Origin of the sequence: Pseudoclavibacter helvolus, from assembly GCF_049707175.1 — a bacterium.
Classification (GTDB): Bacteria; Actinomycetota; Actinomycetes; order Actinomycetales; family Microbacteriaceae; genus Pseudoclavibacter; species Pseudoclavibacter helvolus_A.
In genome coordinates this window covers 1-57,671 of the sequence record NZ_JBNAFM010000006.1, presented here as the reverse complement: position 1 = coordinate 57,671, position 57,671 = coordinate 1, and the positions used below count along the sequence as shown (strand labels likewise).

The window sequence follows — 57,671 nt, the reverse complement described above, 5'->3', positions numbered from 1 at the left end:
CGCTGACGATGTGCGCGCAAGCAAGCGCGAGCTCGCGACTGGCGACGACGAAGTGCCGCTGCAAGAGGCGCTCGACTTCCTCGCGGAGCGAGTGCGCTTGGAACACCGGCGCGAAGAGCCGGACCCCTGGCTGTCGGCGCTGAGCAGCGAGGCGCGATCACGGATTCCCCGTGTCAGCGAGCTCATCGCAGAACTCCGGCGGAATGCTGGGCTCTCGATCACGAGCTTCGTCGACGCGACCATCTCGCTCATGGGGCTCGATCTCGAGGTCACCGCCAACCCCGGCAACATCGCGCGGGTCGGGAACCTCGACGCCTTCGTCGAGGCCGCCGCAGCGTACGCGGCTGCGGAGCCCGACGCCGACCTCGGCGCGTTCCTCGACTGGGTCGAGATCGCTGCGGGCGACGATTCGCTCGCACCCGTGCAAGAGCAGGCTGAACCCGGCGTCGTGCAGCTCCTCAGCATCCACGGTTCGAAGGGGCTCGAGTGGGACTTCGTGGCGGTTCCGCGAAGCGTCGAGGGCGAGATGCCCAGCAGCTCACGAGACGGTCTCGGCTGGATTCGGCGCGGGATGATCCCCTACGAACTGCTGCTCGACGCGCACGATCGTCCGGAGCTGGCGTGGCGCGACGCGGAGACGCAGAAGGAGCTGGCCGATCTCATGATCGACCTCAAAGAGCGCATCAGGGAGCGCAACGACGCCGAGGAGCGACGTCTCGCCTATGTGGCCTACACGCGTGCGCGGCACGAGCTGCTCATCTCCGGGTCGTACTGGAGCTCCATCCACAAGACAGCGCGCAAGGTCTCGCAGTTCGTCACCGAGCTGGCGAATGCCGGCGTGATCGACGCACCTCCCGAGAACACGCTCGACTCGCCCCCGACCTCGTTGGCCGCCGACAGCGTCTCGTGGCCGCATCGTCCGTTCACTCCTGAGCGCCGCGCGCGCGTCGAAGAGCTGGCCAACGCAGTCGGCCAGGCCCGTCGTGCACGCACAGCGCCTGACCACGCGCTCGAAACCCGCATCGAGCTCCTGCTGCGAGAACGCGCGGACCGCAGCGTCAGGCGTGAGACGCACCTGCCTGAGCGCTTTGCTGCGTCGAAGTTCAAAGACCTTGTCACCGACCCGGCCGAGATCGCAGCGCAGCTCCGACGGCCGATGCCCCAGAAACCGTTCAGGCAGACACGCATCGGAACCATGTTCCACGCTTGGGTCGAGGCGCACTACGCGGCGCCGAGCGCTGGCGGTGACCTTCTCGGCATGGCCGAGCTCTTCGGCACCGAAGATCCTGCCCTCAGCGGCCTCGCCGACGCGTCAAGTGCAGACTTCGCGGAACTCGAACGCCTCAAGGAGGCGTTCCTGCGGACTCCGTGGCCCCACAGGACTCCGGTACTCGTTGAGCAGACCATCGAGTTCCGCCTCGGCGACCGCACGGTCGTCTGCAAGATCGACGCCGTCTTCCAACACGACGGGCGAGTCGAGGTCGTCGACTGGAAGACCGGCCGAGTGCCGAGCGGCGACAGCGCGCGGTGGGAGCGCCAGCTGCAGCTCGCGCTCTACACGCTCGCCTACGCACAGCACACGGGGGTGCCGCCGGAGCAGATCGACGCTGTGCTCGTCTACGTGCGCGAGGGGGAAGAGATCCGGGTTCCAGAGGTCACCGGGCACGCCGAGCTTGAACGCCTCCTCGCGGAGGCCGAGCAGGCCCTCATCGCAGCGAGTCTGTCCTCATGAAATCGTTCGGGGGCGTGTCGTCGTCGAGGTCGTCTTCAGCCGCGTGATCGAGGTCGAGGTCCGGGCTGTCATCGGGATGCACGCCAGCCGGGGCTCCCGAGTCCGCCTTGTGCACGAGGCCCGGAAGCACCGCGCTCCCGGTGTCCTCGGCGTTGGACGTGTGGGCCGGACGCCGCCCGGCCGCCTCCTTCAGGAGTTCCTGCACCTCGGCGATGTCGAGGACCGGAAGCGTCTCGTGCACGAGCGGCTGAGCTGGCGCGCGGTGGATCCGGTCGACGAGCGAGTCGAGCATTCCCTCGGCATCGGCGATGATCTTGGCGTCGCCCGCATCCACGCCGTGCAGCAGCCAGCGGGCCAGCTCGAGCTCGGCGTAGAGCAGCGCCCGCTGCCGCAGCTGTCGGTCGACCGTGCCAGGCGCCTCGTCTGTGTACTCGTCGAGGATGCCCCTGGCGATGGCGCCCTCGAGCGAGGAGATCCAGTGGAGGTCGCGCGCGGGGTCTCCCACGCGCAGATCGCTCCAGCCAAGCACGCCCTTGACCTGGTTGCCATCGGTGATGATCGAGGCCAGTCCGAGCGCACCGTGGATGACGGTGGGCTGGAACTGCCAGAGCGAGTCGTCGTCGACGGCCGCGGACCAGCGACGGTCGAGGGTGACGGGAAGACGGCCCGTCTCCTTCGCTCGTGCGATCGTCTGGGCCGCAGCCTGCCTGGCCTCCGGCGCCGTGAGCGTCGGCATCCCGGCCGCTTCGACCGGACCGCGGGGGAGGGAGTGGATGGCGGCGATCGCGCGGCCGAGGCTCACGAGGAACAGCGTTCCGGGCTCAAGAGGCTCCTGGTCGGCCGGAACTCCACGAAGGAACGTGGAAACGGCGACCCGTTCGCGCGACTCGCTCAGGCTTCCGAGCACCTCCGAGACCTCGAACGGGAGTCGGCTGCGCATTCCGGGGGTCAAGACCCCCAGTGCGCGGACGTCAGCGAGCTGCTCCTGGGCTGCAGCCGACGACGTCGGTCGCCGGGCGATGATCGTTTCGCCGTCCCTGAGCGTGAGCAGGGCGGCGTCAAAGTCGCCGTGTGCGCCGTACGTGTGCTCGAGGGCCGCAGCCACGTCGAGGTCGGGGACAGCAGCCACGGCAAGTGCCGCGAGTTCCAGCGAGAGCTCAGCCATGGGTCCAGGGTAGGAGGCGCGGCCGGGGGTGGGTGCGTGCCACGCCCGCAGGGTCGCGAGGCGACCTAGGATGAGTCCGCCTATGAATCACTTCATGTCACGTCTCCCACTTGCCCAACAGCAGACCGACCGCGACCACGAGCGTCGCAGCGAACCCGGTCTTGTGCACGCGCTCTTTGGCGACGACGCCACCCGGGTGCTCGTCCTGAGCGGCGGCAAGGCGCTCATGCGCCGCGAGGGCGACGGTCCGAAGCTCGAGCTGCTCGTCGCGACGAGCGCGCGCGCCGCCATCCTCGCGCCGGCGATCGGAGACGCCGTGTACCTCGGTCGCACGCTCAGCGGCGACGCGGACCTGCCGAGCGGCAGCTCCGTCCTGTCCGTGAGCATCGATGCGGAGCTCGCGGCCTCGCTCGAGCCCGACGCGCGGCTGTGGGCCGGCCTCATGGAGACGGCCGCGCACCTCGGTGCCCTGCACTGTGGTCTCTTCACCGAGGCTCTCGCCATCACCAACTGGCACGACACGCATGGGTTCTCGCCGCGGACGGGATCAGCGACCAGCCCAGGGCTCGCGGGATGGGTGCGTCAAGCGGAGGGGGAGACACATGTCAGCTTCCCGCGTACCGACGCCGCCATCATCGCCGCGGTGCTCGACCGCGATGATCGCATCCTCCTGGGCGCCAACGTGCGCTGGAACCCCCGTCGCTTCTCCCTGCTCGCAGGCTTCGTCGAACCGGGTGAGTCGTTTGAGGCGGCGGTCGAACGAGAGATCTACGAGGAGGCAAGGGCGCGGATCGTCGAGCCGAAGTACCTCGGCTCGCAGCCGTGGCCCTTCCCCGCGAGCATCATGGTGGGCTTCACCGCAAAGCTCCACCCAGACCAGGACCCCGCATCCGTCGAGCCCGACAACGACGAGATCGTGGAGCTTGGCTGGTTCACCCGCGATGAAGTTCGGGCCATCGAGGACCGCCTTCCTGGGCCGACCTCCATCGCCCGAGCGATCATCGATGCCTGGCTCAGTGGTCAGCTCGACTGAGCCGGAGAGCTCCGCGCAGGCCTCGACCGCCGACGTGAGCCTGCTCGCCTCGCTCAACGACGCCCAGCGGGAGGCGGCGCTCGCACTCGTCGGTCCCGTCTGCATCCTGGCCGGAGCCGGAACGGGGAAGACACGGACGATCACGCACCGCATCGCCTACGGCATCCGAGCCGGCGTGTACGACCCGTCGCGAGTTCTGGCGCTGACCTTTACGGCGAAGGCCGCCGGTGAGCTGCGGGGGCGCCTTCGAGACCTCGGCGCCTCCGGTGTGGCTGCCCGCACCTTCCACGCTGCCGCCCTCAGCCAACTCGGCTTCTTCTGGCCGCACACCGTCGGTGGTCCCGCTCCCGCGATCGTGAAGGGCAAGGGGCGGCTCATCGCAGAGGCCTCCGAGCGCATCGGGCTCCGCTTGGACCCCGCCGGAGTCCGCGACCTCGCGACCGAGATCGAGTGGCGCAAGGTCCGCGAGCTCTCCCTCGAGGACTACGCCATCCAGCTCCAGACCACGAGGTCTCTGCCGAACGGTGTCAGCGACGACGCAGCGCTCGCCCTGCTGCAGGCGTACGAGGATATTAAAGACGAGCGCCGACAGATGGACTTCGAGGATGTCCTGCTCGCGACGGTCGGCATGCTTGAGCTGGAGCCATGGGTCACGCAGCGTGTCCGCGAGCAGTATCGATTCTTCGTCGTCGACGAGTACCAGGACGTGTCGCCGCTCCAGCAGCGGCTCCTGCAGCTGTGGCTTGGCGAGCGTCGCGAACTGTGCGTCGTCGGCGACGCGGCCCAGACGATCTACTCGTTCGCGGGTGCCTCCAGCACGTTCCTGACCGGATTCCCCGAGCGGTACCCGGACGCCCGCGTCGTGCGACTGGAGGACAACTACCGTTCGTCGTCCGCCATCATCGGGGTCGCGAACGAGGTTGCGCGCCACGTGCCCTACGCCCTGACGCTCGAGCCGGCCGCGGAGACGCCGCGCCGGGAGCCCCTGCCCGAAGTGCTGCAGTTCCACGACGACGACGACGAGGCACGCGGAGTCGTGCACAAGATCGGTGAGGACCTTCGCAGCGGCATTCCGATTGAAAGCATCGCGGTGCTCTACCGCACGAACGTGCAGGCCGCCGCCGTCGAACGGGCGCTGCAGGATGCGGGCATCGCCTACTCCGCCATCGGCCAGCGACGCTTCTTCGAGCAGCCTGAGGTGCGTCAGGCGCTCAGCGCGTTGCGGGCAGCGGTGATGCAGGAGACCGAGGGTCCGCTCTTCCAAGTGGTCAGCGACGTCCTTCGCGATCTCGGGTGGACGCACGAGCCGCCCGCCGACTCCGGGGCGCTCCGCGACCGTTGGAACTCGTGGGATGCCCTGCTCCGGCTCGCTGACGCGCAGCCGCACGGCACCAAGCTGGCGGAATTCTCCGCCGAGCTCCAGCAGCGCGCCAAGATGCAGTACGAGCCGGAGTTGCGGGCCGTCACGCTCTCGAGCATCCACGCCGCGAAGGGCCTCGAATGGGACAGCGTGACCATCATCGGGGTGAGTGAAGGGCTGCTGCCGATCTGGTACGCCAGCGCGCAGGCCGAACTCGACGAGGAGCGACACCTCCTCTACGTCGCGGTCACCCGAGCGCGGAAGCGTCTGCGTCTGACGCACGCGCAGTACGGGGGGCGACGTGACGCGGAGCGTCCTGCGTCCCGCTTCCTGGCGGAACTCGGCACCCGCATTCGTCGTGGAACGAACGGCGCGTTCGGCGGACCTCGCCGCTGACGGCATCGATGGTCCGGACCTCAGAGGGCGGGCAGTCCAAGCGCGGGCCGTCGGTGAGCCACGCTGACACGGCGTCGACGACCAGGCTGCGCACGATCTCTCGGGTGAGGCGGGGCAGCGGGACGCGGCTCGTGACGGCCAGCTGCGTGGCGATGGCGGGCCACGAACGGTCGGCATCGAGGCGGTTGAGGTCGTCGCAGCGGATGCAGGGCGTTCGTCCGGGCTGCACGAGCGGCCCGACGGTCGCTCCCTGGTCCTCCGCGATGACCGCGAGGTGCGGGATGTCCTCCGCCATGAGCGGTGAGTATCGTCGCGGGGTCAGGACGTAGTCGGCGCAGTCGACGACCAGGCCGATCTCGGCCGTGCGCTGCGGGAGGTAATCCGCGCGAGCTCGCCGCACGACGCATGCGAGGGCTGCGATGTGCTCTGCGAGGTCGTCGCCGGCGACGGTGCCTCGAACGAGCACCACGGGCGTCTTGGACACGGCGCTCCGTGTCGGTTTCGGCGACCGTCGGCGAGGCGAGACCGGCGCGGGTTCGAGCAGCCCACCGACGAGGTCGAGCAGCGCCTCCACTTCGGAATCGGCGAGCCCGAGGCGGGCGCCGCGCTCCTGGAATTCCTCGTGCGTGCCCGCACGGCGCAGCGACTCGAGGAACCGCTCTGCGCTGATGCTGGGCGCCTCGACGAGGGCACGGGTCGTTACCCCGCCGAGCTGGAGCTCGGTGGGCGAGCGCCAGACGATCGGCATGCCAGGAGGCAGTCGCAGTTCCATGCGGAGATCATGCTGGAAGCAGCGCAGCGGCGCAGGAGTTCTCCACAGGCCTCGGATGTGCGGTCAGCGGTGGTGGGTCACCGCTGACCGCGAACCGATCAACTGGCGGGTTTGTCGCCGCCTTCGGGGGCGTCTCCGAACGCCGAGGGGTCGTCCAGGAACTTCGCGAGTGCCTCGTCGTACTCGTCGGCGGGGAGCTCGCCGAAGCCGAGTCTGGTGACGAGCGCCTCCGGCTGGTCGATGTCCTCGCTCGTCGGCAGGGCGTCGAAGTGCGCCCACAGGTCGTCTCGGGCCTGCGCACCGTGCGCCTCGGAGACCGCGCGCCACATCGCCGCAGCCTCGCGAAGCCGCCTGGGGCGGAGCTCCAGCCCGACCAGCGAAGCGAAGGCACGCTCGGCCGGCCCGCCGACGGCACGGCGTCGGCGCACGGTCTCTGCCAGGGCCGCGGATTTCGGAAGCCTCGCCGTTGCGTCCTCCGTCACGACGTCGACCCAGCCCTCGATGAGGGCGAGCATCGTCTCGAGTCGCGCGAGGGCCGCCTCCTGCTGCTCGGTGCGCGGCGGGATGAAGGCACCTTCTGACAGGGCCGCTCTGATGCCCTCTGGGTCGCTGGGGTCGAGCGATTGGGCGAGCTCCTCCATGCGCGAGACGTCGATGGTCACACCGCGGGCGAACTCCGTGATCGACGAGATCAAGTGGAGGCGGAGCCACTTGGCGTGCTGGAAGAGGCGCGCATGCGCGGTCTCGCGCACCGCCAGGTAGAGCTCGATCTGCTCGCGGTCGACGTCGAGCCCCTCCGCGAAGTTGTCGATGTTCTGCGGAAGCAGCGAGGGGCGGCTGTGGTCGAGCACGGGGACTCCAATATCGCCTCCGGCGACGACCTCCTCCGCGAGGTTTCCCACGACCTGCCCGAGCTGCACGGCGAACATGGCTCCGCCGATGCCGCGCATCATTGAGGACGACTGGCCGAGCAGTTGCGCCATCTCCGGCGGGGTCTGCTCGGCAAGCACGTTCATCAGCGCGTCTGCGATGCTCGTCGCGACGGGCTCCGAGAGCGAGGTCCAGAACTGGATCGAGCCGGTGATCCATTCGAGACGGGTGAGCGTGGCCGGCGATTCGCTGGGCTCGCCGAGGTCTGTGGCCTCGCTGAGCCAGAGCTGCGCCACACGGAAGGCCTGGTCGAATCGAGCCGCCTCATCTGCGGCGATCTCGCGGTTGCCGGGCAGCGCGACGCGGCGAGCCTGGTCCCTGGCGACCTGCCAGTCGAGCCCGTTGCCCGGGTTTGCGACGGCCGCCTGGAGTTGCGCCAGGAGCGCCTGGACCGCAGCCGGGTCGTTCGGCAGGCCCGCGACTCCCGCGAGCTTGGCGGGGTCGAAGCCTCCCTGCCCGCTCAGTAGCTCTCGGAGCAACTTGCGCAGCTCGTCCTCTGATCCGTCGTCGGGAATCGGTCCCTGTGCATCACTCATTCCGCACCTCCCAGCGCTTAGATCTACGCTAGCTCGTGGCCCCTCGGAGGAAGGGCCACCGTGACTGCGTATGCGCCGAGTGCCTTGCGCCACGGGCGAACAATTGGCCGCAGGACATCGAAACGAGCGCAGTGACCTTCTTCTCAGAGCCTTCAGCGGAGGGCGATGCCCGTGTTCGCGAGCAGTCAGAGGCGTTCGCGCGAGCGCACGAAGCGAACCGCCGTCGCAGCGAGGAGGGGTCTCGCCGCGCGAGAGTCGGCCTCGTCTTCCTGTCCATCGGCATGCTGCTCCTCGTCGCCCTGGGGTTCAGTCCGTCGCCCTATGTGGTCCGATCCCCGGGACCAGTCTTCGACGCGTTGGGCACCGTGCAGGCATCGCAGGACGACCCGACGCAGGTCGAGGTCATTACGATCGGCGGTGCCGACACGTACGAGCCCTCTGAGGGGCAGCTCGACGTCATGACCGTCAACGTCGGGGGCAGGCCGGAGAACCTGCCCAACTGGTTCGAAGTCTTCCTCGCGCTTATTACTCCGTCAAACGACGTGCTCCCCGTCGAGGCCTATTACGCCGATGCGGAGACGGGCGAGCAGCGGGATGCGCAGAACGCGGCGCTCATGCAGGGATCGGAGGCCGACGCCATCGCTGCTGCCCTGTTGAACGAGGGCTACGACGTCGGTACTGCGCTCGCAATCGTCTCGGTCGGCGACGACGGCGCGGCAGCTGGGATGCTGGAGCCCGGTGACATCGTCACTTCCGTGAGCGGGATCCCCGTCGAATCGACCGACGGACTTCCGGCAGCTGTGCTGGAGGCCTCGGGCGGTGACCTCGAGCGCCTGCAACCCGTCGACGTCGTCGTCGATCGCTCCGGTGAATCCAAGAGCTTCACGATCACGCCGCGTGCGGGTGTCGTCGAGGGGGAGGGGCGCGCGCTCCTCGGCGTGACCGTCTCGACCCAGCACGACTTCCCGATCGACGTGAGCATCGAGCTCGGCAACGTCGGAGGTCCGAGCGCTGGGCTCATCTTCGCGCTGGCCGTCTCTGACAAGCTCACCGAGGGCGACCTCACGCAGGGCCTGCACGTAGCCGGCACCGGCACGATGTCTCCGGACGGCACCGTCGGAAGTATCGGTGGTATCACGCAGAAGCTCTACGCGGCCGTCGAGGTCGGGGCTGATCTCTTCCTCGCTCCGGCTGACAACTGCCAGGACGTCATCGACGGTGGCATCCCGGGCGACATTCCCGTCTACGCGGTGTCCAGCCTCACCGAGGCCGAACAGGTCATCAGCACGGTGGGTGAGGGCGCGGACACCAGCGCCCTCAGGACCTGCGAATCCGTCCTCGGCAGCTGAGACGAGGCAGTCTCAGATTTGCCAGGCACTTGCCAGATAAACTGCTCTAGTTCCCCTTTCTCGGAAAACAAACGGCCCTTCCAGGCAATGACAGGTACGACGTGACAAGCACTGCAGCTCAACAGCCCCAGAGTCCGAAACCCGCCAGCCGACGTCGGATGGGACCGCTCACGATCACCTTGCTGATCGTCGTGGCGCTTCTCGTCGTCTTCTTCTGGTTCGCCGGCCGATACGCGGACGTGCTCTGGTACGACCAGCTCGGCTACCTCGAGGTCCTGCTCACGGAGTGGGGTGCCGGCGCCATCATGTTCGCGATCGGCCTCGTCGCGATGGCGGTCCCGCTGTTCGTGAACCTGCAGATCGCCTACCGCGCACGCCCCGTCTACGCGAAGCTCAACGAGCAGCTCGACCGCTACCAGCAGGTCATCGAACCCATCCGACGTGGTGCGATGATCTTCGTTCCCGCCATCTTCGGACTCTTTGCCGGCGTCGCGCTCATCACGTCGTGGCAGACGGTGCTGATGTGGATGAACTCGACGCCCTTCGGCGAGACCGACCCAGTCTTCAACCTCGACGTCGCCTTCTACGTCTTCGAGTTGCCCTTCTACCGCGGCGTCGTCGCCTTCATCAGCGCGGTCGTGCTGCTGTCGCTCATCCTCACCGCCGCGACCCTCTACCTCTACGGTGGCATCCGCGTGACGGGTCGCGAGGTCGTCATCTCGAAGAGCGCCCGCACGCACATCGCCATCCTCGCGGGCCTCTACATGCTCGTGCAGGCGTTCAGCTTCTGGCTTGACCGTTACGCCACGCTCAACACCCTCTCCGGACGCTGGACGGGTGTGCTGTACACCGAGGCGAACGCCACGATCCCCGGCCAGGGCATCCTGGCGGGCGCCGCGATCGTCGTCGCCGTGTTGTTCTTCATTGCAGCCGCCATCGGCCGCTGGCGCCTCCCGCTCGTCGGCACCGCGCTGCTCGTCGTCGTCGGCCTCGTCGTCGGCATGGTCTACCCGTGGATCGTGCAGCAGTTCCAGGTCGGGCCAAGCGAGCAGGCGCTCGAGACCCCGTACATCCAGAACAACATCGACGCGACCCGAGCGGCCTACGGGCTCGACCAGATCGAAGAGGTCAACTACGCCGCGGAGACCACGGTCAGCCAGGGACAGCTGCGCAACGACGCCGACACGACGGCGAACATCCGCATCCTCGACCCATCTCTTGTGTCGCCGACGTTCGCCCAGTTCGAGCAGGAACGCGCCTACTACCAGTTCCCCGAGCGCCTCCACGTCGACCGCTACGAGATTGACGGACAGGTGCAGGATGCCGTGGGCTCCGTCCGCGACATCAACATCGCCGGCCTCGGCGCCGACGCGCAGTCCTGGGTCAACAACACGATCGTCTACACCCACGGCTACGGCCTCGTGACGGCCTACGGCAACCAGCGTGGCCCCGACGGTCAGCCGCTCTTCATCGAGGGCGGAATGCCCAGCGAGGGCGCCCTCGGCGAGTTCGAGCCGCGCGTCTACTTCGGCCAGTCGTCGCCCGAGTATTCCATCGTCGGTGCGCCAGAAGGTTCGACCCCGGCGGAGTTCGACCACGTCTCGGGTGCTGACGGCGCAACGCAGACGTACAACACCTTCTCCGGTGAGGGCGGACCTGACCTTGGCAACTTCTTCAACCGACTCGTCTACGCGATCAAGTTCCAGTCGGAGCAGATCCTGCTCTCCGAGTACGTCAACAGCGAGTCACAGATCCTCTACGACCGCGACCCCGCACAGCGCGTGCAGGCCGCGGCCCCGTACCTGACGATCGACTCCGACCCGTACCCGTCAGTCGTCGATGGTCGCCTCACGTGGATCGTGGACGCGTACACGACGAGCAACAAGTACCCGTACTCGGAGCTCGCCGGCCTCCAGAACCTGCTCGAGGATGCCGACACGCCGGCCTCCTCGCTGCCGCCAGAGGTCATCAACTACATGCGCAACTCGGTGAAGGCCACCGTCGACGCGTATGACGGCACCGTCACGCTCTACGCGTTCGACGAGACCGACCCGATTCTCCAGACCTGGCAGAAGGTCTTCCCGTCGACGCTCAAGAACGTGTCGGAGATGTCCGGCGAGCTGCTGAGCCACATCCGCTACCCCACGGACCTGTTCAAGGTGCAGCGTGAGATGTTCGCGCGCTACCACGTGACCGACGCGAGCACCTTCTACAACCAGACGAACGCGTGGCAGCTGCCGCAGAACCCGACCGGGGGAGAGGCCTCGCAGCCGCCGTACTACCTGACCATGCAGATGCCCGGCCAGGAGTCGGCCTTCTCGATCTACTCCACCTACATCCCGCTGACCAACGCGAACGCGCAGTCGAGGAACGTGCTCAGGGGATACCTGGCCGCGAACTCGAATGCCGGGTCGACCGACGGCACGGTTGCCGACACCTACGGCAGGATCACCCTGCTTCGGGTCGAGAACGATAACGTCAACGGACCCGGCCAGGTGCAGAACATCTTCAACTCGAACGAGACGGTCGCCAACCAGCTGAACCTGCTCGAGCGAGGCGGCCAGACCGCGGTGCTCCGAGGAAACCTCCTCACGGTGCCGGTTGGTGAAGGGTTCCTGTACGTGCAGCCGGTGTACGTCGAGTCGACGGGTGAGACCAGCTACCCTCTGCTCAGGCGAGTGCTCGTGGCCTTCGGCGACAAGATCGCCTTCCAGCCGACGCTCGACGAGGCGCTCGACGAGCTGTTCGGCGGCGACGCCGGTGCTGACGCCGGCGATGGTGGCGTCGAGGTCTCCGACGACGACATCCCCGTCGACGAGGTCCCGGACGACACGACGAGCACGCCGGCTCCGGAGGCGACGACCGCTCCGCCAGCCGGTGGCGGAACGGGCACACCTCAGGAGCAGCTCTCGACGGCGCTCGCTGATGCGCAGAAGGCACTCGAGGACCGCACGGCGGCGTACGCGAGCAACGACCTGGTCGCGGCGGCAGAAGCCGACAAGCGGCTGACGGATGCGCTGAACCGTGCCCGCGAGGCTGACGGTCAGATCTCCGGCACGTCGAGCGCGCCGAGCGACTCCCCGGAGCCGACGCCGACCACGTAGGCCTCGACCTTCACACGCCGACGGGCGTCGTCCTCGCAAAGGGCGGCGCCCGTCGGCGTTGTCGTGTGCGGTTGTCCTGGTCTGCCCGCATCGCCTCAGGAGTTGTGGGAACATGCTGCTCCGCCCCGCACCGACGGCACTTCGCCACAACGCTGTGCGCTTGACCTCGAGGTCGGGGCAGGGGTGAGGGGGCGACCGCAGTGGATGTGGTGCCGCGGTGGGCGACGCGCCCGGGATGCGGGCGTCGGGGCAGTGAGCCACGGAAACTGCGACTTTTTCGGCGAATGTTGCCCCTGGAACGGGCCGCTCGAACGTGAGACGGAGGGTCGAGGATGGCCCGACACGCCGGGTTTTCCGGGGAAGGGGGCGCCTGGCTTGCACGACGCCGGGGGTGCTGGTAATGTTTTCTCTTGTGCCGCGGGGTGGAGCAGTTCGGTAGCTCGCCGGGCTCATAACCCGGAGGTCGTAGGTTCAAATCCTGCCCCCGCAACCAAATCCGCACATGTTGGGATGCTCGCAAGAGCAAATACGAACTGCGGCACAGGGCCCGTTTCCTCTCGAGGAAACGGGCCCTTCGTAGTTTCGCAGCAGCGCGTGCCTTACGTGTCCTCGGTTCGTCGAGCCGCTAGTGTCGTCAACTCGACAGACTCTGCCATTCGATGGAATGGGATCGGCGGTGCCCCGTGACCGGATTCACGAGCCTCGAGCGGCGTCTCGACGCCATCGCGGGGCGTCTTCTCGAGCGGGCCCCAGAGCGCGGCTTCAAGGCCGGCCTCGTCGAGTTCCTGGTCTTCGGGCTCAAGCAGGCGTGGGCCTGCATCTTCGGCGCGCTCATGCTCGCCGTGATTCTCGCGGCGCGCCTCTGGTACCCAGACGATGCCGTGCTCGCACGCAACGACGCTCTGGTCATCGCGGCCGTCCTCATCCAGGTCTTCATGATCGTCGCGCGCCTCGAGACCGGCCGCGAGCTGCTCGTGATCCTCGCCTTCCACGTCGTCGGCACCGGCATGGAGCTGTTCAAGACGAGCGTGGGCTCTTGGAGTTACGCGTCCGGCGGCGTCCTGCACATCGGCCCGGTCCCGCTCTACACGGGGTTTATGTACGCCGCCGTCGGCTCCTACATGTGCCGCGTCTATCGGCTCTTCGACCTGCGCTTCTCCAGATATCCGCGCATCTGGGTGACAGTGCTCGTCGCGGCGGCGATCTACGTGAACTTCTTCACGCACCACTTCCTGTACGACTTCAGGTACGTGCTCCTGCTGCTCGTGGCTGCCTTGTGGGGGCGCACCTGGATGCACTTCCGCGTCTTCCGCAGGACGCTCAGGATGCCGCTCCTTCTCGCGTTCCTGCTTGTGGCGCTCTTCATCTGGTTCGCGGAGAACATCGGCACGTTCGCTGGAGCGTGGGCCTACCCGAACCAGGAAGACGGCTGGGAACTCGTGTCGATCACGAAGCTGCTTTCCTGGTTCCTGCTCATGATCATCTCGGTGGTGATGGTCACCCTCGCCTACCCGCCGAAGGTGCCGCCCGTCGCGGGTCGGGGTGCGTCGGAGAGGGTGTCAGCGGCAGCTAGTCCCAGGCTTTAGCCGCAGGGATGCGCACGATGAAGGCGGCGCCATCCTCCGACTCGACGGCGATCTGACCGCCGTGTGCCTCCACGATGGACTTCACAATGGCGAGGCCGAGGCCGGTGCTGCCGGATGCGCGGGTCCTCGCTGAGTCGCCGCGGGCGAACCTGGAGAAGAGATCCTGTCGCAGCCCGTCCGGAATGCCGGGTCCGTCGTCCTGGACGACGAGCACGGCCTCGCGTCCCGTGGGTGATGCAGCCGCGAGCTCGTAGCGCACGGATACGTTGACGTGAGTGCCCTGCGGTGTGTGCAGGCTGGCGTTCGAAAGCAGGTTGACGACGATCTGGTGCAGGCGCTCCCAGTCGCCGAGCACGGTGACCTCGCTGGGGGGCACCGTGGCGCTCCAGTGTCGGTCTGCGTCGCTCGCCTGCGCGTCGCTGACCGCGTTGATGACGAGCTCGGAGAGATCCACGCTGTCGAGCTGCAGGTCCTGGCCTTCGTCGAGGCGCGCCAACAGCAGAAGGTCGTTGACGAGTGAGCTCATGCGGGTCGCTTCCGACTCGATGCGCGCGAGCGAACGCTCCGTGGTGTCGGGCAGCGACGCGGAGTCCTGACGGGTGAGCTCGGCGTACCCCTGGATCGCCGCGAGGGGGGTGCGCAGTTCGTGACTGGCGTCGGTGACGAAGCGGCGCATCCGTTGGTCTGCGGCAGTACGCACGGCGAACGCCTCGTCGACGTGCGCGAGCAGCTTGTCGAGCGCTTCGCTGACCTTGCCGACCTCGGTCCGCGGGTCGATGTCATCCAGCTTCACGGCCTTGCGGAGGCCGACCTCGCCGGAGGCGAGCGGCATCTGCGCGACGTTCTCAGCTGCGGTCACGACACGGGAGAGCGGGCGCAGCGCGACGCGCATGACCAGTGCGACGAGGAGCACGATGAGGCCGATGCCGAGTGACGACAGCACCAGGGTCAGCACGGTCTGGGTGAAGGTCGCGTCGCGAGCAGTGTCGAGCGACACGGCCGAGATGAGCGCGTAGCTGGGATCGCCGTCCCATTCGTGGATCATCACGCGGAAGTCGCCGGCGAAGTCGTCGAGCTTGATCGTCTCGAGCAGGGAGTGCTGTGCTTCGAAGCCGGGGGACTGCACGAGGGCGGTGAGTTCGTTCTTGATCGCCTGGTCACACTCGACGGCCGAGGTCTCGCTGAACGACGCGGAGTCGACGATCTCGCCGTTGTGGGCGAGCGCGATGATAGTGCCCGGTGCGTGCCCGACGAAGTTGACGAGGGGTTTGATCTTCGGGGTCGTCGCGTCACCGGTCTTTGGCGGATGCGGGTGGGTGCCTGGGATGTCTGCACGGTACTTGTCGACGGAATTCTCAAGGACCGACATGGATGCGGCGAGCTGCGTGTTCACGACACTCGTGATCGCGGAGTTGAGGGTGACCACGTTCATGATGCCGATGGCGCTCATGACGAACGCGACGACGAGGGTGACGCCGACGATGATGCGTCCGCGGAGCGTCCACGGTCTCATTCTGCTGGCCTGATCACGTAGCCCACCCCGCGCACGGTGTGGATCATCGGGGTGCGGCCTGCGTCGATCTTCTTGCGGAGGTACGACACGTAGAGGTCGACGATGCTGGCCTTGCCCGCGAAGTCGTAGTTCCAGACTCGGTCGAGGATTTGAGCCCGGCTCAGCACGCGCTTGGGGTTTCGCATGAAGTAGCGCAGGAGCTCGAACTCGGTCGTCGTGAGTGCGATGGGGTCGCTGCCGCGGCGGACCTCGTAGCTGCTCTCGTCGAGGAACAGGTCGCCGACCCGCAGCTGGGAGGCATCGTCGGCGACTGCCTCGCCTGCGCGCTGGATGAGCCCGCGGAGCCTTGCGACGAGCTCCTCGAGGCTGAACGGCTTTGTCATGTAGTCGTCGCCGCCGGCGGTGAGTCCGATGATGCGGTCGTCGATCGAGTCTTTGGCCGTGAGGAACAGCACCGGTGTGGCGTGTCCCTGACCTCGGAGGTTCCTGAGAATGCTGAGCCCGTCGATGTCGGGAAGCATGATGTCGAGCACCACGACGTCTGGTCGCGCGGCCGTGAACTTGGCGAGCGCGTCGCGCCCGTTGTTCGCGACGTCAACCTGCCAGCCCTCGTAGGACAGGGCGAGGCTCACGAGGTTGGTGAGGGTCTCTTCGTCGTCAACAAGCAGAACGCGGATGGGGGTGCCGTCCGGGCGGTGGAGACGAGGCAGCTGCGCGAGGACGGCCCGGCGGCGCCCGGGCTCGATGATCGGGTCGGCGGCAGGAGAATCGGGCATCTGGATATCGTGTCACGAGCGGCGTGTCTTGGCGCCGAGTGCATTCGTCCTCATAGAAAGCTCAAATCTTCTCTTACGCGGGGCATCGGGTGTGTTCGTAACCTGCGACGCATGACACTCCAGCGAATCCAGCAGCCCGACCTCGGGGGCCGTGCGCCGGGGGTCAAGAAGGACTTGCAGGGTGGCCTCTTCCATCGCCCGAGATTCCTGCGTGGCCCCCGCACCGAGCAAGCGTTCGACGCCCCCGAGCTCTTCACCGAGCGTCTGAGGTTGCGCCCGCACACGATCCGGGACGCCGAGGCCTGGCACGAGATCGTCTCCGACCCCGAGGTGATCCGCTACCTGCATTGGAAGCAGCGCGACCTGGTCGAGGCGACCGAGCACCTGAGCCGCAGGACGACGCACACCCGCCTGTGGCAGTCGGGTGACTTCATGGCGCTCGCTGTCGAGCACCGCGGCGCGCTCATCGGCGACGTCTCCGTGCACCTTCGGGAGGTCGAGGCCGATCGCCGCTCGGCGGAACTCGGTTGGATCATGCACCCGGGATGCTCGGGTCACGGCTTCGCGACTGAGGCGGCGGATGCGCTGGTCGAGTACCTGCGCGATTACGTCGGCGTGAAGCGCGTGCTTGCGGTCATGGATCTCGAGAACGAGGCCTCTTATGCGCTGGCGAGGCGTCTCGGCTTCACGGAGGTCTCGCGGTCCGACGAGTCGAGGACCACGGCGCTCGACCTGGTCTGAGCTGACCCGGCACTTCGCATCCGCTGCTGGTCGGCGTTGTCCGAGGCGGCCATGAGCTGTGCGACTTCCAGCAGGTCCCACGCCATGTCGCCGGTCACCGAGATGCCCCTGGCTCCCGACCGACGCGTCGTGCCTTTGACGAGCATGTAGTGAGTGCGGAACACGCGGCTGCCCGCTCGTTCCTGCGCGTCGTGGAAGAACACGGTCTGCGAGAGGCCGGTGCTGTCGTCGAGGGAGACGAACACGGTGCGTCGGCCCCCGCGCATCGGCGGGGTGTTGGTGGCGCGGCGGACGCCGGCGATGAGCACCTCGGTGCCGCCGGGCAGGTCGATGAGGGTGTTGGCGGGGACCACGCCGAGCCTGCGGAAGAGCGGGAAGAAGCGTTCCATCTGGTGGCGGCTGACCCCGAGCCCCAGCTCCTGGAGCTCCAGGTCGGTCTGGGTCTTGCCGTGGAGGTCCAGCGTCGTCACGCTGTGCAGTCGCGGCACCGGAAGCGCGAACGCGAACGACTGCTGGTGCTCGGGTACTCGCGTCGGGGTGCTCGTGAGCGAGCGGATGAACGCGAGCAGCTCGTGCCGTCTGCGAGCCTCGTAGTCGATGAAGGCGTCGAGTGCCCCGACCCTCGCGAGCGAATCGAGCGTGCTGCGCCGTGGACGCACGCGAGCGCGGAAGTCGGCGAGCGAGTCGAAGGGCTGGTGTTCTGCGACTCGCTCGCGTTCGGCGGCTGACATGCCGCGTACGTCCGCGAGCGACATGCGCACTCCGTCTCGACCGTCGGGGAGCGGCTCGACCGTGTACTCGAGGCCAGAGCGCTGCACGTCGATCGGCAGTAGCGGGATGCCGAGGTGCCGTGCCTCGGCGATGATGAGGTCTTTGCCCCACATGCCGGGGTCATGGGTGAGCAGGCCCGCCCAGAAGTGCGCGGCACGATGGGTCTTGAGCCAGGCGCTCTGGAAGGTGGGTAGCGCGAACGCCGCGCCGTGCGCCTTCGCGAAGCCGAAGCTGCCGAAGCCGGCGAGCACCTTCCAGGCTCGCTCGATGGTCGCAGGGGGAAAGCCCCGCTCTGCGGCCTTCTCGCGCACGAGCTTCTCGATGCGCGGCACGAGGTCAGGTTTCGCGAGCCACCTCCGGTACACGTCGGCCAGCTCGAGGCCGCATCCCGTCAGCTCGTCGAAGATGCGCATGACCTGCTCGTGAAAGACGACGACGCCCTTGGTCTCGAGCAGGATCGGCTTCAGCCTGGGGTGGATGTAGTCGGGCATGACTTCGCCGTGGCGGGCCCTGAGGAAGTTGAGCGGCATGTTGTTCTGCATCGGGCCGGGACGGAACAGCGAGATGTCGATGACCAGGTCGTTGAACACCTCGGGCTGCAGCTTGCCAACGAGCTCCATCTGGCCCGGGCTCTCGACCTGGAAGATGCCGAGCGTCTTCGTCGAACGGATGGTCTCGTAGGTCGCTTCGTCGTCGAGGGGGAGTGCGTCGAGATCGAGTTCTTCGCCGCGGGTGCGCTTGAGTTCCTTGACGGCGTGGGCCATGGCGCTCTGCATGCGCACGCCGAGGATGTCGAGCTTGATGAGGCCCATCGGGTCCATGTCGTGCTTGTCGAACTGGCTCATGGGGAGGCCGATGCCGGAGAGCTGCACCGGTGTGCGGTCGAGTAGCGAGATGTCGGAGAGGATGACGCCGCAGGGGTGCACCGAGATGTGTCTCGGCAGGGAATCGAGTCGTTCGGTGGCCTCGACGAGCACGTCGAGCTGGCGGGAGCGGCGCACTTCCTCTGCGAACTCCCGCAGCTCTGGTTTCTCGGCGAGTGCCTGCCTGAAGCGCTTGGCGGAGAAGCGCCACAGCTCTTTGGCGATGCGGTCGACCTCGCCGTCGGCGAGCCCAAGCGCGAGCCCGGCGTCGCGAACGGCACCTCGGGATCCGTAGGTGTTGACCATCGACATGAGCGTGACCCGCTCGCCGCCGAACTCGTCGAAGATGCGGTGGTAGACGCGGTGCCGTTCGGCGCTCTCCACGTCGAGGTCAATGTCTGGCAGCGTGCGGCGTTCGTCGGAGAGGAAGCGCTCCCAGATGAGGCCGAGCGAGATTGGCTCGACGTGGCTGGTGTACAGGAGGTAGTTGAGCAGCGACCCGACCCCAGAGCCTCTGGCCTGCACCCTCACCCCCATCTCCTTGATGAGCTCGACGACGTGGGAGACGGTGAGGAAGTAGGGGGCGAAGCCGAGCTTCCGCACCGTCTTGAGCTCGTGGGCGAGACGGTCGTTCAGCTCTCGCTCGTGCGCGGCGGATGCGCCGGGGTAGCGGGCGGGGATCGCGGCTCGAGCCTTCGCGCTGAGCACTTCGAAGGGGTCGCCGTGGACGCCGAAGCGGGTGACCTCCGGCATGCGCGGGGTGCCGATGCCCGCGTCTTTCTCGGGGTCGATGATGCAGGTCTCCGCCAGCGCGCTCGTCTGGGCGAGCAGGTCGTCGGCCGCTGAGGCGTCGTGCCCGCCCGCATCCACGATCATGCGCGCGACCTGACGCATGAGGCTGGCTGGCTTGAGCCAGGCCTGGGCGGTCGGTGCGAGCTCGATGTCGTCCAGCGCGCGCCGTGCGCGCACGGCGTCGGCGATGTCGACCGTTGCCGCTTCCTCCGGTGAGGCGTAGCGGACCGCGTTCGTGAGCACTGCCCTCAGCTTTGACTCTGTGGCGAGCCCGAGCATGCGAGTGGCGGCGGTGACCGAGCCAGGGCTACCTGGCTCGGCGAGGTGGCAGACGACCTCTACAACCAGCGAGGCGCGGGGGAGGCCGCGCAGCCACACCCTGAGGCGCTCTCGAGCCAGGCCGAGCTGCGCGGCTGTGGCTGCCGCGCCGACGTCGCTGGTTGGGCCGAGCAGCACGGTCAGCCTCGTGGCACCCTCTTCGGTCGAGGCGAGCTCGGTCAGTCTGGCGAGGGGGATGCTGGGCTCATGGATACCGGTCGGGGCGCTCGCGGTGGTCTCGTGCGCCGCTGACACCGCTCGGCAGAGTGCGGCGTACCCGGAGCCGGAATCGCGGCCTGCCGCGAGCACGACGACCCGGCCGAGGGGCTTGCCTCGTTCGTCGTGCACGGCGAGCTCGCTGCCGAGCGCGGCCCTGAGGTTCGCGTTGCGGCACGCGAGGAGGTGCTTGACCGCCCCGGAGATGCCGTCGCGGTCGGTGAGGGCGATCGTATCGAGGCCGCGCTCGGCGGCTGCCTGCGCGAGCAGCTCCGGAGGGGAGACCGCGTAGTGGGCGCTGAAGCCCGAAGATACGTGCAAGTGCGGGAAGCTCATCGCCTGCTCACTCCCAGCTCAGGGCGAGGAGCCAGCCACCTGGGGCGCGGCACAGGTCGTAGAGGTGCTCATCGTGGCTCTTTCGCGCGTCGTCACGGACTGCGGTGACGCGCCAGAGTTCCTGGTCGATGCGCGCGGGGGAGGAGGCGCCGTGCCACCACGGGGGGAGTCGCCGGTAGTACGCCTGTGGCTGGCCGATGACGGTGTAGAGGAAGCGCTGCCACACGAAGGAGACCGGCTGGCCGTCGCCGTTGATGGCGACTTCGATGGTGTCATCGACGACGGTTGGCATGGTTCCCCCTGACGTACTCGAATCTGTATTCGAATGCAGGTCCAGCGTAAATCGCACCACCGACACTGGCAACCGCAAGTCTCAGTCAGAGGCTGAAGGTCGAAGTCGGCTAGACAGATTAGAAATCTGTCTGATAGCTTTCTGGAAAACGTCACCCTCAAGGACGAAGGATCATGACTCACACCGCAGACTCCATCCGCTCGATCGAACTCTCGACGCTCCGCCTGCCCCTCGCGACGCCCATCTCTGACGCGAAGGTCTTCACCGGTCGCCAGAAGCCCATGACCGAGGTGGTGTTCCTCATCGCCGAGATCCAGACGGAGCAGGGCTCCTCAGGCCACGGCTTCAGCTACTCGAAGCGCGCGGGCGGGCCCGCACAATACGCCCACGCCCGCGAGGTCGCAGAAGCCGCGCTCGGCGAAGACCCGAACGACATCCAGAAGCTCTACTCCAAGCTGCTCTGGGCCGGTGCCTCCGTTGGTCGCTCCGGTGTCGCCACGCAGGCGCTCGCGGCGCTGGACATCGCCCTCTACGACCTCAAGGCGAAGCGCGCCGGGCTGCCCCTCTCGAAGCTCCTCGGTTCGTATCGGGATTCCGTGCAGACCTACAACACCTCCGGTGGCTTCCTCAACGCTTCGCTCGACGAGGTGCGCCAGCGGGCGACGCAGTCGATCGAGGAAGGCATCGGCGGTATCAAGATCAAGGTCGGGCTGCCGGATACTGCCGAGGACCTCCGCCGCGTCCGTGCCGTGCGGGAGCACATCGGCGACAGCGTGCCGCTCATGGTGGATGCGAACCAACAGTGGGACCGTGCCACGGCGCTGCGCATGGGGCGTCGGTTTGAGGAGTTCGACCTCACGTGGATCGAGGAGCCACTCGACGCCTACGACGCAGAGGGGCACGCAGACCTCGCCCGCGCGCTCGACACGCCGATCGCCACGGGCGAGATGCTGGCCTCGGTCGCCGAGCACCGGCAGCTCATCAATGCCAGGTCCTGCGACATCATCCAGCCAGACGCCCCGCGCATCGGCGGCATCACGAACTTCCTGAGGCTCATGACGCTCGCCGACGAGGCGGGCCTCGACCTGGCGCCGCACTTCGCCATGGAGATCCACCTGCACCTCGCTGCCTGCTACCCGCGTGAGCCATGGGTCGAGCACTTCGATTGGCTCGACCCGCTCTTCGAGGAGCGCCTCGAGACGCGTGACGGACGGATGCTCGTCCCCGACCGTCCAGGGCTCGGCTTCACGTTCAGCGAGCAGGCGCGCGCCTGGACGACCGAGCGCGTCACGCTCTCCGTCTGAGCGGTCCGGTGACGGTGCGGGGCGCGAGGGTCTGCGACGGGGGTGGGACGATGTGTCCATGAGCATGACGCGTGCAGAGGAGATCGCCAGGGTCCTCGCCGACCGCATCGTCGAGGGCGTGATCGCCCCGGGCGACCGCCTGCCGAGCGAAGGGGGCCTCGTCGAGGAGTTCGGGGCGAGTCGAAGCGTTGTCCGCGAAGCCCTCCACCGTCTCCAGTCGCGCGGGCTCGTCCGCACGCGCGTCGGCTCGGGCAGCTACGCGCTCACACCGCCCGTGCCCACGACGGGCGACGACTGGCTCGCCGCGCACTCCGAGGCGGAGCGGGCTGAGTTGCAGGGCTTCCGAGTCGCGGTCGAAGTCGAGGCGGCTGCCCTCGCAGCTCGTGGTCCGTCGCCGACGGAGATCGCCGCAATCGAGTCGGCGCTGGACGCACTGGCGCAGGCGACGCTGCCGAGCGAGACGGTGGATGCGGACTTCGCGTTCCATCGGGCCGTCGCGGCCGCCTCTGGCAACCGGTACCTGCTCGCGGCCGTCGACCGGATGGGCGCACGAGCCATCATCCTGCCGCCCGCACGGATCTCAGACCAGCAACGCGATGCGAACGAGTCTGCCGCGGTCCTCGCCGAGCATCGGGCCGTCGCCGACGCAATCCGTCTGAACGACCCCGTGGCGGCCGCGGCGGCCGTTCGAACCCATCTCGCGGCCTCAGCCTCGCGCCGCGCGGCGCGCGAGTACGGTTCCTGACACGGCGGCGTTGCCCGCCGACCGCAGCCGCGGCGATCGGGCTGGCGAGCGCATCCAAGTATCGATCAGCTCGGCGACGCCACCGGGGCCATGAGCTGCGGCCCCGAACTCGACACCCGCCCGACCTCAGGGCCCACCTCGTGCATCACCAGCGACGAAGCGAGCTCGACGCCTGCAAGGCTCGCCTCGTCGAGCAGGCCCTGCGTGCCCACCACGGACTGGTCGAGCCACTGGTCCCAGAGCGCCCTCGGCAACATGAGCGGCATTCGATCGTGGATGCTCGCGAGCTCGCCAGTCGACCCCCTCGTGAGGATGGTCGTCGACAGCACCCAGCGAGACGGGTCATCGCCTGGTTTTGTCGGGTCGGCCCACCACGAGTAAAGGCCGGCGAAGGCGATGAGGTCGTCGGCGCGCTCCGGATGGATGAAGAACGGCGTCTTCGAGCCCGCCTTCGTGCCATCCGCGGTCTTGCGCCACTCGTAGTACCCGACGGCCGGCACGATCGCCCGCCGCTGCTTCACGGGCCCCCGGAACGTCGGCTTCTCCAGTACCGTCTCGATGCGGGCATTGAACGCCTTCGAAGAGAAGCTCGGATCTTTCGCGAAGGGCGGGAGCAGGCCCCATCTGGCGCGCTCGACGCGGCGCACCGCATCCCCGCCGCCCTTCGGTTCCGGCTCGACCACCACCGGCACCGGATCCGTCGGAGGGGTGTTAAACGACGGCTCAGGCAAATCAGCGCCGAGCGCCTCGATATCGAAGAGCGCCTCGACGTGCTCAACGGCTGGGGTGACATAGCGACCGCACATGGCTCAACGCTACGACGCCAAGGGCGGATGCGGCAGGCCAAGACGTGCGCTGCCGGCTTCGGATTCTCTGTACGCTCAGAGCATGGTCAAGCAGCGCAGCGCCCTCGACAGCATCCCCGCCTACAAGCAGGGAGCCATGCCCAGCAGCAGCGACGTGGTCAAGCTCTCCTCCAACGAGAACCCCTTCCCGCCGCTCGCCTCCGTGCGCGACGCCGTCGCCGAGCAGCTCGAGCGCATCCACCTGTACCCCTCGATGGCCGCGCCCGAGCTGACCGCTCGCGTCGCAGAGCTCCAAGGCGTCGACCCCGAGAACATCGTCTTCGGTGCAGGCTCCGTCGAAGTCGCCACCCAGCTCGTCCAGGCGAGCGCAGGGGAGGGCGACGAGGTGCTGTTCGCCTGGCGGAGCTTCGAGGCCTACCCAATCATCGCCATCGGCGCCGGCGCCACCCCCGTGCAGGTGCCACTCACCCCCGACGAGCGACACGACCTCGACGCCATGGCTGCGGCCATCACCGATCGCACCGCCATCATCTTCGTCTGCAACCCGAACAACCCGACAGGCGCGACCCTCACCCACGACGAGGTGCGCGCCTTCATCGCACGCGTTCCAAGCGACGTGCTCGTCGTCATCGACGAAGCCTACGAGCACTTCAACCGCGACGCGGAGACCGCCATCGGCATCAACCTCTACCGCGAGTTCCCGAACGTCGCCGTCCTCCACACCTTCTCCAAGGCCTACGGTCTCGCCGGACTCCGCATCGGCTACGCCGTCGCGAGGGCAGACGTCGCCGCGAACCTCCGCAAGGTCGCCGTGCCCTTCGCCGTCTCCGCCCTCGCCCAGGTCGCCGCCGTCGCCTCCCTCGACGCGGAAGCCGAGCTCGCCGTCCGCATCGACGAGATCGTCAGCGAGCGCACCCGCCTCACCACCGCGCTCCGCGCCCAGGGATGGAAGCTCGGCGACTCCCAGGCGAACTTCGTCTGGCTCCGACTCGACGACAGCACCCAGCGCATCGACGCGGCACTCACCGAAGCCGGCGTCCTCGCGCGAGCCTTCCCCGGCGAGGGCATCCGCATCACCATCGGCTCCTCAGACGCCAACGACCGTGCGCTGGCCGCGCTCGCGGGGGTCCGGGCGGAGGCACGCGCATGACCATCTGGCGCATCCGCGACTTCCAGCCGACGGACCTCGACGCGCTGCTCCGCCTCTGGGAGCAGCACCGCAGCTCCGGCTCTGAGCCCGTGTACGGACTCAGCGAGGTCATCGCCTCCACCCGGAAGGACACCGCCGTCGTGGCCGTTGCGGGGGAGAAGCTCGTGGGGGTCGCCGTGGCTCGGGCCGCGCACGACCAAGGGTGGATCGTCTTCTTCGCGACCGACGACGAATGGCGCAGGCGCGGCATCGGCGGGGCGTTGCTAGCTTCGCTCGAGCAGCGCATGGCCCAGCACGGGCTGCAGAAGCTCACGATTCTCGTGCCAGACGAGCAGACGCAGGTTGGCGCGCTCACGAAGGCGGGGTTCGCCGACAAGCGCCACCTGCGCTACTTCGAGCGCGAGATCCGCGTCAAGCAGCAGGAGATGGTCGCGCTCCGCGAACTCGGCGGACGCATCCTGCCCTCCGACCGCTGGGACGCGATCGGAGGAATGCAGCACGAGAAGGACGTCCTCGAGCGACGGCTCGTGCTGCCCTTGAGCGATCCCGACCTCGCCGAAGAGTACGGCGTCGTGCCCCCACGCGCGATCGTGCTGTTCGGCCCTCCAGGCACCGGCAAGACGACCTTCGCGAAGGGCATTGCCTCTCGGCTCGGCTGGCCGTTCGTCGAGGTCTTCCCGTCTCGCCTCGCGGCGTCGCCGCGCGGGCTCGCCGGCGAGCTGCGCGAGACGTTCGAGCAGGTCGAATCGCTCGAACACGCGGTGGTGTTCATCGACGAGGTCGAGGAGATCGCGTCGCACCGGGGTGGTGAGCCACCGTCGCCCACGCAGGGGGTGACAAACGAGCTCCTGAAAATCATCCCGGCGTTCCGCGAGAAGCCCGGCAGGCTGCTGATCTGCGCGACGAACTTCATCCGCGCCCTCGACCAGGCCTTCCTGCGCCACGGACGCTTCGACTACGTCATCCCGATCGGGCTTCCCGACGCCGCTGCGCGTCGGGCGATCTGGGAGCGGTACGTGCCGGAGTCCGTGAGCGATTCCGTCGACGTGCGCGTGCTCGTCGAGCAGACGAGCGGATACTCGCCCGCCGACATCGAGTTCGCCGCGCGACGCGCCTCACAGGTCGCGCTCGAGCGTGCTGTCGCCGCGCGGAACTCGGGCGACGTCGTGCCGCTCGGGCCGACTACCGACGACTTCCTCGCCGCCATCGCCTCAACGCGCACGACGGTCTCCTCCGAAGTGGAGCGCGAGTTCGAGGAGGACATCTCCACAATCGCACGCGTCTAGCGTTGGCTCGCTGGCCCAAAACGAGCTGGACACACACGTGGGGCCGGATGCGATGCATCCGGCCCCACGTGCGTGCAGCTGAGGCTAGGCCTTCTTGGCTGCGGGGTCTTCGTCGTCCGACGTGATGTCGAAGTCGTCTACCTCGTCGTCGCCTTCGGGATCGAGTTCGCCCTCGACCTCGTCAAGATCCTCGTCGTCGCCCTCCTCGAGCTCGCTCTCGATCTCGTCGATCCACTCGTCGAGGAGGTCCTCGGCGGCTTCGTCGTCGGCGGCAGTCTGCACCTCGAGGGTGCCATCGCCCCACAGGCGCGAGGAGACGCGGACGTCGTCGGTGTCCTCGACGGCGTCGTGGGCCTCCGACTCGTACTCGTTGGCGATCTTGGCGGCTTCGTCTTCGGACTCGGCTTCGATGACGAGCGCCGAGACGACCTCGTATTTCAAGAGCACGGCGTAGGTAGGCATTGGGCGACTCCTCGTGACTGCGAGCGCACCGCTCGCAGAATGAAGGTACTCGCGACGGTGCGTCGGGACAAGCTGGGGCCGGTGCGTCGCGGGTGACGCCTTGGTGAAGAGTTCCTATCTGGGTGCTGCTCGCCGTAGGCTCGCGGCATGCCTCTCGACGCGCGCGCCACCCCCGAAGCGATTGCAGACTCGACTCCAGCAGGGAGCGAGCGGCCCGAGCTTGCCGTGGCGGTGGCCCAGTATGCGCCAGGCGCCGACACATCGGAGAACGAGCGGCTCCTCAGCGAGCATGTGGCGTTGGCTGCGGGGCGCGGGGCGCGGCTCGTGGTGGTGCCCGAGTACGCGAGCTACTTCCAGCCAGATCTGGGGCCTGACCTCGTCCGGCACGCGCAGGGGCTTGATGGGCCGTTCGTCACGCTGATGCGCTCGCTCGCTCTGGAGCACGGCGTCGCGGTCGTCGCAGGTCTCGTCGCCACGTCGGCAGACCCTGAGCGCTTCGCGAACACGCTCGTGGCCGTCGCCGCCTCTGGTGAGGTGGTGGCCAGTTACCAGAAGGTGCATCTGTACGACGCGTTCGGGGCGAAGGAGAGCGACTGGGTGGTGGCCGGCGAGCCGTCGCCGCCGCAGACCTTCGTGGTTGACGGCGTGCGGGTTGGGCTCCAGACCTGCTACGACCTCCGGTTCCCCGAGGTGTCGAGGATGCTCGTGGATGCGGGCGCGCAGCTCGTCGCCATCCCTGCGGAATGGGTGCGCGGTCCGCTCAAGGAGCACCACTGGACGACCCTGCTTGCGGCGCGAGCGATCGAAAACACCGTCTACTTCGCCGCCGCCGACCACCCGGCGCCGATCGGTGTCGGCCACAGCGCGGTTGTCGACCCCCGAGGAGCGACGCTGGCTGGAGTCGGCGTCGAACCCGGCATCGCACTGGCCTGGGTCTCGCTCGAGGCCCTCGACGCCGTGCGCACGCAGAACCCGGCGCTCGAGCTGCGACGGTACCGAGTGGCCCCGATCGCCTGACCTGGGCTATCGGCTGAGCTCGCCGAGGCGGTCGAGGCGCCGCATCCCTTCCTCGAGTACGGCGTCGCTCTTGCAGAACGCGAAACGGATGAGCGACCGGTAGTCGCCTTGGCGTTCTGGAGTGCAGAGGGCTGCGACGGGGATGCCGACGACCCCGAGCTCGCGGGGCAGTCGCCGGCAGAGCTCGGTGGCATCCGGGTAGCCGATGCTCGCGGTGTCGGCGATGACGAAGTAGCCGGCTGACGGTGTCGCGGTCTCCAGGCCGCGGCTCCGGAGCGCGGTGACGAGCGAATCCCGCTTGGCTCGCAGTCGGTCACGTTCCTCGTGGAAGCGCAGAGCGGGGAGCCGGAGCCCGACCGCGACCGCGGGCTGGAACGGCCCGCTCCCGACGTAGCTCAGGTACTGCTTCACCGCGAGCACCGCCTCGATCAGTGCGGCTGGCCCCGAGATCCAGCCGACCTTCCACCCGGTCACGCTGAACGTCTTGCCACCGGAGCCGATGCTGAGCGTGCGGGAGGCGGCGCCCGGGAGGCTCGCGATGGAGAGGTGCTCGCCGTCGAAGGCGAGGTGCTCGTAGACCTCGTCGGTGACGATAATGGCGTCGTGACGCGCCGCGAGCTCGACCACCAGCTGCAGGGTTTCGCGGGGGAGCACCGCCCCGGTCGGGTTGTGCGGCGTATTGACGATGATGAGCCTGGTCCGGTCGCTGATCGCCCGTCGCAGCTCGTCGTGGTCCACTCGGAACGACGGCCAGCGCAGCGGCACCGTCACCAGTCGGGCATCGGCGAGGTGGGCGAGTGCGCCGTAGGCGTCGTAATGCGGCTCAAGGACGACGATGTCCTCTCCGGGCTCGACGAGACCGAGCACCGTCGCCGCGAGTGCCTCCGTCGCTCCGACCGTCACCAGCACCTCCCGGTCCGGATCGAGCGTGACGCCACGGAAACGGAGCTGATGCTCGGCGATCGCCAGTCGAAGATCTGCCGTGCCCCTGGGCGGCGGGTACTGGTTCTCGCCGCGGGAGATGGCTGCCCGCGCTTCCTCCAGCAGCTCCTCTGGCCCGGTGTAGTCGGGGAAGCCCTGGCCGAGGTTCACCGACCCGGTCGCTCGCGCGAGCTCGCTCATCTCGCCGAACACGGTGCCCTGCAGTTCGCCGCTCGCTGAGAGCAGACCCGCACCCTGGGCAGCCCGAAGCCATGGTCCGTCTCTGCGCATGCATCCAGTGTGGCATCGGCAGAGTCACGATCGAGTCTCGAACCGCGACGTGCCGACGAAACCGGAGCGTTCACCTCGTCGGCTCCCTAGACTGACGCCACGGATGCGCCCAGACGCATCGAGCGAACGTCAGGATCCACATGGTCGACTCACCACCCGCCGCGGGCTCCGATGCACCCGGTGCGCAGGCGCAGACGGCTGCTCCGCAAGCCGCAGAGCACGGTCGCCATCGCGCGGGGGCGCACCTTCACTCCATCCACGACGACGCACCGGTGGTCACTCGCCGAACCGGCCTTTTGCTCGTCGCGGGGGTCGCTGTGGTCGCAGCGCTCATCGGCGGGGTCAGCGGCGCTCTGATCACCGCTAACATGGTGGGCCAGCCCAACCACGATGCGCAGCGCCTGACGCAGCCGCTCGGCTCGCCGAGCGAGCCGGCGACACCGCTGCCAGGTGAGGCGAGCGCGGCGATTGTCGCTGCGGCTCCGAGCGTCGTGACGCTCACCGTCTCGACGCCGACGCGCACGGAGACCGGATCCGCGGTCGTGTACTCGAGCGACGGTCTCGTCATCACAAACGCGCACGTCGTGACCCTCGACGGCACGGTGGCGGATGCGCAGATCACGGCGACGATGAGCGACGGCCGGGTGTACACGACAAGCCGCGTGGGCCTCGACGTGTTGGCCGATGTCGCCGTGCTCAGGCTGGACGGTGCCACCGGGCTCCAGGAAGCCGTCTTCTCTGATTCTGACCAGCTGATCGTCGGACAATCGGCCATCGTGCTCGGCGCGCCCCTCGGGCTCGCGGGCACGGCGACGACCGGTGTGGTGTCGGCGGTCAATCGCAGCATCGAGATCGCCTCAGCCGCCGTGCCGACGACCGTCGACGAGAACGCGGCGACCGACTCGCCGCTCAGCTCGACGACCGACCCGGGCAAGAGCATCGTGCAGCTGCCCGTCATCCAGACCGACGCCGCCATCAATCCGGGCAACTCTGGAGGCGCGCTGCTGAACGCCAACGGCGAGGTGATCGGCATCAACGTGGCGATCGCCGGGACGAAGTCCGGTGGTCCGGGCCAAGCGGCCTCGACCGGAAGCATCGGCCTCGGGTTCGCGCTCCCTGCGAACTACGCGGTGCAGATCGCCGCGCAGCTGGCCGCCGGGCAGACACCCTCGCACGGCGCGCTCGGCGCGACGGTCCGGAACGCCGCGACGGTGGCAACGAGCAGCCAAAGCATCGTGGGGGCCTACGTCGACAGCGTCGTCGAGAACGGAGCCGCCTCGCTCGCAGGCCTCCGCAGGGGCGACATCGTGACCTACATCGGGACGATCCCAGTCGCCAACGCGAACGACCTGATCGCGCACGTGCGCGTGTACGAGGCCGGCGAAGAGGCAACGCTGACCGTCGTCCGCCAGGGCGAGGTCATCGAGATCCCGGTCGCACTCGACGCCGCCGCCTAGGCACGCTCACCGACGAGGGCGGCGCGAGGACTCGCCTAATCCGAGGTGTCCTGCTTGGACTCCTTGCCGCGGGTGAGGGCGAGGGGAACGCGGAAGAAGCTGAACGGCCCACGCGTCAGCGCCTTGTGCTCCCCGTCCCCGTCGTGCTTCGCCGGCGCGAACTTCGGATGCAGCTCGATGGGGAAGCTCGCCGGAGCTACGCCGAACGCCTCGCGCGACGTGCGCACGACCTCGTGGCTGAGCATCCGGTTGCCGGCGCCGCCGATCACGGCGCCGATGCCGAAGGGGACGAGCCGTCCGACGGTGCTCGCCGACTGCCGGACCACGAAGCGCTTCAGGAACATGGACTGGATGCGCCCGGAGAGTTCGCCGACGAGTGCGCGGGGGAGGCTCTTCGTGACGATTTCGCCCCAGAAGACCTGCTTGGTGGGTCCCTTGCCAAATGCCTGGCCCGCGAACTGCTGGATGAGATTCTTGCTCGCCTTGCCGAGCATGAGTGACTGGATGAGCGTGCGGGCGCGGACCGGATCCGTGATCGGAAGCCCGTGGATCTCGGCGACCGCCTGCCCGAACAGCGACGTCATCTCAAGGAAGCCCGCCGTCTCGACACCGGTGACGGCAAGTGAAGCTGCGGTTCCGACACCTGGCACCATCGCGGCGGCACCCGCAGCACCACCGCTCACCGTGGTCGCGTTGAGATACTGCTGCTCGATCTTCGTGATCAGCTCGCTGGGGGTCGCATCCGGATACTTTCCCCGGAGAATTCGGATCTGGCGCACCACGATGGGACGCTGGATGGCCATGAGGTGGTCGAGCCAGATCTTGTCCTGCTCACTCGCCGACGAGGGCTGATCTCCGCGCGGCGGGAGCGGCGCATAGCCCGCCGCGTCTGCTGTCTCGTCGAACCGCTGCGTGCTGGAATCGGACACGTGACCTCCTAGATCTGGCATCGTCCCGGGCAGTGCCGAGTGCGACGCGAGCAGTGTATGAGGAGACGCCTGGGGAGAGCTTGGAGCTGGCAGCGCGGCAAGCGACGGCGGATCGTTGGTACGGTTGAGCGATGTCTTCGAAGAGCTCAGACGTCGGCGATGGCGCCGCCGACGATGTGAACGAGAGTGCTGCCAGCCCCGACGTACCGGAGGGCGACGCGAGTCGACCCCAGCCGATCATGGTCGAGGCGATCGTCGTCGACGACACGGTGACCGCATCCTCGCTCGCGGAGGAGGCTGCGCAAGAGTCGAACCTCCCTGCCGCGGTCAGGAACCCCGCACTGGGTGCGGCGACGGCCGAGGGTCTGTCGACGATGACGCCGGTCACTCGCGTGACGGAGGCCCCGGACCGCGAGCTCGGCGACACAGTTCTCTCGGTCAGCGGCCTCACGAAGAGATTCGGCGCTGATGTCGCCGTCAAGGACGTCACGTTCGAAGTGCGGCGCGGTTCGTTCACCGGAATCGTGGGACCCAACGGCGCAGGCAAGACGACCACCCTCTCGATGGCGACCGGGCTCCTCAAGCCGACCAGCGGCACGGTCGAGGTGCTCGGCCTCGACGTCTGGAAGAACCCGAAAGCGGCGCATCCGCACATCGGCATCCTGCCCGACCGACTCCGTCTCTTCGACCAGCTGACCGGTGGCCAGCTCCTCTACTACTCCGGGCTCCTACGCGGACTCTCGCCAGCTGACTCGCGCGCACGCACCGAGTCGCTGGTGCACGCGTTCGAGCTCGAATCGGCTGCGAACCGGCTCGTCGTCGACTACTCGGCCGGCATGACGAAGAAGATCTCGCTCGCCGCCGCCCTTATCCACTCGCCTGAGCTGCTGGTGCTGGACGAGCCGTTCGACACCATCGACCCCGTCTCTGCGGGCCAGCTGATCGACATCCTGCTCGAGTACGTGCAGCGCGGCGGCACCGTCTTGCTGTCGAGCCACAGCATGGACCTCGTGCAGCGCGTCTGCGACCACGTCGCGGTCATCGTCCGGGGCGAGCTGCTCGCTTCCGGCACCGTCAGCGATGTACGAGGCAGCATCACGCTCGAAGAACGCTTCCGCGACCTCGTCCGCGGCACGCCACAGATGGAGGGGCTGGATTGGCTGGACATCTCCTTCAACTGAAGCTGCAGTCGATTCGCAACGGCGCGCGGCATGACTCCCAGCACCGGGGGGCGTGGATCGGCACCTTGCTGTGCTCGGTCCTCGCAGCGATTATCGCGGTGTTCGCTGTCTTGTCAATGCTCGACGCCGACCTCGAGGTGAAGCGCGAGAGCGCGATCCTCGCGGGCTCGCTCGTGACGATCGCGACGGGACTCGTCAGCGTCTTCGTGACACCGATCGCGGCCATTGATCCGCGGTCGCTCGCCGTCATGGGGTTCTCGCCGCGACGTTCTGCATGGCTTGCACTCGGCACTGCATTCGTCAGCGTTCCCTCGTTTGCCATCACCGTCGTGCTGCTCGCTGGACTGCTCCTCTGGGCGGGCGATGGGACCGGGCTGCTGTTCGGAGTGCTGGGCGCTGCGATCGTCCTCTGCACCCTGATCGTGCTGTCACGGCTCGCGGGGCTCGTCGGCGAGGACCTCCGGGCACGGCGGCTTGTGAGCGACGCCCGCGCGGCGCTCGTGCTCGTCCTCCTGCTGCTCGCGTCGCCGCTCGTGTTCGTCGCCGTCTCCGTCGACTGGCAACTGGGCCAGCATGAGGCGGTGAGCGCGGCACTCGACGTGCTCTCGCTCTCGCCGATCGCCGCCCCGTGGGCGGCCGCCGCCAGTGCCACCGGCGGCGAGTTGCAGCTCGCGTTCGCGCAGCTGGGTATCGGCGCCGCGACCCTGCTCGTGTTGCTGGTCCTCTGGCAGGTCGTCGCCAGTCGTGTGGCATCTGCCGCACTCGGCGGCGACGAGACGGAGCTCGTTGACCTCGGTGGCTTCGGCGCCTTCGGACGTTCGCCGGCGCTCGTCGTGGCGGCACGCACCGTCACCTACTGGATGCGCGACCCCAGGTACGTCGTCGTCAACGTCTCGCTCATCCTCATCCCGCTGCTCGCGCTCATCCCGCTCGCCGTCGTGGGCGTCGAGCCACGGCATCTCGCGCTCCTTCCGCTGCCGCTGCTCGCGTTCTTCATCGGCTGGACGCTGCACAACGACCTGGCCTTCGACGGCTCCGCGGTCTGGATGCACGTGACGAGCGGCATGTCAGGGCTCGCCGACCGGTTCGGACGAGCACTGCCGACGCTCGTCTTCGGGACCGCCGTCGTGCTGCTCGGCGCGGTCGTGACGTGGTTGATCCTCGGAGACTGGGGCACGGTCATCGCGCTCATCGGACTCTCGCTCGGCCTGCTCTTTGCTGCGACCGGCTTCTCAAGCATCGGCAGCGTGCTGCACCCGTACCCCGTCGCACGTCCCGGCGACTCGCCGTTCAGTCAACCGGTCCGCTCCTGGGGTTCGGGCGTGTTCTGGCACCCGATCACCGGCCTCATCGCGATCCTGCTCATGGGTCCCGCCGTCTATGCCGGCCTCGTGGCGCTCAACGGCGGGGAGTTCTGGTGGAACCTCGTAGCGCTCGGGTGGGGTGTCGTCGTCGGGCTTCTCGTCCTGGTGATCGGCCTGCTCGCAGGGGCTCGCCAGTTCGAGCGGCGGTCCAGCGAGATCATGGCGTTCGCGCAGAGCTCCTAGTCATCGCCGCCAGCCGTCCGCGCTGCGCGGCCGGGTCGGGCATCCGGTGGCGTCAGCGGTTTGCGGCCTAAGATGTCTCGCATGACGTTCTCCAGCACCCCAACCGGCCCGGGTGGGCCAGACGAGACCGGCGGCGGCACGGCGATCCTCGATCGCGAGCTCGAGAAGCTTCTCAACGAGGAGCAGACCGACGATCCGGGCGATCACGACAAGTTCTCGCACTACGTGCGCAAGGAGAAGATCCTTGAGTCGGCCGTCACGGGCAAGCCCGTTCGGGCGCTGTGCGGCAAGAAGTGGCTGCCGAACAGCAACCCAGACCGGTTCCCCGTGTGCCCGAACTGCAAGGCTGTCTACGACAAGATGAAGGGCTGAGGCCCCTCAGCTCCTGCCTGGCGCCTGACGCCGGAGCGCCGCGGCCGCGAACCCCACCGGGGTCGCGGCCGTCGTGCGTGTACCGGCGTGCGTTCAGACCCAGACTGTCTCGCGACCGTCTTGCTCGACGAACACCGTGGGCAGCGCGGCTTCGCCGGCGTGGAGCCGGAGCGCACTGATGGGGAGCTCATCGATGGACATGCGGTGATGCTCGCGGGCCCGCCGCACCCCGGCCTCGCCGGTGAACTCTTCGTTGATGACGCCATCGACGACGAGGTCGACGAGCAACGAACGGTCGCTCTTGTCGGAGACCGGGGCGGCTCCAATGCCGACAACCTCAGCCTCGGCGACGCCGTGCTCATCGCGCCGGCGCACCGGGAACTTCTCGCCGCCCACACTCGCTTTGCCTGCGGATCGCTTGGCGACGGAGACCCAGTCGCCGCCTTCGCCCCGGCGCGCAACCAGCTTGTAGACCATGCCAGAGGCGACCGCGCCGGAGCCGGTGACGACGCTGGTGCCGACGCCGAAGGAGTCGACCGGGCTCGCGCCGAGTCCGGCGATGGCGAATTCGTCGAGGTCGTTCGTGACGGTGATGTTGGTCTCGGTGTTGCCGAGCTCGTCGAGCTGGGCGCGCACCTCCGCCACGAGAGTGGGAAGATCACCGGAGTCGAGGCGAACCCCGCCGAGCTCGCGTCCTGCGACCTCGACCGCGAGGCGGACTCCTTCCCGCACGTTGTAGGTGTCGACGAGGAGCGTCGTGCCCGCACCCAGCGTGGCCACCTGCGAGGCGAAGGCCTCACGTTCAGAGTCGTGCAGCAACGTGAACGAGTGCGCGGCGGTGCCCATGGTCGGGACGCCCCAGCTGCGGCCGGCCTCGAGGTTGCTCGTCGCCGTGAACCCTGCGATGTAAGCGGCGCGCGCGGCGGCGACCGCGGAACGCTCGCCTGTGCGTCGCGAGCCCATCTCAGCGAGCGGACGTCCGCGGGCGACCGACACCATGCGCGCCGCCGCCGACGCGACGGCGCAGTCGTAGTTGTAGATGCTCAGCAGGAGCGTCTCGAGGATGACGCCCTCCGCGAAGCTCGAGCGAACCTCGAGAATGGGCGAGCCGGGGAAGTAGATTTCCCCTTCGCGGTAGCCGCGGATCGTTCCCGTGAAGCGGTAGTTTGCCAGCCAGTCGAGCGTCTCGGCCGAGACGATGGAATGCTCGCGCAGGTGCTCGAGCTCGGCGTCGCCAAAGCGGAAGTCCCGTAGCAGCTCCAGAGCGCGTCCAACGCCTGCGACGACGCCGTAGCGGCGACCGCTGGGCAGGCGCCTCCCGAAGAGCTCGAAGACGCTGTCACGATCGGCCGTGCCAGCGTGAATCGCGGCATCGATCATCGTGAACTCGTACTGGTCGGTGAGGAAGCCGGTGGACGGGCGTTCGAAAGTCACCGCCTCAGCCTAGGCCCCACCGCAGGGCGCGCAAGGGATGTCGGCGTGCGCATCCACGCTCGGCAGGTGCCTGGGAGTAGACTCGGCCTCCATGAGCGAGGCACCGATCGGCGTATTTGACTCTGGTGTCGGCGGGTTGACGGTCGCGAGGGAGATTCGGGCGCAGCTGCCGGGGGAGTCGCTCCTGTACGTGGGTGACACCGAGCACACGCCATATGGGCCGAAGCCGATCGCGGATGTCAGGCGCCTGTCGCTCGCGATCCTCGACGAGCTCGTCGAACAAGACGTGAAGATGCTCGTGATCGCCTGCAACACGGCATCTGCCGCCGTGCTGCGGGATGCGCGCGAGCGGTATGACGTTCCCGTCGTCGAGGTGATCGCTCCCGCCGTGCGTGCCGCCGTGAGCGCGACGCACAACAAGCGCATCGGCGTGCTTGGCACCGAGGCGACGGTCTCGTCGCGGGCGTACGACGACGCCTTCGCGGCAGCTCCGCACCTCGAGATCTTCTCGCAGGCCTGCCCCAGGTTCGTGGAGTTCGTGGAACGCGGCGACACGACGAGTCCCGAGCTCGTGCGCTACGCCGAGGAGTATCTCGCGCCCATCAAGTCGGCGGGCGTCGACACGGTGGTCCTGGGATGCACGCACTATCCGTTCCTGAAGGGCGTGCTCGGCTACGTGCTCGGCCCGGGCGTGCGCCTGGTGTCCAGCGACGTCGAGACGGCACAGGACGTCTACCGGGTGCTTGCCTCGAACGGACTCCTGAACTCGAGCGGTCGAGCGCCCCAGTACTCGTACCGAGCCACCGGTGAGAACACGGAGGCCTTCGTGAACCTCGCCGGGCGCTTCCTCGGGCCGGATGTGCGCCACGTCGAACGCCTCATGACGGAGGCCATCACGCTGCCGCCGTCCATGCGTCGCGCCTGACGCATCCGCCCGCCCGGACCATCAGACCGAAGACCCGCAACGCACCGATCCCTTTGGAGGACCAATGACTGAAGCACGCGCAGACGGCCGCAGCCACGACCAGCTTCGTCCCGTGACGATCGAGAAGGGCTGGAGTGCGCAGGCCGAGGGATCGGCCCTCATCTCCTTCGGGAACACCAAGGTGCTCTGCACGGCGTCGTTCACCCCCGGTGTGCCCCGCTGGCTGAAGGGCCAGGGCAAGGGCTGGGTCACGGCCGAGTACGCGATGCTCCCGCGTGCCACGAACGACCGAAACAGTCGCGAGTCGGTGAAGGGCAAGATCGGCGGTCGCACGCACGAGATCTCGCGTCTGGTGGGACGCTCCCTTCGTGCGGCCGTCGACATGTCGGCGCTCGGCGAGAACACCATCGTGATCGACTGCGACGTGCTCCAGGCCGACGGCGGCACTCGCACCGCCGCGATCACGGGCGCGTACGTCGCATTGGCGCAGTCGATCGAGTGGGCAAAGGCCAACAAGCACGTGCCAGCCAAGGCGAACGTGTTGACGCGTTCCATCGCCGCGATCTCCGTGGGCATCGTGGACGGTGTCCCGCTGCTCGACCTTGCCTACGTCGAGGACGTGCGAGCTGGGACCGACATGAACGTCGTCGCGACCGGCGACGGCAAGCTCATCGAGGTGCAGGGCACCGCGGAAGGTGCGCCGTTCGACCGTGACGAGCTCGACCGCCTCCTCGACGTCGCCCTCGCTGGCACGGCGACGCTCACGGAGCTGCAGCAGGAAGCGCTGCGGGCATGAGCGAGCCGATCAAGGTCGTCCTCGCGTCGCACAACGCGCATAAGCTCGTCGAACTTCGCCGGGTGCTTGGCGCTCAGCTCGACGGTATCGAGCTCGTCTCCTACGACGGCCCCGAGCCGCGTGAGACAGGTCTCTCGTTCGAGGCCAACGCCCTGCTGAAGGCGCGCGCGGCCGCCGCGCACACGGGCCTCCCGGCGCTGGCCGACGACTCCGGCATCTCGGTGGACGTGTTGGGCGGATCGCCCGGCATCTTCTCCGCACGCTGGTCGGGGCCGGCGAAAAACGCAGACGAGAACCTCGAACTGCTCCTGTGGCAGCTCAGCGATGTCGCGCATCCGAACAGAACCGCGCAGTTCGTGGCGGCCGCGGCGCTCGTCGTGCCCGCATCGGCCTCGTTGACGGGGGAGGAGCAGGCCGAGGCGGTGCTCGGCGTCTGGCCCGGCCGCATCCTGGAGCAGCGCAGCGGCGACCACGGCTTCGGCTACGATCCCATCTTCCAGCCGGAAGGGGCCGACGGGTCTGCAGCTGACCTCACCGATGCCGAGAAAGACGCCTCCAGTCACCGCCGCCGAGCGTTCGACGCACTCGCACCGAAGCTGCGCGCCGCCCTGGGTCTCTAGCTTGCGCCGGCTCGCGTGCCGCGTGCCGCGTGCCGCGAGCCGCGTGCCGCGCGCCTTCGCAACACCCCAAGCGGTCTCGGGATGGGTTGCTTATCTCGGGATGGGTTGCAACCCATCCCGAGATAAGCAACCCATCCCGAAACTTGGTCTCGCGCTACGGATGAGCGCTACAGCAGCGAGCTCGCCTCGGTGAGGACGCCGCGCAGCGTCTGCTCGATCTCGTCGAACTCGGCCTGGCCGATCGTGAGCGGCGGGGCGAGCTGGATCACGGGGTCGCCGCGGTCGTCGGCGCGGCAGTAGAGGCCGGCGTCGAAGAGCGCCTTCGAGAGGAAGCCGCGCAGCAGACGCTCCGACTCCTCCTCGTTGAACGTCTCGCGGGTGTCCTTGTCCTTCACGAGTTCGATGCCGAAGAAGTAGCCGTCGCCGCGCACGTCGCCGACGATCGGGATGTCGAGGAGCTTCTCGAGGGCAGCCCGGAAGTGCGGCGAGTTCTCCTTGACGTTCTGCGTGAGGCGCTCCTCCTCGAAGATGTCGAGGTTCTCGAGCGCGACGGCCGCCGAGACCGGGTGGCCACCAAACGTGTACCCGTGCGAGAACGATGTCTGGCCGTGCTTGAAGGGCTCGTAGATGCGGTCGCTCACGATGGTGGCGCCGATTGGCGAATAGCCGCTCGTCATGCCCTTGGCGCAGGTGATCATGTCGGGCTGAATGTCGTACGTCGTCGAGGCGAACATGTCGCCGATGCGGCCGAAGCCGGTGATGACCTCGTCGGCGACCAGCAGCACGTCGTATTTCGTGCAGATCTCGCGCACGCGCTGGAAGTAGCCGGGGGGAGGCGTGAAGCAGCCGCCCGAGTTCTGCACGGGCTCGAGGAAGACGGCGGCGACCGTTTCCGGGCCCTCGAAGAGGATCATCTCCTCGATGCGGTTCGCGGCCCACTGGCCGAATTCGAGGAGGTTGTCGGCGTGCTCGGGAGCGCGATAGAAGTTCGTGTTCGGCACGCGGAAGCCGCCCGGCGTGAGCGGTTCGAACATCGCCTTCATCGCCGGGATGCCAGTGATGGCGAGGGCGCCCTGCGGGGTACCGTGGTACGCGACCGAGCGCGAGATGACCTTGTGCTTGGTGGGCTTACCCTGCAGCTTCCAGTAGTACTTGGCGAGCTTGAAGGCCGTCTCGACAGCTTCGCCGCCGCCCGTGGAAAAGAAGACGCGGTTGAGGTCGCCCGGCGCGTAGTCGGCGAGGCGGTCGGCGAGCTCGATGGCGTTCGGATGCGCGTAGGACCAGATCGGGAAGAACGCGAGCTCGGCTGCCTGCTTCGCTGCGGTTTCGGCGAGGCGCTGGCGGCCGTGTCCGGCGTTGACGACGAAGAGCCCCGAGAGGCCGTCGAAGTACTTCTTGCCCTTGGAGTCCCAGATGTGATGGCCGTCGCCCTTGACGATGATCGGGACCCCGGCGCCGTCCTCCATGACGGACTGGCGCGAGAAGTGCATCCAGAGGTGGTCTTTGGCCTTCTGTTGCAGGTCGGCTTCGTTGAACTCGGTCATCGTCGATGCTCCTTCGCAGTGCTGATACTGGAACCGTACCTGCTGGTCGGGAAGGTCGGAACCGACAGACTGTCGAGTCGGAGGAGCCTCACGCTCCGGTGCGGAAGGCGGGACTTGAACCCGCACGCTCGAAAGCACAGGAACCTAAATCCTGCGTGTCTGCCAATTTCACCACTCCCGCGGGCACGGGCTGAGCCGTGTGCGACCCCCAGTGTAGGGCGATGCTGGCGTCACCCGGTACCCGTGCGTCGGTTGGCACCCCGGCGCGGCGGGTTTCATCCATAGCTCTACCCCTCACGTCAACCCCGATTCACTCGACTGTGCTGTATGCGTGACCCCCTTTGGGAGAAGTTGGCACTCGGGTGAGAAGAATCGACACTCGAGCCGCCCGATCGGCTCTTTTACGAACTGTGGACTGGTCCGGCGACGCGTTCTGCATCTCCTGACGACGGAAACGGTGTCAGCGCTCGCATTTTGGCTCGATCTGCTCGTTTTCGGACACATACGCTTGCTCCAGCTTCGACGAGGGAGGTGTGACATGGCGGACGCGGATCGCCTTGGTGCATCTGCCGACCTCATCGAACGGGACATCTATCTTGATGGGCCGGCGGCGATCGACTGGGTTGCGGCTCTCGGGTGGTCGGTGTCCCCACACAGCGCGCGCCTCCAGATCGCTGCTGATCTGATCCGCACCGACACGTTCGCCATCGGGAGGATCTGGCACACGCCAGCGACGTTGCGGTTCGTCGGTTCCGCTGACGCTCCAGATGACATGTTCCACTCCCTGCTCGGAATTGAAGGCACGCACGTGCTCTCTTCTCCCAACGGGCAGTTCGAACTGCCTCCCGGCCAGATGTATTTGCAGCCTTTTGACGAACGCCTCGACATTGCAGCCCGTGAGGCGGCGGCACGTGTCTTCTTCGTCGCACGCTGGGGCGACTTGGTCGCCCGCGACGGTGAGCTTCCGGATGCGCGGCTCGGGGTATTCGGAGCGCAGAGCGCGCACCGCGAGATCTTCGCCAATGCCACGCACGCCGCGTTGAACTCGGTGACCGCCGTGCGCGGCCCCGGGTTTCGCCGCGTCCGGGATGCGCTCGGGCAACTGTTCGCGAGCATCCTCGCTGATGACGCTCCCGCGAGGACTCGGCCGTTGCACGGACGTGCTGGTCAGCCAGCGGTCAGCGAGCAGCGTGCGCAGAGTCGCTCGCTGCTCCGGCGGGCTTCGAAGCGCATCGAGGCGCACGCGAGCGATGTGACGTTCGATGTTGCGAAGCTAGCTCGCGACCTCGGCGTCTCCTCGGCGAGCCTCTATCGCTCATATGAAGAATCGAGCATGACTCCCGCGTCGCAGCTTCGACGTGTCAGAGCGCGCAGAGCGCGGCTCTTGCTGGATCAAGCATCCGCGACCGAGAGCAACACGCAGGACCTCAAGCAGATCGCACACGCGTCAGGTTTCGGATCTATCCGGGCCATGCGTCGCGCGCTCGTTGATGTCCCAGACCACGAGCCGGGTGCAGGTGCCCAACACCACCCCGACCGTGATGCCTCGATGGCGTGAAGGTCCGGAGCCTGGCCGTCTCGGTTTCGCTTGGCACACCTCTTCTCAGGGCTACTGCCGATTCTTCTCAGAAATTGAGCCAGAAATGGCGTTCGGATAGCTTTCTGAGCGAAACCACGCACTGCTAAGGGATCTTGATTCGCTGAGAAGGCGAAAATCAATTCACGTGGAAAAGGCCACGTCACATGGATGCGGTCAACGCGTATCGATCCAGGCGTCATCGAATGCACTCCATCTTCACCCGCCGTGGTTTCTCAGTATGCCGTCGTACAGACACAGAGAAAGAGTTGACCTTGACGCACGATATTTCTGAAACGCAGGATTCTGCACCGACCGCGACCCGGCGGAACATTCTGCAGTCCGCGGCCTGGACGGTTCCGGTCATCGCCGTGAGCACCGCAGCTCCAGCTTTCGCTGCCTCGCCACCGCGAACCTTCGTCATCGAATCAGGGTTCGGTATCGGCTGGTACCCGACCATAGCGGGACAGACGACGGACGGCGCGCTGCAGTACGACGCGAAGGCTCCTGGTCAGTACCTGCGAGTCACTGGCACACGCGCCGGTGATGTGCTTTCCAACATCTACTTCGAAGTGCTCATCTCCGTCGGCTGGCCCGCGCCCACGTTCTCGCCGATCCCCGGCTCCAACACCGACTGGTCAACCCTGGCGGACACCGGATCGACGACAACGGTCAGTGGCGTCACCTACCGCGTCTACCGCTCGAACTACAGCGGATCGATCGCTGGTGTTGAGGGAACCACCAACATTCCGGTGGACTTCTTCTTCCGCTCGTCGGGGCCGTACTACGCGGGGCAGACCGCTCAGACGCGCCGCTACGTCACCGTCAACAGCACGCCGGTGTCCGTGATCAGGAACCCCGCACCCATCAACAACACGAACCAAACGAACTACCCGACTCCGTAGCGGGACAGCACACGTCTCGGGCGATCGCTCGAGCCGGGCGGGCAGTGCCGGAGCGTCGCTCCCACTGCTCGCCCCGCGTGTTGCGCACGTGTTCTCGGGGGATAGGCAGTGTCACGCGCATCCCTCTTCTGCTGTCGGTTCTGGAGGAGCAATGGAGCGGGTCGCTCGCGCCTATTACAGCGAGGCTGATGGGTGGAGCCCGTTTCCGGGGTATCGGACCCAGAAGCTTCGAGTTCGCGGCACGCTGCCCCCGGCCATCGACGGTGTTCTCAAAGCTGGCGTCGAGCTGGTCGCAACGTCAGCCTCGCTCGCCATCGACGCGTCGATTTTGCGCTTTGACCGACTCCTTGTCGTTCAGGGTCGAACATCGCCGATCGACGTGACCTGGAAGCGGGAACGGCGGTCGGCGCGCGAACGCGGACTCGTGGTTCTCGTGGAGCAGGGGACTCTGCACGTGGTCTCCGGACAACGTCGCCTGCAGATCGACGCCGGGCAGATCGCGGTGATCCCTCCGGGCGGCGACCCCGTGCTGATTCGGGCTGCCGCGAAGACGGCCGGAGTCATGTTCTCATTCTCCGCGAACGAGGTCGAGCCGCTCAGCCTTCGCTGGTCGGTGTCGGAGGCGAGCGTGGTGGGGGAGAGCGTGCGTGCGCTCCTCGCCGCCGCCGCGGCTGATGCTCCGCAGACAGCCGACCCGAAGACCGCGAACATTTTGCGCGCGCTCCGCAGGGCCGCTGCACAATCGCTGGTCAGCGAAGCGACGCAGACCGTCAACGCCCGTGAAGGGGACGCTCTCGAAACCGTCCGCGCCATCGTCGAGAACCGATTCGCGGTGGCTGGCTTCGCGGTCGATGACATCGCGCGAGAGGCGGGGCTGTCGCGTCGCGTGCTCGAACGACGCTTGCAGGCGTTCGGCACGACGCCGGCCAGCATCCTCCGCAACCGGCGCGTCGCGGAGGCGGCGACGCTGCTGCAGGCCGAGCCGAATCTTTCCAAGCGTGAAGTCGCGCTGCGGAGCGGATTCGCGTCGGCGATCACGATGCGGCGGGCCATGCTTGCGGAATCTGCTGGCTAGGCTGGTTCGTGTCGGAACGATTGCTGCGGAGTGGCAGCTCTCACGACCGTCTCACGACGAGAGGAGGGCGACGTGACCCCTCGGAGACCTGTGCGCCTCGGGGTGCAGGTGAGCGCGATGCTCGCTCTCGCGGTGCTACTGGCGGGGTGCGACACCCAGACCGTCGCTGACTGGCCGCCAGAACCAGCGCAGACCGAGACGTACGCTCCGACGCCCGCGGCGCAGCCTGCGCTGACGCTCGACCGGCTCCTCGCGGCTGACGTGCCCGCCCTCTGTGGCCACGAATCCGGAACGCTCATCGATGGGGTGCTGCCAGGCGTGGAGCGCGCAACAGGCATCGTCGAGCTCAAAGCTCATGCCGCGATGACCGACGGCACGGGCCGTGACCCGCTGACGCTCGTTGCTCTCAACCCGGCTCCCCACGTGGGTGAGCTTGCCGCTGTCGCCGCGTTCAGCTGCGACCAGGGCGGCGTCGAATGGCCGGACCAGCTCGTTGGATATGACGCTGAGCTCAACATTCTGGGGGCCGTCGATCCTGCAGCAGAGACGGGCGGGCAGCGTGACCTTGTCTGGAACCTCGCGTGGGATAACACGAACACAGCCGCGACGTTCGACTGGTCGAGTCAGTATCCAGGCGAAGCCAACTGCTGCGGCACGATGCGCTTGGCTGGTGTTCTCGACTACGTCGAAGTTTCTGGTTGGGATGGCATTCACGAGAGCGAGATGGAGTCCACAGCCCGCGAGCTGCGACTGCGAATGCCCGAACTCATCGAGGTGAGCGTCTTCGCTGGGAAATTCTTCACGGCGATCCAAGACGAGGACTGGCCGCTCGTCGAGATCCTGTCCGCAACGCCGGAGATCTTCACGGAGATCCGTGACCACGAGACTCCGCAGCGGCTGCTCACGAAAGAGTGGGTGCCAGAGAGCAGGGCGATTTGCCTGCCGGTCGATCACGAGCTGCACAGTGACTACGGCAGATCCTTCTTCGTCGAGCACGATGCGCAGTACTACTGCTCCCCACAGGCGGAGTACTCCAACGGCGAGCTGGTCTGGCAGCCCGGCGTCTACGTCGGCGCTGGGTCTGAACCGGGCCCATGGGAAGTGAAGTGGATGACGCTGTACCTCGACGCTGGGTAGCGCACCCGCGCAGAGCGCAGTCGGCGACCGAACTCGCTTCCTGGGCGTTGTCCGCCGAGGGTGCAAGGGGTGGCCATCGGCTTGTGGATAACTTCTGCAGGATGTGCGTGTTTTCGGCATGCTGTCGCCGTGAGCATCGCGGTCAGCACCATCACCGAACGGATCCGTCGTCGTGTCCTGCTCGAGGGCATCGACCTCGGCGGCGACCGCGCGCGAGCCGCAGATCTCGCCCGCGAAGAGGTGCGGGGGTATGCCGAAGAGGCGCTGGGTTCCTCGCTGCCCTTGGTACACGACGAAGAGGCGACAACGCGGGAGGTACTGGCCCGGGTGACGGGCTTCGGTGCGCTTCAGCCTTACCTTGACGATCCAGAGATCGAAGAGATCTGGATCAACGCACCTCAGGCCGTCCATATAGCTTCATAAATGAGGCTCTGATTCAGCAGGCGAGATTCCGACCAGCTGGACAGGATCGGGCGCTTCCGTGATCAATTGAGCCCCCTCTGATCAGGACTTATCTGCTGATCATTCGCTTGTCGAGCCCAATCGTAGCTTGCTGAGCGGGGTCAGTCGACCGCGCCCCGGTTGGCAACAGGACCAGTATTTCCGCGCGCTCAGAGGGTGGATCTTGGTGTTTTGGGCTGGTCGTGCAGGATCAGCAGAGCGAACACGAGTGGGTTTGTGCAGGAAAGTGGCCATTCATCAGGGTTTTTCGGCCATCCAATCGATGGCGTGCCTGCTCCTTCGAGGATAACGAGTCAACGCGGGAACACTGGTTGATCCAGATCTCCTCGAACTCGATTCGTTCGAACGCTAGGGGTGAAATCCCAGATCAGATCAGGTATCAGGCGGGGGTATGATCTCTCGTGATCACAGTGAACGAGCTGGCGTCGTGAGGCTCACGTCTGGGTGATCTGCCGGAGTGCGGTTCAGTTCTCGGCGCTGGCGTCGCTGTTCGGGTCGCGGATCTGGACGTCACTCGAATCTGATTCTTGCGACAGGATCCGCGACAGTTCGTCACTCTTGTGGCGGTCATGGGCGCTCTTGCAACTTGCTCGCGATGGACTGCTGCACCCCCTGGTTCCGCAGGAGCACTGCCACCGCCACGCTCCGTTGCTCTGCGAGAACGAGCACGCGTGAGTTAGCTCGACCCGTTTCTCCTGCTGGCGGAAATACTCGGCGCGCCCGGCAGAGAGAAGTGACGATATCTCGTCCTTCAGTACGTCGTCGATGTTCGGTCGGCGATCGAGGAAGTTGGCGATGGAGCAAGCGACATCAGGGCCCTGCAAGTTTGCCCGTGACTCGCGCGCAGCGGCCAAGCAAGAGGAGCAGACGGGCAGGTTGTTTCGGGAGATGGACCACAGAACATCTGCACTGTGGTGAAGCTCGTGCCACGTCCCATAGGCATCCAAGCCGTGCGCCTGCCCACACTGCGCGCCAAACTCTGGGCCGCTTCCGTAATGGTGCAAGTCCGGCATCGCTACAGTCCATGGCTCTCGGCGGACCAGTTGTTTGGGGGAGGGGGCTACAAGATGCAGGCGTCGAGTTGGCATGACATGTGACTCATAGTCCGTCGACTCATTGTCAGCATATCCCTTTGCTTGAGATATGAACAAGGACCTCGCTGCTCGTCGAGCATTCGGCGACCGGGTCCGAGATCTTCGTCAGGACCGTGGTTGGTCGTCGCAGGAAGCATTTGCCAACCACGTCGACCTCGACCGCACATATGTGAGCGCGATCGAACGCGGACGGCGCAACCCGACGCTGGAGATCATCGTTCGTCTCGCGCGTGGACTCGAGGTTTCTCCGTCTGAGCTCCTCTCGACCATTGAGATCGAGGCCCCCGCAAACTGAGGTGCTACCCAGTGCCGAGCCGGGCTCGAGCGCTTGCTTGGTGGAAGCGGTGCGAGAGAATGGACGTATGAGCGTCGACCAGCCGATCCCGGAGCCCGACTGTGGGCTGGGTTTCTCTGAGCCGCTCCTCACTGAGTACCTCGGTGATCGTCTGGGCGATTTCTACTTGTACATGCTCATGAAGACCAACGCCGTCTGCAGTGGGTCAGACGTTTGCTCCGAAGTGCACGGCCCGGTTTACTATGCGAGCGATGTGGCTTGGTTCGTCAGTCATATGCGCCGTGCTCGTGCATGAGGATCAGGGGTCTTTCTGGTGCGACTGGCCGCTGAAACGACATGTCTGAGATCACCTGAGACCTCAGTCGTGACTTCGTACCTTCAACCCTCGTTAGGAGATCCATTGGAGCCGGACGACTTCGCCGCCTTCGAGCCGTCGTTTCCGGCTTCTCGCGACCAACGGCTAAGTCGTTGGCACGAAGCACTGCGATCGCTGACCTCCCAGCAAGTGTCGATCCGCCCGGCTATTCCTACGCCGGCGGATGCCCGCCGCATGTGGGACCTGCAGCTTGCCTCTGAACCCATCACAGTGCTGTCTCTTGAAACGAACGCCCAGTCGATCAGAGATCGATCGGTCTTGTTCGCCGAGATCGAGGGGGTGCATGTAGGTTTCTGTGTCGCGACTCCTGGGGCGAACACATCGGACCCGTTGTTCGTGCAAGTAGTCGCTGTCGTTCCTGCCGTCCAGCGGCGGGGGATCGGGCGCAAGCTGTTGGCCGCTGCCGCTTCGGAAGCAGGGGAACGGGACATCGTGTTCGCGACGCAGGCGAGCAACAGCGCTGCACACGCTATGAATGCGCGGTTCGCGAACGAGTTGGGCGCGACGCTTGAGCGCGTCAATCTGGGCGTGCATCCCGACCACTACTTGGGTGTTCGGCGCGGCCAAGGCTATCGGGCTTGGAGAATCAGGCGAGCGGGATAGTGGACGGAGGTGGTCGTCCGCAGCGCCGGACTTAGTGACGCCACCAACTGGGCCGGTCTCGCATGCCTGGGTGCCACGCGCGCGGCTGCGGTGCTTGCGGCTCCCGCGCGTCTCGGCCAATGTTGTAGTCCTTGTGTGGTGCTGAGGGGTCCCATCCCTCCATGTGTGGGCGGAGGTCCTCCGCCGAGGGTTCATGCAGCTCGAAGGCTCCGGCATCGAGGTTTCTGATCGGGTCCAGCTCGTCCGCGCGAGTGCATGCCCAATCCAGCCAGTCCCGCAGTCGGTCCATGGACAGCCCCTTCGCGGTTGCTTCGGCCTCGACTTGCCGCGCGAAGGCTCGAAGCTCCTGCGCCCCTCGCCAGCTCTCGAACGCTCGCACGAAGATGACCTCGCGTTGATCGAGGAGTGCCTTGTCACGGGCACGTTCGCGTACCTGTTCCCACGCCTCTCGCTCGGCGGCCTTCTCGCGCTCGTACGCTTGCTGAACTTCGGTACGTCTCTGCTGCTCACGTTCGGCCGCATCGGCGTCATCGATTACGCCTTTCTTGATTGCGCGTGCGATTTCTCGGGTTTGGGTCTCGAGCGGCTTCTTCGTGTCGGACCAGCTGTCGCTGTTGCGTTCGTAGGTGTAGCTCTGTCCACCGAGGTGCACCTGGTGCGAACCGTCGCGTTCGATCGTGAGGCGCAACCGGCCGCTGGGCACGCTGTCGAACTTGGGAATCTGCTTCCAGGGCGATCGCCGGAGCGCTCGTCGTTCCGCATCGGTGGCGACGTGGGGCACCTCGTCCAGCAGTTCTGTCAGTTCCACATTCCGACGGCGTGTGCTGACCTGGACGAACAGTTTCGGTGTCTTGAGCTTGACGTTTACGCCGAGCCTGAGTTCGCGCGCACGCAGCTCTTCGGCGAGACCGAGGACCACTTCGAGAGCTCGTGGACGAAGCGGTTCGCTGACTGAGTTGAGAATCGACGTAGTCTCGAGGACGCTGCGGAGCGCGTCGAAGTTTGTCGTGACCGTTCGCGCCGTTGTTCGGATGCGGTCCCAGGTCGTGGTGTCGCCAGGGGAGCCTGTGCTGAGCATTATGACTATGTCGCCGGCGCTACGTCCGGTGAAGCGCAGCTCGTGTCCGTCCGGCACGAGGTCGTGGACTTTGCAGGCATGCAGCATTCGACGGTAGCGCGCCCTGACTGACTCCTCAGGGTCTCGTACGGTGACTTGCTTTTCTTCCTGGAGCTTCTTAAGTAATTCCCTGGCCTCCGCGAGCGTTTCTGCAGCGCGCTTGTTCAGGTTGCCCTTCGGCGGCTTTTCGTCGCGTGTGCGGCTAGAACGTGCGACCGCGACCGAGGGCTCATCACTTCGCGGGTAGCTTCCATGTGCAAGATAGTGCGCGCCGTCATCGGTGATCGCTGCCGTCCAGGTCCTGCCGTGACCGGTGACTGTCGCGAGGCCGCGGGACTTGAGCGCAGCGGTACTGATCTTGTGTGCGTTGTCGTCCTCGGGCCACTTGCCTGCGGGGCATCCGTCGGCGATCCACCGCAGGACTTCCATCTGCCGGTCATTGACGGGCCTGTTCATATGAGCACCGTAGCCATGATCTCTGTGACGCTGGTTCTGAGAGCTCAATATGAGGGGTAGTGGTGCACACGGAGAGCGGTCGGCCGACCAGGCAAGGCCAGGTGGGTGCTTCTGGTCGCCGAGATCGAGCAGCGGCACGTGACTGAAATTCTGCAGAACCTGGTGGGGAGAGAGCCCTGAGCTGACTCGGCACAAGGCTCATTTCCGGATCGCAACTTTATGAGCGGTCCCTCGCGCCTGCTCTGGAGCTACTGAGCTAACCCGCGCTGCTTAGTGCTCGACAGGTCACGCGACTGGACGACCATCGGCCGGTCAGTCTTCGGCACGTCCAACACCTCTGGAAGGATCAACTCATGTCAGATTCCGCAGACGACGATTCGCAATCGAGCGACAGGACTGTCCCGAACGCCCCCGACAACGCGGCTCGAACTGGTGATGAACTCGCCGACCTCGAGCGTGAGCGGAATCGAATCCGCGAGTTCATCGAAGGGCTTGGGTTCGCGGACATCAAGAGTGGTGACTGGTTCCCCAAGTTGCTCACAATCTCGCTTTCGGCTTACGCAAGAAAGGTTGACGCGGTTTACTTTCGGGACAGGTACCAAGGCGTCCCGCCGGACGCGATCGTCGCCCAGCGGATCAAGATGGCTGCGCGATACGCCGCTCTCGAAGGCGGGCTCTCGGCGACTGCATATACGGGCGTGGTCGCTGCGACCATTGGGTCTCTAGGCGGGGCGTCGCCCGCGACCGTTCCGGCTGCGCTCGTGACGGTGATGGTGGACATTGCCTACATCTCACAGCTGCAGCTGAGGCTTGCCTACGACATCGCGGTGCTGTACCGCGTACCGCTTGACCTAGAAGACCCGGACGATCTCTGGAAACTCATCCGGGTGGCATTCACGATCAAGAGCGGTGAGCTCGTTCGAGAGGGCGCGATTAAGGCCGTTCCCGCTCTGATACGGCCGCTCATCAAGCGGTTCTACGCGGGGCCGGTGCTCGCCGCAGCCAAGGGGCTCCCGGTAGTCGGGAAGTTCCTCCTCCAGCGCAACCTCATCAAGATCGGAATCCCGCTCGTTGGTATCCCGCTCGCAGTAGTTTTGAACCGCTGGACGACCACGCTAACCGGCCGACACGCCCAAACCGTTTTCCGAAACGAGGCCTCCGTCCTCGAGACAGCCGAACGTCTTCTCGACCGAAGCCGGCATGCTCGAGTGCTGCTCTGGGCGGCCTGGCTCGTAGTGCAGGCTGACACCAAGATTTCCGACGATGAGGTGCTGCTGATGCGCCACCTGACACGCATCGCTTGGGAACGACACGCAATCGCCGACGAAAGACTCGCGAGCATAGTCAACGTCGATCCGGACGAGCTCTGGTCGCTCGTCGCTCAGGCGGACGGCGATCTCACCGATATCGTGGATGCGTCCGTGATCGTCGCGGAGGTCGATGGGGATGTCAATCGGCTTGAACGTGCTGTGCTCGATGAGATCAGCGCGCACTGCGCTGCAAAGATGCCGGAGTGACTCAAAGCGGATCCGGGTTCGCTTCCGGAAGGCCCGTCTCGCGCTTCCGGAGCGCGACTTTTCGGACACTGTCGGTATGCGCGCAGCATGGGTCGAGCATTAGGAGCGGAAAGCAAGGAGCGCTCTGGGCACGCGCGGTCATCTCCGCACTCGTACTCCAACGCCATCGCCGACTGAGCCGCTTGCAAGGTTCGCAGCCACCACTGTTCGACCCGAGTCGAGAGGGACAGGTTTCTCGTGCCTTGTTCAGAAGGGCACCCACCTGTCTCACAACCTTCGGGGTCCCCGTCGGAAGTAGGCGTGGGTCGTGACGCTGGACGAAAAGACCGCGGGTGGCAGAGGTTTTCCTCTGCGGGACGTCTCAGTTGAGTCGGATTCGTTGCTTGTGCTGGGAGCCGTCCGGCGCTTCGCTCGATGTACAACTGGCGTCTCAGCAACTGTAGGCTCTTGTGGGTTGGCGAATCGCCATCCGCTACAGAAGACTCCGGGTATCGATAGAAGGAAGTTCCGATGTCTCGACTCTCGGACCTGCTGCGGGTCGTTGAACAGCTTGATCCGCAGTTGGCCAAGGATCTCGATCGCGAGATTCAGCCCCTCCAGGAGCGCCTACCCTTCGGGTTGAACTTCGAGAGACACGCGCCTGAAGCGGTCGAACTTGCAGGTCATCGCATTCGTAATGGGAACAAAGTACGAGTACTCCCGCCACGAGGCTCGCTCGAGCGCGGGGACCGGCGGCTCTGGCGGGTCGACACGATGCGGGGCGGTGTGGCTGAAGTCTCGATAGCGAACGGCGACGACCGCAAGACACAGTCCGTTCCGGTCGAGGACCTGACCCTCGTCGCTGAGTTCCGCGACCGAATCTACCCAGGACTTCGACCAGATGGCGCTCTTGAGCGCGGTGGTGACAAGCCGTTCCACACCGTCATCAACGGCGAGAATTTTCACGTGCTGGAGCTGCTCACGTTCACGCATGAGTACTCCGTAGATGCGATCTATATCGACCCGCCTTACAATTCGGGCGCTCGAGACTGGAAGTACAACAACGATTACATCGATGACCGCGATGCCTACAGGCATTCAAAGTGGCTGGCGTTCATGGAGCGCCGCCTGAGACTCGCAAAGCGCCTACTAAAACCAGAGGACTCAGTTCTCATCGTTACAATCGATGAGAAGGAGTACCTGCGACTTGGGTTGCTTTTGGGGCAGATATTCGCCGAAGCCCGAATAACGATGGTGTCGAGCTCCATCAACTCTGCCGGTTCAGCCCGGGCTGGGTCCTTCGGGCGGTCGGCTGAGTACCTGTACTTCGTTCAACTTGGTCAAAGCACTCCCGCGGCACTTGCACTCGGAGGTGACTGGAATCCGGTGCAGACGGACAATAAGTCAAAGTTGCGCTGGCATGGACTCCGCCGCCGCGGCGCTGATGGACTACGGTCGAAGAGCCCGCGGCTTTTTTACCCGATCTTTATCAAGAATACAGAGATCGGTCCTGTGTTTTCATCAGTTGGGGAACCCTACTTTGGTGATGACTGGCAGTCGGTAACGCCGCCGACGGGATCCACTGCGGTATGGCCTATTCGCCAGAATGGCGACGAGGGCCGCTGGGCCAGTTCGCCCGAGCATTTGAGATCCCTCATCACGGAAGGACATGCGAGGTTGGGGCGCTGGCAGTCAGATAGGACCGCGATCGAGTATCTTTCTGACGGCGAGCGCACTAAGGTTCGCGAAGGGGTTTTTCCTATCGTGGGGCGAAAGGCCGATGGTTCGGTCGTTACTGACTCTTCGGAATACGTTCCCAGATTCATCCCGACGGACGTATGGCGGATAACGGCGCATGATGCATCGAATAGCGGAAGTCGTTTGTTATCCAAGTTTGTTCCTGGTCGCGGATTCCCCTTTCCTAAGTCACTGTACGCCGTCGAGGACGCTCTGCGTTTCTTCGTAGCAGGCAAGCGTGACGCCATCGTGCTTGATTTCTTCGCCGGCTCTGGCACCACCGCGCATGCGCTGATGCGCTTGAACAAGCAAGACGGCGGCACTCGTCAATGCATCTCGGTGACAAACAACGAGGTTTCGGCTGAAGAACAAGCCAAGCTTCGCGAGCGGAAACTGCGTCCGGGTGACCCCGAGTGGGAGCAGTGGGGAATTTGCGACTACATCACAAAGCCGCGCATCCGTGCTGCAATCACAGGCTTTACCCCTGACGGTGAACGCATCAAGGGCGACTACAAGTTTGTCGACGAGTTCCCGATGGCGGACGGTTTCGAGGAGAACGTCGCATTCTTCACGCTGAGCTACGAGTCGCCGTGGATGGTCGAAGCTGACAAGGCGTTCGCCTCGCTCGCGCCGTTGCTGTGGCTGCGCGCTGGTGCCTTGGGTGAGCGGATTGACTCGATAGAGGGCGGTTTTGCGGTCGCCGATAGCTACGGTATCCTCAAGGATCTGGACCTCGCCAGCGACTTCGTCGCCGAGCTCCAGCGCCGCCAGGGCATCCGCATCGCCTATGTCGTCACCGACGACGACGGGCGCTACCAGCAGGTCGCGAGCGAGATCTCCGGCATCGAGACGGTGCGCCTTTACGAGGACTACCTGCGCAACTGCGAGAGCACAGGTGATATCTGATGCGCTTCACGCTGAAGGACTACCAAGCCGACGCCGTCGGCGACACCCTGCGCGAGTTGGCATCGGCGCGCGATTTCTACCGTAGTGCGAGCAAGCGGGTCTCATCGGTGGCCCTGACCGCCACGACCGGCGCGGGCAAGACCGTCATGGCCGCTGCCGTGATCGAGGCTATGTTCTGGGGCAGTGATGACTTCGGCGTCGTGCCTGACGAAGGCGGTGTGGTGCTGTGGTTCAGCGACGATCCCGCCCTGAACCAGCAGACTCGGCACCGGCTTGAGCAGGCCTCGGACCGCCTGCGCAACAAACTGGTGACCGTCGAGCACCCGTTCCGGTATCCGAAGCTCCTGCCGGGCCACGTGTATTTCTTGAACACCTCGAAGCTCTCGCGAAACAGCCTGCTGGTGCGTGGCCACGATGACTCGAACATGCTCGACGGGATGCAGTCGCAACCGGACACAGTGCCGTTCACGTTCTGGGACACGCTCCGCAACACGATTGAGGACGACGGACTCACGCTCTACATGGTCCTCGACGAGGCACACCGAGGCATGGGAAAGCGCCCGTCGGACACGCCGACGATCGTGAAGCGCCTCATCAACGGGCACAGCGGTGTACCGCCGGTGCCGATCGTGTGGGGCATATCCGCGACCGTGCAGCGCTTCGAGGCGGCGATGGCGGAGGCCGAGGTCCAGTCAAACCGTGTCCATCTCGGCACCGTGCAGGTCGACCCCGTGCGTATCCAGGAGTCTGGCCTCCTTAAGGACGACATCGTGCTGGACTTCCCTGCGGAGACTGGCGACTTCAACACAGTGCTGCTGCGTCGAGGCGTGCGCAAGGTGAAGGCACTCTCCGACGCGTGGGCTGTCTATGCCGCGGAGCAGGGCACAGAGTCGATTAAGCCACTGATGGTTCTCCAGGTGCCAAACAAACCCGCTGCCGACGAGGTCGCCTTGGCGATCGACGTGATCCGAGACGAGTGGCCGGAGCTTGAATCCGACGCGATAGCCCATGTCTTCGGCGACCACACGGCCCAGGCATTCGGCATGTACAGTGTGCCCTACATCTCGCCGGAGCGGGTGCAGGACGCCACGTACATCCGTGTTCTGCTCGCTAAGGACGCGATCAGCACAGGTTGGGACTGCCCGCGTGCGGAGGTGATGGTGTCCTTCCGCCCGGCGAAGGACGAGACCCACATCACCCAGCTGCTCGGCAGGATGATCCGCACACCCTTGGCGCGACGCGTCGAGGGCGACGACCTTCTCAACAGCGTCGAGTGCATCCTGCCGCGGTTCAACAAGGCGACGGCCAGCCTCGTGCTGGAGAAGATCATGGGCAACGACCTCACTGGAGGCGGCGACACCGGCCAGCGCGTGCTCGTGGACCCGCAGCTCATGACGCCCAATGCTGCGGTTCCTGACGAGGTCTGGGAACTGTTCCTGTCGTTGCCCGCGGAGACGCTGCCGCGCAAGCACGCGAACCCCATCAAGCGAGTCACCTCCCTGGCGCATGCGCTCGCGTCGGACGGCCTGGTGCCCAACGCCGGCAAGATCGCCCACGAACGCCTCCACGGCGTGCTGAACGGACTGGCTGCCCAGTACGCCAACGATCTCGCGAAAGCGCGTGAGGACGTGCTCACGGTCGCCGGCGGCACCGTGCGCGGGCAGGCGCGCCACGGCATGCGGCGTGACGAGTCCTGGATCGAGGCCGCGGACGACCGCGCGATCCAGGACTCTTACCGCAGCGGCGCTCGCACGATCACGCCCGACGTGGCGCGCAGCTACATTGAGCACCTCACTGGCGACGCCGATGACGAGGACGACTACCGCGACGCCTATATCCGTGTCGCGGCCCTCGCGATGCTGACGCAAACCCGTGCAAAGCTCGACGAGGAGGCCGACGCGATCTCGAAGGAGTGGCTAGACGAGCACCGGGTAGCTATCAAGGGTCGGCCCGAGTCGCGGCAGAGCCTCTACGCGGAGATCACCGCGATGAGCACGGACCCGCAACTGATCTCGATGGCGCTGCCCAAGAACCGCCAGGAGGAGACGAAACGGGCCGTCGGTGACAGCGAGCAGCTCCTGGAACGGCGCGCCCTTCATCTGCTCTCCGACGAAGAGGGCATGTTCCCCGTCGGCAAACTGAACCCCGACGAGTTCGAGGTGCTCGACACCGAGATGGCGCGCCCCGGTGCCCTCGCCTGGTACCGGAACCCGACCGGCGGCCGCGACTCTATGAGTATCGCCTACCGCGACTCGCACGGCGAGTGGCGGACGCTGAGACCGGACTTTTTGTTCTTCGTCGATACTGAGGACGGCGTGCGCGCGAGTATCGTCGACCCGCACGGGCACTGGCTGCCGGACGCCGCCTGGAAGTTGCACGGGATGGCCCGGTTCGCCGAGGTCTACGGAGACAGGTTCCACAGGATCGAGGCGATCAGCCGGATTGACGGGAATCTGCGGGTTCTCGACTTCAAGCTCGCTGAAGTGCGCGCGAGGGTATTGGATCACTCAGACGCGAGGTTCGCCTACGACGCTACGGCTGTCGACTACTAGCCATGGATCCGGCGAGAAGCCTGAAAGTCAAAAGCGAGAGGGTTTAAGAAATGCAGCGATCAACCTCGGTCCCGCCCGCGCCAGAATATCCTTCGCTAACATCGGGCGAGATTGCGGACGGTGCGTCATCTCGGTTGGCGAAGTCGAAGCGGCGATTTGACAACTCATCAGCTCGCACGCCCGTCCTCACGGATACCCTCTCCCAGGTTCTAGGGGATCTGAAGGGGTACCCGCACTCCTCCTCGTCAACCCTCGACGAATGGCTACGTGGTTGGTGTATGCCCGAGGCTGACGCGACCAGGTCACCAAGTGAAACATCGAAAAGTGTCTACGTGGGCATAGCCTCAGCAACTGAGATGCCTTTTGTGAGTCCACTGCATAAGGGTCCGCCATTTGTGACCGTAACTTCTGGGTTTATAGAACTCTGCTGGCGTCTGAGTGAGACATTCCCCGCTTTTGTGGTTATGGCTACGGGTGGGGCAGATGTGCGTGTTGCTGACGCCTCGCGGACGCTTCTGTTCGACCACTTGGGCTTGAATGAATCGCCGATGTCTTACACAGCAGAAATCATTCAGGAGACCCGGGATGAGATATTTTCTAGGCGCTCAACTGCCGCAGCCGTTCGGTGGGCGGTTGGTCACGAGATGGCCCACGCCATAGGAAGAAAGCAAGAACGCGCAGAAGCGTTCAAGCGAGCCGAACGTCTACTGCCCGACTTGGTCGACACGCAGTGGGGGCCAAAGTGGCAGCGAGGCGAAATAAAGGATTTTCGCGCCTCCACGGATCGTTACAAAGACGAGATTGCTTGTGACCTCTTAGCGAGTCAATACGTGCTCGAATCGCCCTTCGCCACAGATGACCTCATTACGCAGATCTGCGGATCACTACTAGCTCTGGAGGCGCTGGTTTTCGACGGTTTCAGATCGGACGAGTCCGCGGTGTCGCAGACGCACCCGTCACCGTCTCTTCGATTTCAGATCATCTTCATGGACTGGATGGAGACAATTCTCGACCAGTCCACGTGGCAGGACAGAGAACATCCGGGGTATTTGGGTCTGCAGGACGTCGCCCATATGCTGACGTTTGAACGGTGGGCGGCTGGCCACTATCGCCCTCATCGAGCTGGAAATCGCTGGCAAGAGGACATGAACCTCGCGATGGATTTGATGCTTGGGAAGGTTCCGCTGGCGAATCTGGAACAGATTTACGTCAGGCAAGGTGGCAGTCTGGCGCGTTTGCCCCAACGTACTCGATTGGCGCAGTGACAGCTAGCGGGAAACGTGCTGGTGATAGGTCTTGAACGGGTCACGGCATCCAGGGACGCGATCTCCGACGAGCTTAGAGATGCCATCGTAGTTCAGCGCGCGTCTCTTGTGGGAAGGTCTGACCCCTTCACTGTGCCACCGGTACTTCTCGACGCCATTCGGTGAGCAAGGCGTTCGCGAGGGATGCGTCACGTGCTGTTGCACGCTGGTCGGTTGCGAGATGTTCCATCATGCTCATACCGAGACGCCGTCCGGTCGCTGTTCCAGACGCAAACAGCTCGATCGCAGTGTCGGCGCGCTGCCGCCAAGCGGTGCTGTTGTCTAGACGGCGAACGTGGTGGAGCCGGACCAGGGCAAGGACGCAGCCGAGGCCGATCGCCAGAGGTAGCGCTCCTTCAGAGACCGGAACGAGCCAAGCCGTCAGCTCGTGGATCGCCGTTGCGAAGTGCAGATGGGCCATTAGGCAACACTAGACGCTGGCTGGTCCAGACGCAGTGGGAAATCGATGCGGGGGCGCTCGAAGAGCGGGACGACTCGGATGGAGGCCGGGGCGGCTGCCACGCCTGAGTCTGGCGAGCTAGTTCGATCAGCGCGGCCAGGGTCACCCGCTGTGTCCACTGAAGGCTGTGCCTTGTCTGAGAGGACGAACTGCCAGCCGGAAGATCGCTGCTGGCCCACACACTGTGAGCACTTTATCGAGTACCGCGGTCGCCACCGAGCGATCGGCCCGATTTAGCTCTGTTTACGCGATCAGGGCGAGCCCGCATTGTGTAGAGGATCCTGAGTCTCGAAGAGGACCAGGCATGCACCACATCGCGGCCAACTGAGGGCGACGTCCCCGGCGCAACATAGCGCGCGGACAAAACCTACCAGCTCGTCCAGGCCGCGCAGCCCGCGTCGGCGATCGCCACTCCGGTCGAACGAACCAGTTGTTCCTTTGTGCCGATGACCTCACGCTTGTGCTCGCGGCGCGGGATAGAGTCCGGATCGAGATGTTGCTGCGACATTTGTCGGCTGTCGGCTCTGGGCCAGTGTGAGCATCGAAGTTGCCGTCGACAGCGCCAGCTGCTGCCGCGGACGCGGCAGCAGCAATGGCAGCAGAGATCTCCTCGTCGCCAACGATGTGCGCATGACCAGTAGCAATCACGAGTTCGTCAGGCCCTGGCATGATCCACTAGCTGTATTGACCTGGGACGTTGTGAACGCTTGATGGTTTGAGGGAAACGAAAACCTCCGTGAGGATGTGGGTTA

The 57,671-nt window shown here is 66.1% G+C and carries 43 protein-coding genes and 2 tRNA genes (1 of these 45 running past the window's edge); 31 read left to right on the top strand and 14 right to left on the bottom strand.

What is annotated here, in order from left to right; all coding sequences use genetic code 11:
• Window positions 1-1,732: the 3' portion of an ATP-dependent helicase gene (locus tag ACPYN9_RS06465; RefSeq protein ID WP_424464972.1), read on the top strand. It extends 1,559 nt beyond the left edge of the window; only the last 1,732 of its 3,291 coding nucleotides appear in the window; its start codon lies off the left edge, out of view; its stop codon occupies window positions 1,730-1,732.
• Here ACPYN9_RS06465 and ACPYN9_RS06460 read toward each other — a convergent pair.
• On the bottom strand, window positions 1,707-2,897 hold the full coding sequence (locus ACPYN9_RS06460; RefSeq protein ID WP_424464970.1) for a phosphotransferase: 1,191 nt from the start codon (window positions 2,895-2,897) through the stop codon (window positions 1,707-1,709). The genes ACPYN9_RS06465 and ACPYN9_RS06460 overlap by 26 nt on opposite strands.
• 94 nt (window positions 2,898-2,991) lie before the next feature.
• Here ACPYN9_RS06460 and nudC point away from each other — a divergent pair, with 94 nt between their 5' ends.
• Together nudC and ACPYN9_RS06450 are read left to right on the top strand one after the other, a co-directional pair.
• Window positions 2,992-3,930: an NAD(+) diphosphatase gene (nudC, locus tag ACPYN9_RS06455; RefSeq protein WP_424464968.1), complete on the top strand. Its 939-nt coding sequence runs from the start codon at window positions 2,992-2,994 to the stop codon at window positions 3,928-3,930.
• On the top strand, window positions 3,902-5,686 hold the full coding sequence (locus tag ACPYN9_RS06450; RefSeq protein ID WP_424464966.1) for an ATP-dependent helicase: 1,785 nt from the start codon (window positions 3,902-3,904) through the stop codon (window positions 5,684-5,686). Before nudC ends, ACPYN9_RS06450 begins: the two co-directional genes overlap by 29 nt.
• An 870-nt stretch (window positions 5,687-6,556) precedes the next feature.
• Here ACPYN9_RS06450 and ACPYN9_RS06445 read toward each other — a convergent pair.
• Entirely contained in the window at window positions 6,557-7,924 is a 1,368-nt protein-coding gene (locus ACPYN9_RS06445) for a zinc-dependent metalloprotease (protein ID WP_424464964.1), read from the bottom strand.
• A gap of 131 nt (window positions 7,925-8,055) precedes the next feature.
• Here ACPYN9_RS06445 and ACPYN9_RS06440 point away from each other — a divergent pair, with 131 nt between their 5' ends.
• The 4 genes from ACPYN9_RS06440 to ACPYN9_RS06425 all read left to right on the top strand — a co-directional run bounded on the left by ACPYN9_RS06440 (window position 8,056) and on the right by ACPYN9_RS06425 (window position 13,963).
• Window positions 8,056-9,273, top strand: coding sequence for a YlbL family protein (locus tag ACPYN9_RS06440; protein WP_424464963.1), 1,218 nt, complete (start codon window positions 8,056-8,058; stop codon window positions 9,271-9,273).
• Between the two features lie 158 nt (window positions 9,274-9,431).
• Entirely contained in the window at window positions 9,432-12,377 is a 2,946-nt protein-coding gene (locus ACPYN9_RS06435; protein WP_424464961.1) for a UPF0182 family protein, read from the top strand.
• A 416-nt stretch (window positions 12,378-12,793) separates the two neighbouring features.
• Window positions 12,794-12,870, top strand: a tRNA-Met gene (locus ACPYN9_RS06430).
• A 190-nt stretch (window positions 12,871-13,060) separates the two neighbouring features.
• The gene (locus tag ACPYN9_RS06425) at window positions 13,061-13,963 is read left to right on the top strand and encodes a DUF817 domain-containing protein (RefSeq protein WP_424464959.1); all 903 of its coding nucleotides are present in this window, start codon (window positions 13,061-13,063) and stop codon (window positions 13,961-13,963) included.
• On the opposite strand, the gene ACPYN9_RS06420 is transcribed toward ACPYN9_RS06425, so the two are convergent.
• Both ACPYN9_RS06420 and ACPYN9_RS06415 read right to left on the bottom strand, forming a co-directional pair.
• A complete protein-coding gene (locus tag ACPYN9_RS06420) occupies window positions 13,947-15,476 on the bottom strand; it encodes a sensor histidine kinase (protein ID WP_424464957.1) in 1,530 nt (509 codons plus the stop codon). The genes ACPYN9_RS06425 and ACPYN9_RS06420 overlap by 17 nt on opposite strands.
• Window positions 15,473-16,252 (bottom strand): response regulator transcription factor, encoded by a 780-nt coding sequence (locus ACPYN9_RS06415; RefSeq protein WP_424464955.1) that lies wholly within the window; start codon window positions 16,250-16,252, stop codon window positions 15,473-15,475. Before ACPYN9_RS06415 ends, ACPYN9_RS06420 begins: the two co-directional genes overlap by 4 nt.
• A gap of 111 nt (window positions 16,253-16,363) precedes the next feature.
• Between ACPYN9_RS06415 and ACPYN9_RS06410 the strand changes: the two genes are divergently transcribed.
• Complete coding sequence (locus ACPYN9_RS06410; protein WP_424464953.1) at window positions 16,364-16,993, top strand: GNAT family N-acetyltransferase; 630 nt, start codon at window positions 16,364-16,366, stop codon at window positions 16,991-16,993.
• On the opposite strand, the gene dnaE is transcribed toward ACPYN9_RS06410, so the two are convergent.
• Window positions 16,912-20,289 carry a DNA polymerase III subunit alpha gene (gene dnaE / locus ACPYN9_RS06405; protein ID WP_424464951.1) on the bottom strand — a complete coding sequence of 1,126 codons (3,378 nt, stop codon included), beginning with the start codon at window positions 20,287-20,289 and terminating at the stop codon, window positions 16,912-16,914. The two genes, ACPYN9_RS06410 and dnaE, sit on opposite strands and share 82 nt — an antisense overlap.
• Before the next feature lie 7 nt (window positions 20,290-20,296).
• Window positions 20,297-20,581, bottom strand: coding sequence for a hypothetical protein (locus ACPYN9_RS06400; protein ID WP_424464949.1), 285 nt, complete (start codon window positions 20,579-20,581; stop codon window positions 20,297-20,299).
• A gap of 173 nt (window positions 20,582-20,754) precedes the next feature.
• Between ACPYN9_RS06400 and ACPYN9_RS06395 the strand changes: the two genes are divergently transcribed.
• Together ACPYN9_RS06395 and ACPYN9_RS06390 are read left to right on the top strand one after the other, a co-directional pair.
• Window positions 20,755-21,885, top strand: coding sequence for an L-talarate/galactarate dehydratase (locus tag ACPYN9_RS06395; RefSeq protein ID WP_424464947.1), 1,131 nt, complete (start codon window positions 20,755-20,757; stop codon window positions 21,883-21,885).
• A 58-nt stretch (window positions 21,886-21,943) separates the two neighbouring features.
• Window positions 21,944-22,630, top strand: coding sequence for a FadR/GntR family transcriptional regulator (locus ACPYN9_RS06390; RefSeq protein WP_424464945.1), 687 nt, complete (start codon window positions 21,944-21,946; stop codon window positions 22,628-22,630).
• A 65-nt stretch (window positions 22,631-22,695) separates the two neighbouring features.
• Here the strand turns inward: ACPYN9_RS06390 and ACPYN9_RS06385 are convergent, their stop codons facing one another.
• Complete coding sequence (locus tag ACPYN9_RS06385; protein ID WP_424464943.1) at window positions 22,696-23,436, bottom strand: SOS response-associated peptidase; 741 nt, start codon at window positions 23,434-23,436, stop codon at window positions 22,696-22,698.
• 82 nt (window positions 23,437-23,518) lie between these two features.
• On the opposite strand from ACPYN9_RS06385, the gene hisC reads away from it, so the two are divergent.
• Together hisC and ACPYN9_RS06375 are read left to right on the top strand one after the other, a co-directional pair.
• Window positions 23,519-24,586: a histidinol-phosphate transaminase gene (gene hisC / locus ACPYN9_RS06380; protein WP_424464941.1), complete on the top strand. Its 1,068-nt coding sequence runs from the start codon at window positions 23,519-23,521 to the stop codon at window positions 24,584-24,586.
• A complete protein-coding gene (locus ACPYN9_RS06375) occupies window positions 24,583-25,872 on the top strand; it encodes an ATP-binding protein (RefSeq protein ID WP_424464939.1) in 1,290 nt (429 codons plus the stop codon). Before hisC ends, ACPYN9_RS06375 begins: the two co-directional genes overlap by 4 nt.
• Before the next feature lie 84 nt (window positions 25,873-25,956).
• Here ACPYN9_RS06375 and ACPYN9_RS06370 read toward each other — a convergent pair whose 3' ends face one another.
• On the bottom strand, window positions 25,957-26,334 hold the full coding sequence (locus tag ACPYN9_RS06370) for a hypothetical protein (RefSeq protein ID WP_424464937.1): 378 nt from the start codon (window positions 26,332-26,334) through the stop codon (window positions 25,957-25,959).
• Window positions 26,335-26,481: 147 nt separating this feature from the next.
• On the opposite strand from ACPYN9_RS06370, the gene ACPYN9_RS06365 reads away from it, so the two are divergent.
• The gene (locus ACPYN9_RS06365) at window positions 26,482-27,351 is read left to right on the top strand and encodes a carbon-nitrogen hydrolase family protein (protein ID WP_424464935.1); all 870 of its coding nucleotides are present in this window, start codon (window positions 26,482-26,484) and stop codon (window positions 27,349-27,351) included.
• Window positions 27,352-27,357: 6 nt separating this feature from the next.
• Here the strand turns inward: ACPYN9_RS06365 and ACPYN9_RS06360 are convergent, their stop codons facing one another.
• Window positions 27,358-28,563: an aminotransferase class I/II-fold pyridoxal phosphate-dependent enzyme gene (locus ACPYN9_RS06360; RefSeq protein ID WP_424464933.1), complete on the bottom strand. Its 1,206-nt coding sequence runs from the start codon at window positions 28,561-28,563 to the stop codon at window positions 27,358-27,360.
• A gap of 140 nt (window positions 28,564-28,703) precedes the next feature.
• Between ACPYN9_RS06360 and ACPYN9_RS06355 the strand changes: the two genes are divergently transcribed.
• The gene (locus ACPYN9_RS06355) at window positions 28,704-30,020 is read left to right on the top strand and encodes a S1C family serine protease (RefSeq protein ID WP_424464931.1); all 1,317 of its coding nucleotides are present in this window, start codon (window positions 28,704-28,706) and stop codon (window positions 30,018-30,020) included.
• Window positions 30,021-30,055: 35 nt separating this feature from the next.
• Here ACPYN9_RS06355 and ACPYN9_RS06350 read toward each other — a convergent pair whose 3' ends face one another.
• Complete coding sequence (locus ACPYN9_RS06350; RefSeq protein ID WP_424464929.1) at window positions 30,056-30,949, bottom strand: hypothetical protein; 894 nt, start codon at window positions 30,947-30,949, stop codon at window positions 30,056-30,058.
• A 131-nt stretch (window positions 30,950-31,080) separates the two neighbouring features.
• On the opposite strand from ACPYN9_RS06350, the gene ACPYN9_RS06345 reads away from it, so the two are divergent.
• From ACPYN9_RS06345 to ACPYN9_RS06335, 3 genes are all read left to right on the top strand, one after another.
• On the top strand, window positions 31,081-32,130 hold the full coding sequence (locus ACPYN9_RS06345) for an ABC transporter ATP-binding protein (RefSeq protein WP_424464927.1): 1,050 nt from the start codon (window positions 31,081-31,083) through the stop codon (window positions 32,128-32,130).
• Window positions 32,131-32,246: 116 nt separating this feature from the next.
• Entirely contained in the window at window positions 32,247-33,677 is a 1,431-nt protein-coding gene (locus ACPYN9_RS06340) for a hypothetical protein (RefSeq protein WP_424464925.1), read from the top strand.
• A gap of 81 nt (window positions 33,678-33,758) precedes the next feature.
• A complete protein-coding gene (locus ACPYN9_RS06335; protein ID WP_104253865.1) occupies window positions 33,759-34,049 on the top strand; it encodes a DUF3039 domain-containing protein in 291 nt (96 codons plus the stop codon).
• A 93-nt stretch (window positions 34,050-34,142) separates the two neighbouring features.
• Here ACPYN9_RS06335 and ACPYN9_RS06330 read toward each other — a convergent pair whose 3' ends face one another.
• Entirely contained in the window at window positions 34,143-35,483 is a 1,341-nt protein-coding gene (locus ACPYN9_RS06330) for a nicotinate phosphoribosyltransferase (protein WP_424464923.1), read from the bottom strand.
• 91 nt (window positions 35,484-35,574) lie between these two features.
• Here ACPYN9_RS06330 and murI point away from each other — a divergent pair, with 91 nt between their 5' ends.
• The 3 genes from murI to rdgB all read left to right on the top strand — a co-directional run bounded on the left by murI (window position 35,575) and on the right by rdgB (window position 37,824).
• Window positions 35,575-36,408 carry a glutamate racemase gene (gene murI / locus ACPYN9_RS06325; protein WP_424464921.1) on the top strand — a complete coding sequence of 278 codons (834 nt, stop codon included), beginning with the start codon at window positions 35,575-35,577 and terminating at the stop codon, window positions 36,406-36,408.
• A gap of 64 nt (window positions 36,409-36,472) precedes the next feature.
• Window positions 36,473-37,204 carry a ribonuclease PH gene (gene rph / locus ACPYN9_RS06320; RefSeq protein WP_424464919.1) on the top strand — a complete coding sequence of 244 codons (732 nt, stop codon included), beginning with the start codon at window positions 36,473-36,475 and terminating at the stop codon, window positions 37,202-37,204.
• Window positions 37,201-37,824, top strand: coding sequence for an RdgB/HAM1 family non-canonical purine NTP pyrophosphatase (gene rdgB / locus ACPYN9_RS06315; RefSeq protein ID WP_424464917.1), 624 nt, complete (start codon window positions 37,201-37,203; stop codon window positions 37,822-37,824). Before rph ends, rdgB begins: the two co-directional genes overlap by 4 nt.
• Window positions 37,825-37,991: 167 nt before the next feature.
• Here the strand turns inward: rdgB and ACPYN9_RS06310 are convergent, their stop codons facing one another.
• Window positions 37,992-39,368: an aspartate aminotransferase family protein gene (locus ACPYN9_RS06310; protein ID WP_424464915.1), complete on the bottom strand. Its 1,377-nt coding sequence runs from the start codon at window positions 39,366-39,368 to the stop codon at window positions 37,992-37,994.
• Window positions 39,369-39,467: 99 nt separating this feature from the next.
• Window positions 39,468-39,549, bottom strand: a tRNA-Leu gene (locus ACPYN9_RS06305).
• A gap of 357 nt (window positions 39,550-39,906) precedes the next feature.
• Here ACPYN9_RS06305 and ACPYN9_RS06300 point away from each other — a divergent pair.
• The 7 genes from ACPYN9_RS06300 (at window position 39,907) to ACPYN9_RS06270 (ending at window position 46,891) form a co-directional block, all read left to right on the top strand.
• Window positions 39,907-40,926, top strand: coding sequence for a helix-turn-helix domain-containing protein (locus ACPYN9_RS06300; protein ID WP_424464914.1), 1,020 nt, complete (start codon window positions 39,907-39,909; stop codon window positions 40,924-40,926).
• A 389-nt stretch (window positions 40,927-41,315) separates the two neighbouring features.
• Entirely contained in the window at window positions 41,316-41,849 is a 534-nt protein-coding gene (locus ACPYN9_RS06295; protein WP_424464912.1) for a hypothetical protein, read from the top strand.
• 151 nt (window positions 41,850-42,000) lie between these two features.
• Window positions 42,001-42,924, top strand: a complete 924-nt coding sequence (locus tag ACPYN9_RS06290) for a helix-turn-helix domain-containing protein (RefSeq protein WP_424464910.1) — start codon at window positions 42,001-42,003, stop codon at window positions 42,922-42,924.
• Window positions 42,925-42,996: 72 nt separating this feature from the next.
• On the top strand, window positions 42,997-44,061 hold the full coding sequence (locus tag ACPYN9_RS06285) for a hypothetical protein (protein WP_424464908.1): 1,065 nt from the start codon (window positions 42,997-42,999) through the stop codon (window positions 44,059-44,061).
• Window positions 44,062-44,190: 129 nt separating this feature from the next.
• Entirely contained in the window at window positions 44,191-44,484 is a 294-nt protein-coding gene (locus ACPYN9_RS06280) for a hypothetical protein (RefSeq protein ID WP_424464907.1), read from the top strand.
• Window positions 44,485-45,666: 1,182 nt separating this feature from the next.
• Window positions 45,667-45,912 (top strand): helix-turn-helix domain-containing protein, encoded by a 246-nt coding sequence (locus ACPYN9_RS06275; RefSeq protein WP_424464905.1) that lies wholly within the window; start codon window positions 45,667-45,669, stop codon window positions 45,910-45,912.
• A 400-nt stretch (window positions 45,913-46,312) separates the two neighbouring features.
• Window positions 46,313-46,891 carry a GNAT family N-acetyltransferase gene (locus ACPYN9_RS06270; RefSeq protein ID WP_424464903.1) on the top strand — a complete coding sequence of 193 codons (579 nt, stop codon included), beginning with the start codon at window positions 46,313-46,315 and terminating at the stop codon, window positions 46,889-46,891.
• A gap of 31 nt (window positions 46,892-46,922) precedes the next feature.
• On the opposite strand, the gene ACPYN9_RS06265 is transcribed toward ACPYN9_RS06270, so the two are convergent.
• A complete protein-coding gene (locus ACPYN9_RS06265) occupies window positions 46,923-48,464 on the bottom strand; it encodes a hypothetical protein (protein WP_424464901.1) in 1,542 nt (513 codons plus the stop codon).
• 353 nt (window positions 48,465-48,817) lie between these two features.
• Between ACPYN9_RS06265 and ACPYN9_RS06260 the strand changes: the two genes are divergently transcribed.
• The 4 genes from ACPYN9_RS06260 (at window position 48,818) to ACPYN9_RS06245 (ending at window position 56,420) form a co-directional block, all read left to right on the top strand.
• Window positions 48,818-49,981, top strand: coding sequence for a hypothetical protein (locus ACPYN9_RS06260; protein WP_424464899.1), 1,164 nt, complete (start codon window positions 48,818-48,820; stop codon window positions 49,979-49,981).
• A gap of 510 nt (window positions 49,982-50,491) precedes the next feature.
• On the top strand, window positions 50,492-52,603 hold the full coding sequence (locus tag ACPYN9_RS06255; protein WP_424464897.1) for a DNA methyltransferase: 2,112 nt from the start codon (window positions 50,492-50,494) through the stop codon (window positions 52,601-52,603).
• On the top strand, window positions 52,603-55,155 hold the full coding sequence (locus tag ACPYN9_RS06250; RefSeq protein ID WP_424464896.1) for a DEAD/DEAH box helicase: 2,553 nt from the start codon (window positions 52,603-52,605) through the stop codon (window positions 55,153-55,155). The genes ACPYN9_RS06255 and ACPYN9_RS06250 overlap by 1 nt, the downstream gene beginning before the upstream one ends.
• A gap of 548 nt (window positions 55,156-55,703) precedes the next feature.
• Window positions 55,704-56,420, top strand: a complete 717-nt coding sequence (locus ACPYN9_RS06245) for a hypothetical protein (protein WP_424464894.1) — start codon at window positions 55,704-55,706, stop codon at window positions 56,418-56,420.
• Window positions 56,421-57,671 lie beyond the last annotated feature (1,251 nt).

What these genes read in the sequence shown, in the direction of transcription:
- ACPYN9_RS06460 (WP_424464970.1), bottom strand. Translation starts at nt 2,897, where the DNA reads ATGGCTGAGCTCTCGCTGGAACTCGCGGCACTTGCCGTGGCTGCTGTC.
- nudC (WP_424464968.1), top strand. Translation starts at nt 2,992, where the DNA reads ATGTCACGTCTCCCACTTGCCCAACAGCAGACCGACCGCGACCACGAG.
- ACPYN9_RS06450 (WP_424464966.1), top strand. Translation starts at nt 3,902, where the DNA reads ATGCCTGGCTCAGTGGTCAGCTCGACTGAGCCGGAGAGCTCCGCGCAG.
- ACPYN9_RS06445 (WP_424464964.1), bottom strand. Translation starts at nt 7,924, where the DNA reads ATGAGTGATGCACAGGGACCGATTCCCGACGACGGATCAGAGGACGAG.
- ACPYN9_RS06435 (WP_424464961.1), top strand. Translation starts at nt 9,432, where the DNA reads ATGGGACCGCTCACGATCACCTTGCTGATCGTCGTGGCGCTTCTCGTC.
- ACPYN9_RS06420 (WP_424464957.1), bottom strand. Translation starts at nt 15,476, where the DNA reads ATGAGACCGTGGACGCTCCGCGGACGCATCATCGTCGGCGTCACCCTC.
- ACPYN9_RS06415 (WP_424464955.1), bottom strand. Translation starts at nt 16,252, where the DNA reads ATGCCCGATTCTCCTGCCGCCGACCCGATCATCGAGCCCGGGCGCCGC.
- ACPYN9_RS06410 (WP_424464953.1), top strand. Translation starts at nt 16,364, where the DNA reads ATGACACTCCAGCGAATCCAGCAGCCCGACCTCGGGGGCCGTGCGCCG.
- dnaE (WP_424464951.1), bottom strand. Translation starts at nt 20,289, where the DNA reads ATGAGCTTCCCGCACTTGCACGTATCTTCGGGCTTCAGCGCCCACTAC.
- ACPYN9_RS06400 (WP_424464949.1), bottom strand. Translation starts at nt 20,581, where the DNA reads ATGCCAACCGTCGTCGATGACACCATCGAAGTCGCCATCAACGGCGAC.
- ACPYN9_RS06395 (WP_424464947.1), top strand. Translation starts at nt 20,755, where the DNA reads ATGACTCACACCGCAGACTCCATCCGCTCGATCGAACTCTCGACGCTC.
- ACPYN9_RS06390 (WP_424464945.1), top strand. Translation starts at nt 21,944, where the DNA reads ATGAGCATGACGCGTGCAGAGGAGATCGCCAGGGTCCTCGCCGACCGC.
- ACPYN9_RS06385 (WP_424464943.1), bottom strand. Translation starts at nt 23,436, where the DNA reads ATGTGCGGTCGCTATGTCACCCCAGCCGTTGAGCACGTCGAGGCGCTC.
- hisC (WP_424464941.1), top strand. Translation starts at nt 23,519, where the DNA reads ATGGTCAAGCAGCGCAGCGCCCTCGACAGCATCCCCGCCTACAAGCAG.
- ACPYN9_RS06375 (WP_424464939.1), top strand. Translation starts at nt 24,583, where the DNA reads ATGACCATCTGGCGCATCCGCGACTTCCAGCCGACGGACCTCGACGCG.
- ACPYN9_RS06370 (WP_424464937.1), bottom strand. Translation starts at nt 26,334, where the DNA reads ATGCCTACCTACGCCGTGCTCTTGAAATACGAGGTCGTCTCGGCGCTC.
- ACPYN9_RS06365 (WP_424464935.1), top strand. Translation starts at nt 26,482, where the DNA reads ATGCCTCTCGACGCGCGCGCCACCCCCGAAGCGATTGCAGACTCGACT.
- ACPYN9_RS06360 (WP_424464933.1), bottom strand. Translation starts at nt 28,563, where the DNA reads ATGCGCAGAGACGGACCATGGCTTCGGGCTGCCCAGGGTGCGGGTCTG.
- ACPYN9_RS06355 (WP_424464931.1), top strand. Translation starts at nt 28,704, where the DNA reads ATGGTCGACTCACCACCCGCCGCGGGCTCCGATGCACCCGGTGCGCAG.
- ACPYN9_RS06345 (WP_424464927.1), top strand. Translation starts at nt 31,081, where the DNA reads ATGTCTTCGAAGAGCTCAGACGTCGGCGATGGCGCCGCCGACGATGTG.
- ACPYN9_RS06340 (WP_424464925.1), top strand. Translation starts at nt 32,247, where the DNA reads ATGCTCGACGCCGACCTCGAGGTGAAGCGCGAGAGCGCGATCCTCGCG.
- ACPYN9_RS06335 (WP_104253865.1), top strand. Translation starts at nt 33,759, where the DNA reads ATGACGTTCTCCAGCACCCCAACCGGCCCGGGTGGGCCAGACGAGACC.
- murI (WP_424464921.1), top strand. Translation starts at nt 35,575, where the DNA reads ATGAGCGAGGCACCGATCGGCGTATTTGACTCTGGTGTCGGCGGGTTG.
- rph (WP_424464919.1), top strand. Translation starts at nt 36,473, where the DNA reads ATGACTGAAGCACGCGCAGACGGCCGCAGCCACGACCAGCTTCGTCCC.
- rdgB (WP_424464917.1), top strand. Translation starts at nt 37,201, where the DNA reads ATGAGCGAGCCGATCAAGGTCGTCCTCGCGTCGCACAACGCGCATAAG.
- ACPYN9_RS06310 (WP_424464915.1), bottom strand. Translation starts at nt 39,368, where the DNA reads ATGACCGAGTTCAACGAAGCCGACCTGCAACAGAAGGCCAAAGACCAC.
- ACPYN9_RS06300 (WP_424464914.1), top strand. Translation starts at nt 39,907, where the DNA reads ATGGCGGACGCGGATCGCCTTGGTGCATCTGCCGACCTCATCGAACGG.
- ACPYN9_RS06290 (WP_424464910.1), top strand. Translation starts at nt 42,001, where the DNA reads ATGGAGCGGGTCGCTCGCGCCTATTACAGCGAGGCTGATGGGTGGAGC.
- ACPYN9_RS06275 (WP_424464905.1), top strand. Translation starts at nt 45,667, where the DNA reads ATGAACAAGGACCTCGCTGCTCGTCGAGCATTCGGCGACCGGGTCCGA.
- ACPYN9_RS06265 (WP_424464901.1), bottom strand. Translation starts at nt 48,464, where the DNA reads ATGAACAGGCCCGTCAATGACCGGCAGATGGAAGTCCTGCGGTGGATC.
- ACPYN9_RS06260 (WP_424464899.1), top strand. Translation starts at nt 48,818, where the DNA reads ATGTCAGATTCCGCAGACGACGATTCGCAATCGAGCGACAGGACTGTC.
- ACPYN9_RS06255 (WP_424464897.1), top strand. Translation starts at nt 50,492, where the DNA reads ATGTCTCGACTCTCGGACCTGCTGCGGGTCGTTGAACAGCTTGATCCG.
- ACPYN9_RS06250 (WP_424464896.1), top strand. Translation starts at nt 52,603, where the DNA reads ATGCGCTTCACGCTGAAGGACTACCAAGCCGACGCCGTCGGCGACACC.
- ACPYN9_RS06245 (WP_424464894.1), top strand. Translation starts at nt 55,704, where the DNA reads ATGTCTTACACAGCAGAAATCATTCAGGAGACCCGGGATGAGATATTT.